The following is a 57,671-nucleotide window of genomic DNA, read 5'->3' on the forward strand; positions in this document are numbered from 1 at the left end:
AATGGCGGCTTCTTCAAGAGGGACTGGCAGCATGAGCACCACCGCGTTTTTGCAGAAATTTGAGGGCGGCAACGAGGCCGCGGTTGCGCTGGATGAGGTCCTGCCCTTTCTTGCGGAGCACAGTGGCATTGCGCAACCCGAGGTGAGCGCCGCCATCGCTCTGCCCGCGCTGGTTGCAAGCAGTGTGCGCGTTATCGGCGATGGGCAAGGCGGCGTGCTTTGCCTTAGCGTGAACGAGCCGCGGGTATCCGGGCGCGATTTTCAGGACTTCGCCTTTGAGGCCATGGTGCGCTTTGGCTTTTGCATGTTTTTCGATGATCTGGCGACGATCTACACGACTGCACCCGATAGCGACGACATTCCCAAAGCCTTGCTGCGCGACAGCGCCAACGGCGTCAAACGGGTCTACCGCGCCAACCAGATCGCCTGACGCATTACGGCGCGGTCGGCCGTTGCAACGCCTCCGTCAGCCACGGCGCGGTGCGGCTGGCGTGGCTAGCAGCCACCTCGGCGGGCGTGCCGCTGGCTACGATCTGCCCGCCCTCATCGCCCGCGCCGGGCCCCAGATCGATCACCCAATCGCTGGCCGCCACCACGCGCATATCGTGTTCGACCAACACCACGGTATTGCCCGCTTGCACCAGCGCATCCAGTTGCGCCAGCAAGCGATCAATATCGGACGGATGCAGCCCGGTGGTGGGTTCATCCAGCACATACAACGTGTCGCCGCGCTGGCTGCCCGCCCGTTGCAATTCAGTCGCCAGCTTGATGCGCTGCGCCTCGCCACCCGAGAGTTCCGTGGCAGGCTGGCCCAGTCGCAAGTAGCCAAGGCCGATGTCACGCAGCACCTGCAACGGCCGCAGCACGGCGGGCTCGTCGGCAAAGGCGGCGCAGGCCGCATCCACCGTCAAACCCAGCACATCGGCGATGCTCAGATCGTGCCATTTGATCGCCAGCGTATCGGCGTTATAGCGCGTGCCGTGGCAGGTGGGGCATGGCGAATACACGCTGGGCAAAAACAGCAGTTCCACCATCACAAAACCTTCGCCTTCGCAGGTCTCACACCGGCCTTTGGCGACGTTAAAAGAGAAGCGCCCGGCGTCATAACGATGTTTGCGCGCCGCAGGCGTGGCGGCAAACAGCTTGCGAACGGCGTCGAACAGGCCGGTATAAGTGGCTAAATTGGAGCGTGGCGTGCGGCCGATCGGTTTCTGATCCACCTGCACCAGCCGCTTGATTTGTTCCATGCCCGCCACAATACGGCCGCTGGCACGCGCCTCCGGCAGCGTCGGCACGCCGGCGGCATCGCGGCTGTCTTCATCGGAAACCGGCGGCTGCGGCGCATGCTCTTCCGCCTCTTCCGTCGCATCGAGCGGATTGCCCAGATGCGCCGCCACCAGTTGCAGCAAGGCCTGCGTGACCAGGCTGGATTTGCCCGAACCCGACACGCCCGTCACCGTGGTCAAACAGCCCAGCGGAAACGCCGCATCCACATTTTGCAGATTGTTGCGTTCAACCTGTTCCAGCCTGAGCCACGCTTGCGCTGGGCGTGCCTGGCGGGCGATGCCCTGGCCGCCATCAAACAGATAGCGCCGCGTTTGCGATGGCTTGATCTGCGCCAGGCCTGCGGGCGGGCCGCTGTATAGCACCTGGCCGCCCAGCTCGCCCGCGGCGGGGCCCACATCCACCAGCCAGTCGGCCTGGCGCATGGTGGCGATATCGTGTTCCACCACAAACACCGAATTGCCCTCAGCTTTAAGCCGTTGCAACGTGCTCAGCAGCGCGGCGCCATCGGCGGGATGCAAGCCCGCAGACGGCTCATCCAGCACATACACCACGCCAAACAATTGCGAGCCCAGTTGGGTGGCCAGGCGCAAGCGTTGCATCTCGCCCGGCGACAGGGTCGGCGTAGCGCGGTCCAGCGCCAGATAGCCCAAGCCCAGGCCGATCAGCGTTTCCAGCTTGCTCAGCAAGGCTTGCGCCAGGCGTTGCGCGGCGATCACTTTTGCTTGCGTATCATGCGCGGTGCGGCGCACATCGGGCGCGGCGGTATGCGCCGAGCCGCCAGCCGCCACGCGTTCGGCGATATGGCGTTGATGCTGTTGTTTGCTGCGCGTGGGCGCGGCGTCTTGCGCCTGGCCGCCTTCACCCCGGCCTTGCGCCGCCGGGCGCAACACTTCGGCCAGTTGCTTGAGCGGCATCTGTTGCAAGGCGCCGATGTCGTAACCGGCAAATGTCACCGCCAGCGCCTCGCGCTTAAGCCGTTTGCCTGCGCACAAGGGGCAGACGTTGCCCACCATGAATTGCGCCACGCGCTTTTTCATCATCGCGCTCTGGCTGGTGGCAAAGGTGTGCAACACATAGCGCCGCGCACCGGTAAAGGTGCCCATATAACTGGGCTGCTGTTGCTGTTTGATGGCGCGTTTGACCTCGGCGATATTGAAGCCGGCGTAGACCGGCACCGTCGGCGTTTCGTCGGTAAACAGTATCCAGTCGCGCGTGGCTTGCGGCAGATCGCGCCACGGCACGTCAATGTCGTGCCCGAGTGTGGTGAGGATGTCGCGCAGATTTTGGCCTTGCCACGCGCTGGGCCAGGCGGCGACGGCTTTTTCGCGGATGGTCAGCGACGGATCAGGCACCATCGATTGCTCGGTCACCTCATAAATCCGGCCCAGACCATGGCATTGCGGGCATGCGCCCTGCGGCGTGTTGGGTGAGAAATCTTCGGCGTACAACATGGGCTGGTCGGCGGGATAACGCCCGGTGCGCGAATACAGCATGCGCAAAGAACTGGAAATCTGCGTTACCGTGCCCACCGATGAGCGCGCCGTCGGCGTGCCGCGTTGCTGTTGCAGCGCCACCGCCGGGGGCAGGCCATCAATCTGGTCGACATCGGGCACACCGGCCTGATCAATCAGGCGCCGCGCATACGGCGCCACCGATTCCAGATAGCGCCGTTGCGCCTCGGCATACAGCGTGCCAAACGCCAGCGACGATTTGCCCGAGCCCGACACGCCGGTAAACACCACCAACGCATCGCGCGGAATATCCACATTCACATCGCGCAGATTGTGCTCACGCGCGCCGCGCACTTGTACAAAGCCGGCTTGCTGCCTGGAAGGTGGATGCATACGCCGCCCGCTTGATCCGGAATGGCCGCAGGGGCCGATGCTCGCATCATCACCTGTCACGCCAGCCGAGTTTGTCAGCCATTGCGGGCAGTCGGCGTAGGTCGGGCTTGCAAAACGCGGGACGGTGGCCGCGCGGGCGGCTTATTCCCGATGATCTTCTTGCAGCATATGCGTCAGTTGCCCGATGGCTTCGACCACCGAGCGTGCGCTGGCGCTGATCTGCGACATGGCCGTGCCCACTTCTTCGGTCATGGCCACGCTGCTGCTGGCAAGGTCGTTGATGCCCGCCATATCAGCCACCGCTACGCTGGTTTTGCCCTGGATCTGACGCACCATCTTGCCGATTTCTTCGGTGGACTGCGCGGTCCGTTCCGCCAGTTTGCGCACCTCATCCGCTACCACGGCAAAGCCACGGCCGGTCTCGCCCGCGCGGGCCGCTTCGATGGCGGCATTAAGAGCCAGCAAATTGGTCTGGTCGGCGATTTCCTTGATGGTTTGCACAATCGAGGTGATGCGTCTGGATTCTTCGCCCAGCGCCGACATATTGTTGGCCGCTTCATTAATCGAGCCCGACATGCGCTGGATAATCTCAACGCCCTTGCCGATGTTCTCCATACCCTGGCTGGCCCATTCCGAGGTTTGCTGGCTGGCGGTCATGGCCAGCAAGGTGCCGTCGCGTTCGGCCAGATTACGTGCCACGCGGGCGGTGACATCGGTGGCGAACTTGATCACGCTGGTCACCTGGCCGGTCTGATCGAACACCGGGTTATAGCTGGCTTCCAGCCAACGCACGCTGCCATCGGCCGCCACGCGTTTGATCTCGGCGGCAAACACGCGGCCAGCGCGCAGATCACCCCACAAGCGTTGGTAATCCGGGCTGTCGGCGTATTCACGCTCGCAAAAAATCGAATGATGCCGACCGCGCAAATCCTCAACCCGGTAGCCCATGGTCTGCAGAAAATTGTCGTTGGCGGTGATGATGTCGCCGCTGGGGGTGAACTCGATCACCGCCATTACGCGGTTCACCGCGTCGATCAGGGCCTGGTTGCGTGATGCATCGTTGATGCGGTCCGTAATATCTGACGCCACCTTGATCACGCCCACCACCTGGCCGGTAGCGTCCTGCACCGGGCTGTAGGTGGCCTCCAGCCACACCGGCTTGCCATCCATACGCCGCCGTTTGACCACACCGCTAAACGCGGTGCCGCGCCGCAGTTTGTCCCAGAACGTGGCGTAATCACGGCTTTGCACGTAATCGCTATCGCACAGTTCGGCATGCCGCCGCTCGCCCGGCTGCAGCGCCATCACGCTGGCGAAAATGTCGTTGCACGCCAGCAACTTGCCCTGCAAGTCGAACTCGACGCGTGCCAGTGACGCATCCAGCGCCTTCAGTTTTGAAGAAGCAACGCTGAGCTCTTGCCCCAGCCGCGTGTTTTCTTGCCGGATTGCACCACCAAACATGTGAGTCCCCTTGCAGTTCAACATTCCGCAGCGCCGTGGTACAGCGGTTGCAGAATTGAATCGGTATGCATAACGCCGGGCTGTATGCCCGCGTTTACTGCTGATCGGATATACGGCGAACAACCCGCACCGGATGCATGTCAGGACAATATTTCTTTTTGCTTGACGTAAGCAATCAGGATGCGCCCTGGCTGGGAGCGGTCCTGGGATCATGGCGTTTTAAACGCTAGCATCCCGACACCACTGAAAGTTGCGCAGCGTACAGGTGAAACCCGCATCAATGCTAGATACAACAATGTTTTTTATGCGGTTTTGGGCGGCTTATACAACAGGGGATGGCTGAGGCAACAGCGGCAGATTGTGGCAACCGTGCGACGGCAATCGGCGCAATTTTATGTAAGTAAACTCTTATAAACCGGATTAATTTCGCAGAACACGCCGAGCAAGCTTTCAGCAAACTCAATCCAAGGCATGGCCCGAATCGGGCAGCGCAGCGCGGGGGCATAACCATGGCACGCGTAACATTTCAGGGGTGGCGATCAATACGCTAGCTGGCTATAGATAAGCACGCGCCGCCTCCGGGCGGCTTTCTTGCTGGCGCAGCCCCCCCCGTCCGCGCCAAACCGGAGTAATCAATGCGCTTGCCCTTGCCTGCTTTGCCCCGCCCCCGTCGCCCCCTGCGCCAACGCGCACTGCCTGCACTGCGCCTGGGCTTGCTGCCATTGGCGTGCAGCCTGCTGTTTGGCATCGCTCATGCCGCCAGCATCGACACCCCGGCTGGCTCGATCCCGCTGCAGCAAGGTTTGCCCGCCGACCAGGCCACCGTGGACCAGTTGTATGACCAACTCGACTATCAACGCGCCACCCAGGCTTATCTGTGGGGACTGCCGATTGTGGGCTTCAATGAATGGCAGAAAGCACACCGCAATATCTTCGGCGCCAAAGACACCGACATGCTGGTGTACACCAGCGTGCAAGACAAACTGGGCATTCTGACGCCGAACGCCACCACGCCCTATATCGTCGGCTTTCCGGATCTGGCCCGCACGGGCCCGCTGGTCATTGATTATCCCCAGGGCGCGTCAGCGGGGGGCGTGGGTGATTTCTGGCAACGCCCGGTCACCGACATGGGCGAAACCGGGCCCGATAAAGGCGCAGGCGGCAAGTATCTGATCCTGGGGCCTGGCCAGGCACTGCCCGATGGGCTCGACACCCATGCTTACCGCGTGGTGCACGTGCCTACTTTCAATATGATCGTGGCGTTTCGCGCGCTGGATGCCGATCCGGCCAAGGCGCAGGCGGTCATCAGCCGCTTTAATATGTATTCGTACGCGCAACGCGCGCAGCCCGAACACACGCGCTTTTTGCGTCCCGAAGGCCGCGCCTGGAGCCAGGTCCCACCGCGCGGCGCAGCGTATTGGGCCAGCCTGAACGAAATTCTGCAGCGGGAACCGGTGCAGGAGCGTGACCGCTTTTATATGGCGATGCTCAGGCCGCTGGGCATCGAAAAAGGCAAACCGTACCAGCCCGATGCGCGCCAGCAAAAGATCTTGCTGCAAGGCGCAACCACGGGCGAACTGATGGGCCAATCCATCGCCTTTGCCAACCGCGATCCGGCCGCGCGTTACCGCGCCGACACCCGCTGGGAATACCTGATCAATTTTGACGTCGGCCAGGACACCGGAACCTATGCGCCGCTGGATGAGCGCACCAACTATTTTTACCAGGCCGTCACCACCAGTCGCGGCATGAGCACCCACACCCCCGGCGTCGGCCAGGCCTATCTTGGCACGGCGCACGACAAGGACGGTGCGTGGCTGAATGGCGACAAGAACTATCGCCTGCACGTGCCACCCAACGCCCCGGCCAAATTGTTCTGGTCGCTCACCGTTTACGATAGCGACACCCGTTCTTTCTTTGCCCATACGCCCGGCGATGTGGTGGATAAATCGTCGCGCGCCAATCTGACCATGAATGCCGACGGCTCAGTCGATTTGTACGTCGGCCCCCACGCCCCCGCCAGCGGCGCGAATAACTGGATACCGACTGCAGCGGGTAAGAGCTTCTTTGTGTTGTTCCGGCTCTATGCGCCGCTGGAACCGTATTTTGACAAGAGCTGGAAATTGCCGGATCTGGAATTGGTGGATTGAAAATGGCGGGGTGGGGCTAGCTAAAGCGCCCGGCGCAACTGACGGATCAACGCGCCCACCCCGCATCACCCGCCTGCAGCGGGTGTGGCGCGCGGTAGCTAATGCGGGATAGCGTTTGGGGAGGGCTTTTCCAGCATAAAAAGTAGTTTTATATCTTATTGGCTTTGATGTTTTTGAAAATAAGAAAGTAATACGCAATCAACATTGCGAGCACGGACAGCTCAGAGCGAGTGATAACAACGATATTTTCTGGTGAAGTGATCGCCAACATTAATAAAAAAATCAGAAAGGCAATAACATCAAATAGGCAAATAAATACTGGCGGGACCGGTACCATTATCTTGCAGGCACGATACCGCTGGCAGACTAACGCACTAGCCGAACAATAGAACCAGCATAAAAAACAATGCGCAAAATCCTGCGTACGGAAAATAAATCGGCAAAAACAAAAACAACATGCAGCCCATCAAGGGCCAATACACCAGTTTGCCGATCAGAAATGACGGCTGATCCGCAATCATTTTCTTGATACTGCGGTCGTGGCGCGTCAAACCGGGAATATCGTCGTTTAAGGTCTGCAAATACAGTTTAAAGCGCAGCAAAAACACGCCTGCATACAACAGACTGAGCAAAAACAATAGCGGCTTGATGGCAATAAATGGTGGCATCGCTTAATCTTTCGCCTGGATAAAACGGGGTAACAGCATGCTGCCCGGCCTGAGTGCCGGCATCAATGCGTGGCGAGTCTAGTGGAACAATACGGCATGTATCAATCAAGCCTGAGCGGGCGCACAGCAAGTGTCACATAAACACAAGCAGCTTGATGCCCCCTGCCCACAGTCCTGAAGCAACGCGTCAACGCAGTGGCGCAACGGGATGATTTTGTGCGGCGGTTGGAATCATCCATGGGGGGCCGCAGCGCCCACCCCACCCAACGCAGGTGTTTCGATTAATGAGCGACATTGACCTCAGCCTGGCCACAGTAAAAATTGAATTGACCCCGGCCGATATCGTCGCATTGAAACGTGCGCAGAAATATCGGCTCGCCCTGTTCGGCGCGCCGTTTGCCCTCTATCTCTACGGCCATCTCACGGCTGATATCGTGCAGAACTGGTCAGTTCTGCCATGGGTGTTATTGATTCCTTTAGCGCTGCTGGTCGCGGCGGGCACGGTTTGCCTGGTATGGGGGGTACGGGTGGTATTACGGCCCTATCCCGACGACTATCGATTATTGCTTTTGCTTGATGAAAAAGGCATGACCTGCAAGGTCAGATCAAAAGACGTATTAAAAGGCGCGGAACTGCACTTTTTTGAATACCAGAACATCGCGCGCATTTACGAGGCGCTGGAGTCAAACGGCGGCGGTGCGGTCTGGCAGGTGCTCAACCTCGACACGCTGGATAAAAGCAAATTTCGCATGAGGTTATACGGCATAGACCCGTCGATTTCGCGAGCCCGCATCGTGGCTGAGATCGCACGCCGCGCTGGTTTATCCAGGCGCGACAATCCCAAACGATTAATCGATTACATCCGGCCGTCGCAGGAGATGTGATACCGGCGCGCCTACATAAACACAAACATCGCCACCACCGCCGCAGCCATCGCCAGGGTTGCCAGCCAGCCCAGCCAGCGCAGGCTGCCGTGCACGGTAAACTCGCCCATGGCGTTGCGGTTGGCGGAGAGCAGCATCAGTACCGCCATCACCGGCACGGCAACCACGCCATTGATGACGGCGCTCCAGAACAGCGCTTTGATCGGGTCGATTCGGATCAGATTCATGCCTATGCCGGCCAGGATGGCGAGAGCCAGCGCGGCGTAGAACTGCGGGGCTTGCAGCGGTTTGTGTTCCAGGCTGTTTTTCCAGCGGAAAGTGCCGGCGATACCGTAGGCAGCGGAGGCGGCCAGCACCGGCACGCCGAGCAGCCCGGTGCCGATCAGGCCGCCGGCAAACAGCCAGAAGGCAAAGCGGCCGGCCACCGGGCGCAAGGCTTCGGCGGCTTGGGCGGTGGTCTGGATATCGGTGGCGCCGTGCATATTCAGCGTGACGGCGGTCGACAGCATGATGCAGTAGGCGATGGCGGTGGAAAAACCCATGCCGACCAAGGTATCGAGGCGTATGCGTTTGAGTTCGGCCGGCGCTTGTTCGGGCGCTTGGATTAGCGGATCGCGCCGGGGTTCTTTGCGGATTTCTTCGACTTCTTGTGAAGCCTGCCAGAAGAACAGATACGGGCTGATGGTGGTGCCGAGGATGGCGACGACCACGGTGATGTATTTGCGATCGAGGTGCATGCTGGGCAACACGGTGGCCTTGAGCACGCTGCTCCAGGGAATCTGCACAGTAAACAGCACGGCCACATAGGCAAACAGCGACAAGGTCAGCCACTTCAGCACATTGGCGTAGCGGGTATAAGGCACAAACAGGATCAGCGCCAGGCAAAGCAGGCCAAAACCGATGGTGTATGCCTCTTTGCCGCGATGGCCGGCCAGCAAGGCGGCTGCGTCGCCCATGGCGGCAAGGTCGGCGCCAATATTGATAACGTTGGCGATGGCCATCGGCACCACGATGCAATAGAACAACCAGCCCGGATAATGCCGCCGCAGATTGGTGGCCAGGCCGTGGCCGGTGGTGCGGCCGATGCGGGCCGAGATGGCCTGGATGGCGTACATCAGCGGAAACGAAAACAGCAGCGTCCACAGCGTATCAAAGCGGTACGCCGCGCCGGCTTGTGAATAGGTGGCGATACCACTGGGGTCATCGTCAGAGGCGCCGGTAATCACGCCGGGGCCGAGCTGGTCCAGCAACTTGCGGATACCCGTGCCAGCGCCCATAGGTGTGCCCCGAATCTTGCGATGCTGCCGATAGTGCGGGCAATGTGCCTGGCGCGCTATCCGCCGCACGCCGCTGCAGGGTGGCGGCGCCATCCCACATCCAGCCGCGTTGTGCGCTTGGTCTCAGCGCGGCCATAGCTGACAGCCATGCCCGGCGCGCATCGGTTAAAGTGTATCCGGCTATCTATTGTGGTGATCAATATGCAAGCAGTGGGTCAGCAATGCCAGCCGTTTGCTGGCCCGGACACAACCGCGCAAGGAATGTGCAGCATGAACGAAGGTGAAGCAGAAGCACTAAAGCAGGCCGAGCAAGCGCTGATCCGGGCGTCGACGGCGTTTCGTGAGGCCAAAGACCGCGTGCGCGCAGGTACGGGCACGGATGAAGACGTTTGGCCGCTGCTGGATGCCCGCAAGGCGGCATACGAACACTGGCGCGCGCTGGCCGACCCGCAAGTGCAGGCCGGCAGGCCGCTGTCGCCCGAGGTTTTGCAGATACTTAACGAACACCGGCGCTAAACGTCCCTCGCCCATAGGGTGGGACTCGGCGTCCCCGTCAAGACCCACCATCCAAAGTGGTATGCAAAGATCGCGCTGCGTGGCTTTTGGCTTTGGATGGTGGGTCGAGACCCACCCTATGGACGTGGCAATCCGAGGTTTTCGCGGAGCGTGGTGCCGCTGTATTCGGTGCGGAACAGTCCGCGTCTTTGCAGTTCCGGCACCACAAATTCCGCAAAATCCGCCAATCCGCCCGGCAGCGTGGGGGCCATCACGTTAAAGCCATCGGCGCCCTCGCCTTCAAACCATTCCTGCAAGGCATCGGCCACGTCTGCGCCGGTGCCGATCACGCTGAAATGCCCGCGCCCGCCTGCGATACGTTCATACAACTGGCGCACCGTCAGGTTCTCCTTGCCCGCCAGTCGGGTCAGCAATTCCTGGCGGCTGCGCTGGCCGCTGTCGGTCAGTGGCAGTTCGGGTAGCGGGCCATCCAGATCCACACCGCGCAGATCAAAGTTGCCGATCATGCGCGACAGCAAACTCAAGCCGACTTCCGGGTCTACCAATGCTTGCAGGGCTGCGTGTTTCTGCTGCGCTGCTTCTCGCGTGGCGGCCACCACCACATAGATGCCCGGCATGATGCGGATCGAATCCCGGCTGCGGCCGGCCGCTTCGGTGCGCGCTTTAACGTCGCGATAAAACGCCTGCGCCGAAGCCAGTGAGGTATGCGCGGTAAACACCACATCGGCGGTTTGCGCCGCCAGATCGCGCCCGGTTTCGCTGGAGCCGGCCTGGATGACCACCGGCCGACCTTGCGGCGGGCGCGCCACATTCAGCGGTCCGGTCACCGAAAAATGCTTGCCCTTGTGGTTAAGCACATGCAGTTTGGCCGGGTCGTAATACACGCCGCTGGCCTTGTCGCGCACAAAGGCATCGTCGTCCCAGCTGTCCCACAAACCGGTGACCACATCGTAAAACTCGCGCGCCCGTTCATAGCGCTCGGCGTGGCCGACGTGCTGCTCGCGGCCAAAGTTGCCGGCCTCGCTGGCGGCGTCGGACGTCACCAGATTCCAACCGGCCCGACCACCGGAAAGATGGTCGAGCGAGGCAAACTTGCGCGCTACGTGGTAGGGCTCGTTATAGGTGGTGGTGGCGGTAGCGCACAGGCCGATGTGCTCAGTCACGGCGGCCAGCGCCGACAGCAGCGTAAGCGGCTCAAACTTGTCCGAACGCGCCATGCGCTCGGCCGCCGCGCCGGTATAGGCAGTGACGCTATCGGCAAAAAACACCATATCAAAGCGCGCCTGTTCGGCGATCTGCACCACCTGCTTGTACACCTTGAAATCCAGCCCGCCGTTAGCGGGCGTGGCCGGGTCGCGCCACGCCGCCACATGGTGGCCGGTTTCCATCAAAAAGGCGCCCAGGCTCATCTGGCCTTGTCGTTGTGTGCTCATCGGTCTGGCTCCTGCCGCTTAAAAGTCTTTACGCACGTTGATACCCCAGTAGCGCTCGGCATCGCGCGGCGCAATCTGGCGCACATAAGTACCGGTGGGCACGCGGCTGATGGTGTAGTACTTGTCGCCGATGTTTTTAACCAGCAAGGAATAGCGCATGCCCTGGTTGTAATTGGCCAGCGTGATATTGGCATCCCACAAGCCATACGCGCCCTGGATGCCATCGGGCGATTGCGCCAGATCGTATTGGGTGGCGCTTTGCCAGGTGTAGGAGGTGCCCAGAATCACGTCGTAATCGGTGTTATGCAGCGGCACGGTGTAATCGGCGCGTACCACTGATTTCCATTTCGGCGCATACGGCAGCGGTTGCCCGTTAACTGAGGCCGCGCAATTGGCCGCCGCGGGCGGCGGGCAATTGAACTCGTCGATTTTGGCGCGGGTATAAGCAATGCCGCCGCCCAGGTTTAACGCGGCTATCGGTCTGGCGGTGAAATCCAGGCTAAGGCCACGGCTGGAAACATCGCCCGCATTGGTCAGATGCGACACCGTCAGGCCATCCACCGTGTCGTAAAAGTTGGCCTGATAGTTGTGATATTGCGTGTACCAGGCGGCCAGCGCGGTCACCAGCTTGTTATCAAATGCCGAGGATTTAAGGCCCACTTCATATGAATTGGATGTCTCGGGCGCCAGCGCTTTGGTGTCGGTCGGCTGCATATTAAAGAACACGTTATAAGCCGGACCCTTGTAGCCGTGGGTATAGGTGGCGTAGCTGTGGATATTGCTGCTGAAGTCGTACTGCCCGCCCAGGCGGCCAGACACGCCGTTATGGCCATCCGAACCGCTGGAGCTGAAAGCCGGATTAACGCCGGGGAAGGACGTGGCCGAGGTCGAGGTGCGGGCAAAGTTGTAGCTCAGCTCGTCCCGCGTTACGCGCAGACCGGCAATACCGCGGATGTCTTTGGTGAAGTTAAGCGTGGCATCGCCATAAGCGGCGTAGTTCTTCAGCTTGCTCTCAAACTGGGCGTCACCCACGTTGTTGCTATAGGTGGATGCGCCCGCTGCGCATGGCGTGATGCCATTGCTGCTGGCCAGCGTCGAGGCGGTGCATGACGAAACGGCACGGTTGAACCAGTCGCTTTCATCGGTCTGGAAATAGAACAAACCGCCCACGTATTCGAGGAATTGATCACGCGGCGAGGTAATGCGCAGTTCTTGCGAAATCTGATGGAAACCCAGCGTGCCATGATCGGCCGTCGAGACATTGCCCGCCGCCGTGCCGCTATTTACATAGGCCGGATAAGACGAGGTGAAATCGCCATCGCGCTGCTGGTAGTTGTCCCAGAAGCGATACGCCGTGATGGAGGTCAGCGTGTAATCGTTAACGTGCCAGTTGAACTGCGCGCTCAGACCCCAGTTGGTGTCCTCGGTCAGCGGGTTCAGGTCATTGTTGATCTGCAGATTGTTGGGCGTGGGGCTCACCGGCGCCAGCGCGGGCAGCAGCACCGCATTGTTATAGGCCGTGCTGTGCACGCTACTGATGATGTCAGCGGTACCGTTGTCTTTGTTGTGCGACCAGTCGGCAATGACGGTGGCGTCGAGATCATCGCGCAAGGCCAGATCAAAGCGCGCACGCACGCCTTTGTGGTTGTAGCCGTTTACCGTGTCGCCGTTGTAAACGTTGGTGACATTGCCGTCATACGAACCCAGATAGGCCGCCACCGAAGCGCGCACCGCATCGTTAACCGAGCCGGAAATACCCGCGCCCAGCCGCGCTTCGTGGCCTTCAAACCACGAGGCATCCACATAGCCGGTGGTGGCCTTGTCGATTGGTTTGGTGACGATGTTCACCACCCCGGCCGAGGCGTTTTTGCCAAACAGCGTGCCTTGCGGGCCTTGCAGCACTTCAATGTGATCGATATTGAGAAAGTCGAGCGTGGCCTGGCCGGGGCGCGCATACACCACACCATCAATCACCGTCGACACGCTCGGCTCCACGCCCGAGGCAAACGAAATGGTGCCAACGCCACGGATGTTCATGGCTGAGTCTTTATTGGTATTGCCCTTGCGAAAGGTCAGCGTGGGTACGGCTTCGGTCAGGGTTTCGGCCGAATTGATATTGTCTTTGGCCAGCGCATCGCCATCGACCACGGTGACCGCGATAGGCACTTCGGCCAGTTTTTGCGGACGATGCGTAGCGGTGACCACCACTGATTCGACCTGGCCGGCGGGGGCATCATCGGCCCATGCCGCCGACGCGACCGCGACCAGGGTAAGGGCCGCGCCGAGCTGGCTGAGTGTGTGCGGCGGGCGGGTGTGTGCGAGCTTCATTGCGTGTGTCTTCCCATGAGTGTGTTTACGTTTTTTGTCATTGCGCGGAGGGAGCTCCGCCGAGTGCTAACCAACTGAAATCGTGCGAATCAGCCCTTCAAGCTGCCCGCCATCAGGCCGCCGGTGACGCGTTCCTGGAACAGCACAATCAGCAGCGCCAGCGGCACGATGGCCACCACCAGCGCCGCCGAAATCACCGGCCACGGAAAAGTGAATTCGCCCTGATAAAACAGGATGCCGACCGGCAAAGTGCGATGTTCCGGCGCGGCGTTGAGCGCTTGCGCCAGCAAAAATTCGTCCCAGGCGTTCACAAAGGCGAGGATGCCGGCGGTAAACACGGCCGGTGCCGCCAGCGGCAACATCACATGCCACAACGCCCCCAGACGGCTGCAACCATCCAGCAGCGCGGCGTCTTCCAGCTCTTGCGGCATGTCTTTAAAAAAGCTGACCAGCAGCAGCGTGGCCACGGGCAGACTCATCACCGCATACGGCAACATCAGCGCCAGCGCGGTGTTGAGCAGATGCAAGGCGCGCATGGTTTCAAACAGCGGCACCAGCAACGTAACCGGCGGAAACATCGCCACCGCAATCAGCCCGGTCAGAATCAGGCCGCGACCTTTGAGCTTGAGCCGCGCAATGGCATAGGCCGCACCGGTGGCCGCCACCAACGTCAGCAGCGCCGAGCCGATGGCGATTTCCAGGCTGTTGCCGATGAAGTGCAGCAAGGGTTGCTGGCTAAACGCTTGCGTGTAATTAGCCAGCGTGGGCGCATGCGGCCACCAGGTGATCGGCGTCTGCGTCAGTTCGGTCTCGGTTTTAAGCGAGGTAAACAGAATCCACACGGCCGGAAAGAAACCATTTACCAGCAATACCAACGCCACCCAAGCGCGCAGGTTGCGCGACGATTTAGCTTGCGACGCGCTCATTGCGCCTCCTGATACACATGGCGCAGATACAGCGCGCTAATACCCAGCGATACCGCAAACAGCAGCACCGCCAACGCCGAGCCGTAACCGACATTCAGATAATCGACGGCCGTGGTGTTGATCAGCATGGCCAGTGTTTGCGTGGCATGGCCGGGGCCGCCCTGCGTCATCGCGTACGGGATGTCAAAGGTCTGCAGCGCGCTTACCGTACGAAAAATCAGCGCCACCACGATCGACGGCTTGAGCAGCGGCAAGGTGATATGCCAGAAGCGATGCCAGCGACCGGCGCCGTCGATTTCGGCGGCTTCGTGCAGTTCGCGCGGGATGGTTTGCAGGCCCGCCAGCAGGATCAGCGCCACAAAGGAGGACGTCTTCCAGATCGTGGCCAGGCACACGCACAGCGGGGCCCAGAAGGGCGACAGCAAAAAGCGCACGCTGGGCAGATGCAAGCGCTGCAACAGGTCGTTGACCACGCCATGATCGCTATTAAAAAACCACGCAAAAATCATCCCCGAGAACGCCATCGGCAACGCCCACGGCAACAACAAAGCCAGCCGCACGGGCCAACGCCGCCGCCAGTTGAGGTTGGCCCCCAGCGCCATCAATAGCCCAGCCAGCAAGGACAGCGGCACGGTGATCAAGGTAATCAGCAAGGTATTGCCGGCAGCTCGACGCGCGTCGATGTCGGCCAGCAAATCCTGATAGTTTTGCAGTCCGACAAAGCGCAGCGGCGCAGCGCCAGAAAGCTGGATATCAAACAGGCTGTCATGCAACAGCCGCGCCACCGGGTAAACCACCGCCAGCGCCAGCAACAACACGGCGGGCAGCAGCAAGAGCCAGCCCAGCAACTGGTCATTGAGGGCGCGCGATTGGCGTGGTCGGGCCACATTGCGCGCAGCGGTCACCGCGGGGGATGGCGGCATGGCTTGGGTCGTGGTGGTCATCAGCGCAATACCCGCTGCAGATGGTTCTGGATTTCGGCGACACCAGCGACGGGTGTTTGCGAGCCGCCCAGTACCGCCGACGTGGTCATGCGCAACACGTCGGAGACTTCGCCATAACGCGGCGTTACCGGCCGGGCGCGGGCGCTTTGCAATACCGGCGCGGCATCGTGCAACCACGGCAATTGCGCCAGGATTTGCGGGTCCTGGTACAAGCTGGCATACACCGGCAACAAGCTGCCCTTGAGCGCCAGATAGCGCGAGGCTGCCGGCGCGGCCAGATAACGCAACAGCGCCGCGGTCTCGGCTTTGTGGCGCGAGAACGCCGACAGCGCCCATTGCCAGCCGCCCATGCAACTGACGCGTTCGCCACCGGGCACGGCAGGCAGCGCCATCACGCCAACCTTGCCTTTGACCTGGCTATCGGCGGCGTTCTGCAAGGCGTTCCAGGCAAAGCCCCAATTCACCGCAAAGATGGCCTTGCCGGCTTTGAAATCATTAAGCGTGTCGCCGGTTTTGACTTCCGCCACACCGGGCTTGATCACACCCTGCCCCACCAGATCCAGCCATTGCTGCAGCCCGCGCTGAGCCGTCGGCACGTCCAGCGTCAAACGGCCTTGCGCATCGGTCAGCGAGCGGCCGGCGCTCCAGTACGGCAACAGAAACGTGCACACCGCACCTTCAATCGGCGCGCCCTGGATCGACAAGCCCTGCAACTGCGGTTGGCTTTCCGCGTGCTGGATTTTTTGTGCGGCGGCGGCCAGTTGCGGCCACGTTTGCGGCGTGGCGACGCCGTAGCGCGCCAGCAAATCCTTGCGGTAATACATAAACATGGCGTCGCTAAACGCCGGCAAGGCCACCAGTTGGCCGCGCCAGACATCGGCCTGACGGTACGCGGGTAGATGGTTCTTTAAAGCGGCGGCAGCGTCACTGCCCATATAGCGGTCCAGCGGTTCTATCCAACCCGCCGCCGCGTATTGCGCCGGGTTGACGATGTCGATCATGAAACCGTCGTAAGTGCTGTCTTCGGCGTTGAGCAAAGTGGACAGATAACGCCGTTGCAACTCAGAGGTCGCGCCGCCCGCCCCCAGTTCCACCTCGATGCCGGGATGGCTGCGTTCGTACTCATTTAGCAGCTGGCGCAGCAAATCGGGCCGTTGCGCGCTGCCGCCGACAAACAATTTGAGCGTGATGGGCGCTGGCGCGGCATGAGCGAGGTGGGCGGCGCTGATCAGCAAGCCGGCCGACGCGATGCGAATCGCAGCCGTGCGCAGGCCGGGCCGTTGCCCTTGCTTATCTGCAGAGAAAAATTGCGCCACGCCAAACACTGTTATGCTCCGGTTCATGCCGCCTTGTTAGCGGTAACATCGGCAGTGTCAGAGATTTGGCTTTAGATCGTCAAAGAATTAAAAGTCAGGTTAATATGCTCAACCTTAAATCAGGAGCCAGGTTTGGATCGCGATCACGCCCCCCGCAAGCGCCGCAGCTCAGGTCGCGCCACCGTGCACGATGTAGCCGAACTGGCAGGCGTTTCCGCCATTACCGTGTCGCGCTTCTTCAAGCATCCAGACAAGGTCTCCAGCGATTTGCGCAGCAAGATTGAAGGCGCGGTGGCCACGCTGGGCTATGTGCCCAACCTGATCGCAGGCGGCCTGGCCTCGGTGCGTGGGCGCATCGTCGGCATGGTCATCCCCAATATCTCCGGCCCGATTTTTGCCAACACCATCCAGAGCTTTAGCGATGCGCTCACCCGCCACGGTTATCAATTGCTGTTGGCCTCGAGCTACTTTGATGTGGCGCAAGAAGAAAGCGCCGTGCGCGCCTTTCTGGGCTGGAACCCGGCCGCGCTGGTGCTGACGGGCCAATACCACAGTCCGGCCACCGAAAAAATGATTGAGCAAGCCGGCGTGCCGGTGGTGGAAACCTGGGATTTGCAAGCGCAACGCTTGCCCATCCAGGTGGGGTTTTCTAATGAAGAGGTCGGCCGCCTTGCCGCGCGCTATTTGCTGGACCGTGGCTACCGCCGCATCGCCTATGTGCAGAACAGCCAGCCCGGCGACATCAGCGCCATGGATCGCGGCAACGGTTATGCCGAAATCATCCGCGCGGCTGGCTACGAGCCATGGTTCTTTATCCCGACCGAGGCCGCCCCGTTCGAGGCCGGTAAACAAGGCTTTGAAGCGATGGTCAAGCGCGGCGCCGATGCGGTGATTTTTGCCAACGACAACCTGGCCGCTGGCGCCATCCTTGCCGGGCAGCGCGCTGGCATCCGCATTCCCGCACAATGCGCGGTATTTGGTTTTGGCGACTATACGTTTTCGGACAAACTGCTGCCCAGCCTGAGCACCATCCGGCCGCCTGCCCACGAAATGGGCGTACTGGCGGCCGAACGTATCCTGCAACAACTGGGCGAGATTCCCGGCGATTGTGTACGGGTGAACGAACTGCAATGCCGGGTGATTGCGCGCGAGAGTGCTTGATTAACGCACCGCCGAAAACGCCGTCGGCTGCAGAAACTGGTTGGCAATGTAGTCCACCAGCGGGCCTTGGGCTTCGGTCTCGGCTTTTTGCCGCACCCAGTCCGGATCGCTAGCGAAGGCGTTCCATTTTTGCTCGCGCTCGGCCATCGATTCCCACTGCAACAGATAAATCAACTCCGAGGTCGAGCCGCCCACGGCAATGGTCCAGAAACCAGCCTGGCGTATGCCGTAACGCTCAAAGAAACCCAGCGTGATGGACTCGAAGCGCTTGAGCAGATCGGGCATGCGGCCCGGCATGGCGTGGTAGATGCGTTGTTCGTACAGCATGGCGTGTTCCTTGGGCGAGTGGCGACCCCCGGCCGGTTTACCGGCCAGTGACCACCTTGCTATAGACAAGAAAGATCATGATCAAGAAGGCCTGTAACAGCGCCCCATACTGAAAAACCAGCAAGACGCGCGAAAACCCGTCACCTGATTTCGCGTCGTCTCGCAGCGCTTGCAAAAAGTCGCGTCTGACCGCCACGCGCTTGATGGTGAAACAGCGCACGATGTAGACGCCCATCAAAGCCAGATAGACCGCATCAAACAACATTACCAACCCCACCGCGACCGCCATACGCATTACCCACCAGAAAAAATAAGCACCATAAAGTGAGCGCGCTGGGACCAAGCTGTTGGTGCAATCTCGTGCTGCGGCGTCGACAAATCACAACAGCCCGCATCTACATTACGACACGCAACGATACCTCACCTATCATGCCTGTCGAGCCGCTGACGCCAGCGGGATCAGTCCCCTGCTCGCGCTTATTTTCCCCGTCCTGATCTGAGAGCTTTGCTGATGACGTTCCCTTCGGCCCTGGCCGGTATGCGCCGCGTGCTGCTTGCTCCCTTGCTGGCAGCCAGCCTGCTGACCACCGGTTGCGCCAGCCCCCTCACCCGGCCCCAGACCAGCAACAGCGCCAACGGATATAGCGAGACGCGCATCGATGCCAGCCACTACCTGGTGGCCTTCAGCGGCAGCGGCTACACCAGCAAGGATCAGGCCTGGTTTTTCTGGTTATACCGCTGCGCGGAATTGACCCGGGCGCAGGGCTTCAGTTATTTCCGTCTGGAAAACACCGAGACAACGGCGAGCACGGTCAGCGCGGCCGATCAAACAGCCGGGGCGTTTTACGACGGTGTATACCGGCCCGAGCAGGCGCAAGCGTGGACGCGGGTGAGCTACCAGTATTCGGCGAATGGCAGCCATAAGTTGCGCTGGCAGGAGCGGGCGACGGTGGCCATGTATCGCGCGCCCGCGCCGCCCGATGTGGCGGGTTTGCTGGTGGCGCAAACCGTGCTGGACCAACTGACGCGCTATGTGGCTTCAGGCGGTCGCGCCACGGCACCGACGCGGCAAGCCGTCATGGATGCGATTGCACTTCCGGCCGCGCCAGCCAGAGCGGCCCGCATCCAGCCCGCAGCGCGCCAGCTTTAACGGCCGCCGGTATGGGCTAGCGCAAGGACTGGATTGCGCAAATGACGGCGCCCACCCGATCAGGCGCCAGGGGGGGCGATTACTGGGTTTCCGGCGCTTTATAGGTCAATGTGCCGCGGCCGCTGGGGATGTTGTATTCCCACACATAGCGCACGTTGTCGCCAGAATAAGCCACCAGCACGGCCTCTTCTCCGTGCCCGAACACGCTGAGCCGTGTCATATCGCCAGCATCACGCCTGAATACGCGGTCCAGCAACGGCAGCTTGCCCTCCACTTTCAAGCGGGCTTGCGGGGTGCCATTTGCCGACAGCAGCAAGATTTCGCCATTTTGGGTCCATGCCAGATAACGGTCCCGACTGAGGTCGTAGCTGATCGAGTTGGCATCAATATCCTGCATCGAGCCGAAATCGAGCCATCGCTGATGGGCGACATCGTAGCGATACAACACACCGGCGCCGCCGAAGCTGATCACGGTAACCAGATTACGTTTGGCATCCCAGGTCAGATCATTGGCCCAGGAGCATTCCGGAAACGCCGGAGGCAGCGTGGCAAAAGTGCGGGCGCCGGTTTTCTTGTCGACCACGGCCAGACAATCGCGCCCGCTACCGCTCGCGATCTCGTAGTTATAAGGGCCGGGGGGGAAGATTTTTTTGCCTTCCGCCAGGTAGCCACCGGCTCGCTTGACCCGTGGGCCGGTCAGGGTCCAGTCCACGGCGCTGCCGTCGGCCGCGGTGAGCTGAAAAGCAATCGACTGGTTCGGTGCTGTGATCGGGGCACCTTCCAGGGTCCATTCAGGGTTGTGAGCAGGCTGGCTTATCCGCACCGGTCCTTCCAGGCGGTAGGCCCCGGCAAACAGGTCTATCTTGCGCACGCCAAATTGCTGATCAAGCGTGCGCAGCGCGCTTGCCATGTCTGCCCCCTTACCCTCATAGGGCACCGCCAGCGCAAGCTTTTGCCTGGGCGCGGTGGTATTGATCTGGCTGATACCGGTGCTGCTTGAGCTTTGCGCAAAAACTACACCGCTTAATTGGGTGGTTGGTGTCGCGCTGACATTCCAGGTGACTGCCTCGTACGAGGTCAGCACCAGCATGACCTTCTTGCCGGGACGATCCACCGTCACATAGACCGATGCAGGCGCCGGCAAACGCGTCAGGCGTGCCCCAGGCGTTGCCGGATCATTACCCCCATTGCAACGCCCGTCAGGGCAGGCACGTGCGCCGCCATAGGTGGCGACCAAGGCGATTTCGGCGTTTTGCGCCCACGCTTTATTGGCCGACGCAATTGGCATGGCAGGCGTCGGCGGCGTTGTGAGCCCCGGTGCGGCCAAAGCGGGCTGCGCCGCTTGCGTGATCCGTTGCAAGCGTCGTTGCGTCAGGGTCAGCTCGTCGTGAGAAGGCGCAGATACTCGCGGGGCGACAGGCGTAATGCGTTCGGTCGGCGCTTGTATCTGTCTGAGCTTGCCCGCCCCCTCCGCGCAGGGCACGTCTTGAAACACCGTTTGCCCGGACACCTGACACTGATAAACCGACGCGCCCAGCGCCATTGAACTCCAGCACCCCACCACCGCCCACAGCAACGCCCGTTTCATTTCGCTCTCTCAATCTTGTTTTTATTGAATGGCCCAGTGCTCGCTCAGGCGGCACCGCGTTGCGCTTTATAGGTAAGCCGTCCACGCGGCTGCGTCAGGTTGTAGTCCCAGACATAAAGCACGTCGTGCGCAGGTGTCCACGCGATCAACAGCACATCGTCGCCCTGCGCCACCAGGTTCAATGTCGGGCTCCAGCCTGCATCCCGGTCAAACACGCGGTTGAACATCGGCAAGCGGCCAACCAGGTTGTAACTGGCCTGGACCTGGCCGCGCCAGGACAAGACATACAGCGGGCCGGTGATGTCCCATCCGACAAAGCGGTCATGCACCGCGTCATAGGCCAGCGCCGACAGTCTCAGATTTGGCGTCTGCTCAAACCCCAGCCATTGCTGCCGCAGCATATCGAAGCGATACAAGGTGGGATTTCTGCCTCTACCGAGCAGCAGCAACACATGGCGTTGGGTATCCAGCGCCAGGGCCTCGCCGCCCTCACATTCAGGAAAATCTGCGGGCAAGGCCAGGGGCGTGCGCGCGTGGGTGCGTTTGTCGATCGCGGTCAGACAACTGCCGCGTTCTGCCGTCGCTTCATACTCATAGTCACCGACCGCGGGCGCGACCGCGGTGTGGCCTGTCAGATATCGCATCGGGCCCGGAACACGCGCGCCACGAGCGGTCCAGTCGCGCGATGCGCCATCGCTGGTGCGTAGTTGAAACGCGAGTTCGTGCATGGGCGGCTGTACTGGCCATCCATCCAGGGTCCAGTCGGGCTGCACCTGCGCACGCTGCGTGCCGCTGCCCACACGTACCGGTCCGGAAATCTGTAACGGCAGCGCGTACATATCAATCTGCCGCAAGCCAAACCACTGATAGAGAGCACGCAGGATCGCGTACGACTCTGTACCGGCGTGGCGCACATAGGGCCAGCTGACCTGTTGCGTCGGCAAGGCCGCCGTCACTGAGCTGGAGCCCGTTTGATTCTGATGCCCATACAGCACACCGGTGATATGGGTGCCGGGTGTGGCCCGGACGTGCCATGCCAGCGCGTGGGCCGAGGTCAGCACCAGCAACACATTTTTGCCTGGCCGATCCACTTCGACATCGGCGCGACGCGGTACCGCATCCGCCAGTCCCGAGCTATCGCAATCGGGATTGCCTTCACAGGCTGGATCAAGCACGTCATAGGTGGAAACCAACGCCACCTCGGCCCGAAAACCCCACTCAACAGGCGGCTGCCCGGGTGCTTGGGCCACCGGCCTTGCCGGAGACACGGCATCAAGTTTCTGCTTGATGGCGTTGAGCACGGCGTCCCGTCGCGCCTGACCTTCGGCGATAAGCTGCGCGCCCTGGCTCAAGCCGATCTGTGCGGCATCGGCGTGTGCGGCAGGGGGCTGCATGCGATCAGGCGGGCGCGCCATGGCCTGCGCCGACAGCGGGTCGGGCCAGCGTCCATAGGGAGTGCTATGACGCGGCGGCGCGGCGCCGGTGGCGGATTTGATCTCTTTGACGGTATCAACACTGGCACCGCTGCACGGCGTGTCCTGAAACACGGTTTGCCCGCCCACTACACACTGATGGACCGAGGCAGCTGGCACCAGGCTGCTGCAAAACAGCAGACAGGCTGCGAGCAAAAGCGATTTATTCATCGTTATTCAAGCGGGACCAAGGCCCGTGATTGCGCACTGGAAAGCGGCCAAGTATAAGCAGCGCCTAATGAGCTGTCGCATCGCTGACGTCTATATGTATCTACTGTGTCGCATTTTGCACAGATCAATACATTTCGCTGCAATTCACGCCGGGCTAAGCCAGGGCCTGCGCAATCAGCCCGCCCAACGTGGCCATCCCTTGCTCATACGCGGCACTCCACGGCGCGCCGTAGTTCAGCCGGATGCAATTGCGATACTGCCGGCCCGGCGAAAAAATCGGCCCGGGCGCGATGCTGATGCCGTGCGCGGCGGCGGCGCGTTGCAGTTGTAGCGCATCAAACTGCGGCGGCAGTTCCACCCACACAAAGTAGCCGCCTTGCGGCCGCGAAATCGACACCGCTTGCGGCAGATGCCGCGCCAGCGCCTGGTTCATCTGGCCCAGTTGCGTTTCCAGGTTGTGGCGTAGTTTGCGTAGATGTTTGTCGTAGCCGCCGCCGTGCAAATAATCGGCGATGGCCACTTGCGCGGGCACACTGGCCGAGAGTGTGGTCATCAGTTTCAGCCGTTCTATCTGCTGGCCATAGCGTCCGGGCGCGACCCAGCCTATGCGATAGCCAGGCGCCAGCGTTTTGGAAAACGAGCCGCAATGCATGACCAGGCCGGTGCGGTCATAGGCTTTGGCGGGCAGCGGATAGCTGCGGCCAAAGTACAGTTCGCCGTAGACATCGTCCTCGATCAGCGGCACGTCATGCTGTTCCAGCAAGCGCACCAGCTCACGTTTTTTCTCGGCGGGCATGCTGGCGCCCATGGGGTTCTGGAAACTGGTCATGAACCAGCAGGCCTTGACCGGATGTTGTTGCAGCGCACGCGCCAGCGCGTCCAGATCCAGCCCGTCGCGGGCGCTGACCGGAATCTCGATGGCGCGCATGCCCAGGCGCTCCAGCGCTTGCGATGCGGCATAAAAGCCCGGCGATTCGATGGCGATCAGATCGCCCGCCTGGGCGACCGCAGCCAGGCACAGATTGAGCGCTTCGAGTGCGCCGTTGGTAACAATGATCTGATCCTGTGACTGCGGCAGCCCCATGCCCAGATAGCGCAGCGCAATCTGCTGGCGCAGCGCCTTGTTGCCCGGCGACATGCTGGCGACGGTATCCCACGGATCAATAAAGCGGGCGGCACTGGCCAGCGATCGCGCCAGCCTGGGCAGCGGAAACAACAGCGGTGACGGAAACGCCGAGCCCAACGGCAACATCTGCCGGTCCTGGGCGGATTCCAGCACGGTAAACACCAGCTCGCTGATATCCACCTCGGCCGATACCAGCGCGCTGCGGCTGGCAGGTTGCGTTTCTGCGGGCGCCTGCGGCCCGTCGGCGGCCCCCGTCACAAAGTAGCCGGAGCGTTCACGCGCCCGCACCAGGCCGCGTTCTTCCAGCCGGTAATACGCGGCGAAAGCGGTGGCGGGGCTAACCCGATAGCGGGCAGTGACGGTGCGGATGGAAGGCAAACGCGCGCCGGGCGCGAGCTGGCCGCTGCGGATGTCGGCGGCGAGTAGTTCGGCAATCTCTTCGTAGCGTTTCATGCGGGGCGTGTGCTCATCTGATACGCAAAAATTTTCAATTCCTGATTCTGTTACTGATCCGGGCAAATGGCCAGACTGCAAGCATCCCGCCCTTGCTTGCGCTCGCCGCGTTGGCAAAGGCCCATCCGCTTTATCACTCTCTTGATCTCACCATGCCCAGCCCACGCAGCGACAACCACTTTAAAGGCATCCCGATTCATGTTTCCGCCGCATCCGCCAGCCTGGCGCCTGCCGAAATCCGTCTTACTGGCCGCCATCACAAAATCCAGCCGCGCAAAACCAACGGCGTGTTTACCCGTTGGCGCTGGTTTTGGGTCTGGGCCACGCAGCTGTTCTTTTTTGGCATGCCATGGCTGAACATCGACGGGCATCAGGCGCTACTGTTTGATCTGGGCCCGCAGCGGTTTTATGTGGGTAGCCTGATTTTTTTGCCGCAAGACTTTATCTATCTGACCGCCTTGCTGGTGTTATGCGCGTTCGGCCTGTTTGCCTGGACGGCGGTGGGTGGGCGTTTGTGGTGTGGCTTTTCCTGTCCGCAGACGGTGTATACCGAGATTTTTGTCTGGATCGAGCAGTGGTTTGAAGGCGACCGCGCCGCCCGCATCAAGCTGGACAAAGCGCCGTTGAGCGCCCGCAAACTGGCAATCAAGGCGGGCAAACACGCGGCATGGCTGACGTTCGCCTTGTGGACGGGGCTGACCTTCGTTGGTTATTTCACCCCGATGCGCCAGCTTGCCAGCGATATCTGGACATGGACGGCCAGCGGTTACGCACTGTTCTGGACCTTGTTCTATGCCTTTGCCACCTATGGCAACGCAGGCTGGCTGCGCGAACAAGTGTGCAAATACATGTGCCCGTATGCGCGGTTTCAGAGTGCGATGTTTGATGCCGATACGCTGGTGGTTTCCTACGATGCGGCACGCGGCGAACCACGCGGGGGCCGCAGCAAGAATGCCGATGCCACGGCGGCCGGGCTGGGTGCTTGTGTCGATTGCACGCTGTGCGTACAGGTCTGCCCGGTGGGCATCGATATCCGCAATGGCTTGCAATATGAATGCATAAACTGCGGCGTGTGCGCAGATGCCTGTAACGAGGTGATGGACAAAGTCGGCTACGCGCGCGGTCTGATCCGCTTCAGTACCGAAAATCTGTTAGCGGGCACGGTGCAGCCGGGTGATGCCTGGATGCGGTTGCTGCGCCCGCGTGTGCTGATTTATGCGGCGATCATTCTCGCCACCGTCGTTATCAGCGGCGTGGCGTTATGGCAGCGCACACCGGTCAAACTGAATATCGCGCGTGAACGTGTGGCGCTGGTGCGCGAAGCGGAGGACGGCATGCTGGAGAACAGCTATGTGCTGCAAATCGAAAACGCCGACGTCAACGCGCATGACTTCCAGATCAAGGCCAGTGGGCTGGACGGCATCAAGGTGCTGGTGGACCAGCGTGGGCCGGTGCATATCGCCTCCGGCAGCAGCGCCGAGGTGAACGTGCGGCTGCATGTGGATGCTGCACACGCCGGGCCCGGTAGCCATGCGGTGGAATTTACTGTCGCTGCCCAGGATCAGTCGCAGGTGGTGGTGCGGGAAACCTCGCGCTTCTTTGGCCGCTGAAAATGGTGCGTTGCCCCGAAAAGCCGGGGGTAACGCACCCTACCATCACACCTCGTATTGCTTCACCGCCTTGGTCATGCGTTGCAGCATGTTCTCCAGCACATCCACCCGCGCGATGGTTTGCTCGACCACCACCACATTCTGTTCGTTCATGGCCGCCACGCGCTGCACGTTTTGCGCCAGCTCGGTCATGGCCGTGCCCTGCTCGTTGGATGAATGCGTGATGTCATTAACGCGATGTGTGGTGTGCTGCATATGCTCGTTGATGTTCTGCAGCGAATGGCGGGCATCGTGCACCAGCTCCGCGCTTTCGGACATCTGCGTTACGCCAACCCGCATGCCTGTCACGGCCTGGCGGGCATCCTGCTGGATGACGTCGATCAGGCCGTTGATCTCATCGGTGGCCTCGCGCGTGCGGGATGCGAGTTTGCGTACTTCATCGGCCACCACCGCAAAGCCACGGCCTTGCTCACCGGCGCGGGCGGCTTCAATGGCGGCGTTTAGCGCCAGCAAATTGGTCTGGTCGGCAATTTCTTTAATGGTGGCGGCAATCCGCCCGATTTCGCCGCTGCTGCGGCCCAACTGCTCCACCTGGTGGGCTGCGGTCTGCACGGTTTGCGCCAGGATGGTGATTTCATCGCTGGCCCGGGTGGAACGTTGCGCGCCTTCGATGGCAGCGCTGCGGGTGGTATCGGCGGATTCTTGCGTCAGGCGCGCATTGGCGGCGACTTCCTGAATTGCGGTGGTGATCTGCTCGACCGCCGCAGCCGACGCCGAGATCGCCGCATTCTGCGTTTGCGAGGATTTGTCGATTTCGCTCACCCCGGTCACCACATCACTGGTGGCATCGGCCACATGCGTCATCGCATCAGCCACCGATTGCACCGTGGCGCGCACCGAAGCCACAAAGGAATAAGTCATGCGCCCGATATCGCCGATCAGATCATGCCGTTCGACGGCGCCGTGCGCGGTCAAACGGCCGCTGGATAACACGTCGTTCAGATAGTGGGCGATATGGCGCAGATCGCGATGCAGACGCGGGCTAAACCAGGCCAGTACGTACAAACCCAAGGCGCCCGATGCCGCAAACGCCAGCCATGCCAACCACGCCACATCCACGCCCATTGCCTGGCATGCGGCGCCGCCGACGCTAAACGCCAGCAAGAATCCGCCCAGCACCAGCATCTGGCCTTGCAAGCTGCGCAGCGGACGCAACCAGGCAAAGCGTTGTCTGACCAGATGGCCGTGGTCCAGCGCCAGGCTGGCATCCCCTGCGCGCATACGTGCATACAAGGTTTCGGCGGTTTTGATCTGGGCACGCGTGGGTTTGAGGCGGATGGACTGGTAACCGACAACCTGGCCGTTCTCGCGCACCGGCGACACGTTGGCAATCACCCAATAAAAGCCCCCATCGCGCCGCCGGTTCTTGACCAGGCCGCGCCACGGCTTGCCTGCTTTGAGCGTGCGCCACAGATCGCCAAACGCGGCGGCGGGCATATCGGGATGGCGCACCAGATTGTGCGGTTGGCCCACCATCTGCGCCTGGGTATAGCCGCTGATGGTGGCAAAAGCCGCGTTGGCTTCGACGATCATGCCCTGCAGATCGGTACGCGAATAAATGAAAACGCCGTCGGGAACGATCGTCTCGATATTGCTGGTGGCTGCGTCCATGCTCGTCCTGCCTTTCGTGTGGGGTGAAGATAGGGCACGAAAGCTGGGGGGCGCATTCGTCTGTAAGGCAATTATTTACTTACAACAACAAATTGCGCAAAACAGAACAGATAGCTGACAAAAAAATGTGGTGTAGAAAGCACTTAGCCGACTACAAAGTGGCGATTTTGCTCGCGCGTTACGCTCGAATGCGTGGCGCGACAAGGGTAATTATTTTCAATTAATGAAAGCTAATATACCAGACTGTCTTTTTGGAGAGCAGCGCCTTAACCGCGTCCTACCTCCGCATCCAGCCGGTCCAGGTTTTGTTCATTGGCGGGCTCAACAATGGGGCGCAGCGCCTCTGCCACGGCAGGGTCGACAAAGCTTTGGCGCCAGGTGACCCGCGTACCGCCGTTGGCGGCATCAAGCGTAATGCTGAGGGTGAAATGCGGGGTGGCGGTGTGTTCGATCACCACGCGGCGATCGCGGTCGATCTGGCGGAACACCGATTCGTTGGCCCAGCGTGTGCCATCCGGGCCGATCATGGTGTAAACCCAGCGCCCGCCTTCGGCAAAATCAATTTCATCGATCTCATTACTGAACCCGGCCGGCCCCCACCAGCGCGCCAGGCGCTCGGGGTTCTGGATGGCGGCAAAGACGGCGGCCGGGCTGGCGTGCAGTTGGCGTTGGGTTTCAAAGGTGACCATGGGGGCGTTCCGGATAAAGGGAGTGCCGCTAGATTAGCCATAAGCCGGGCCAACCGAAAGCCGCCACAACCACGTCTATTTGCAACACACCATCAGACGAATCTGACCATTTGCACAAATTGCAGATGAAATTGATTTAGATCAATCGTCACCCGGCCGGGAATCCTTACATTGAGCGCCGTTGCAGCGAGCAGCATCACCCGCCTCAATCAGGACGCTTACCCAATGAACAAAAAAATTCTGGCCGCCGTAGCCGCCGCCTGTGTACTGCCCGCCGTTGCCATGGCCGATGCCGGTGACGTGATTACCCGCCTGCGTTTGATCAGCGTGCAGCCTGATGTCAGCACCGATAACACGCTGTCCGCCGTGAACACCAGCGTCGGCAACGCCACCGTGCCTGAGCTCGATTTCACCTATATGTTCACCAACAACATTGGCGCTGAGCTGATCCTCGGCACCAGCCGCCACACCATCAGCAGCGATATCGGCAAGCTGGGCACCACCTACGCGCTGCCCCCGACCGTAACGCTGCAATATCACTTCAACCCGCAAGGGCAGATTCGTCCGTATGCCGGTGTCGGTGTTAACTACACCCGGTTCTACAAGACCGACCTGCATCTGCCGGATGGCACCAATGTGGATATCGATCAGAACAGCTTTGGTCTGGCGGCGCAGGTCGGTGTCGACATCATGATGAACAAAACGTACTTCTTTAACGTGGACGTGAAGAAAGTACAGATGGATACCGACGTTTCTGCTGCAGGCAGCAGCCTGGGCAAGCTGAAGATCAATCCGTGGATTGTGGGCGTGGGCTTCGGCCGCGCGTTCTAAGCCACGGCAACCGAGTAAGGGTAAGGCGATGTGGAAAAGCGGGCCCGGCGACAAGGGGACGGCGTCGGGCCCCGCTTCTATTGCTCAATGCGAGCAGTGGCTGCGTTGCACAGCAAAAACTGTAAGGCGTTGCGGGCGTTAATCAGAACCGCGCGCCGACACTGGCCATGGCAAAGCTACGGTCATCCACAATGTTGTAATCGCCGCCGCCCGTGCGCAGCCAGGTCAGATCTGCCGTATAAGTGCGCTGCCACAAGGCGTGCAGGTTAAACAAAGCCGTGCGCCGCCCCTGCGAGAAAATCCCGTCATACGAATAACCGTGGATGTCATAACCCATGGCGACGGATGCATCCAGATCCAGCCCGTTCAATACGTTATTGAATTTGTCATCAAGCTTGGCGCGCGCGCCCCAGGACGAGGTCGTGACAAAGCCATTGAGCGAACAGGTCAGCGCGGAGCCACTGCAGCCGCTGGACGTGCTGCTGGGCGCCACCCCAAAGCCAACGCGGCCGTAACGCATCACATAACTATCTGGCAGGCCCGCCACGTATTTGATGGCCGTTTCGCCCGACAACGACAGCTTGCCACCGTACCAGTCCCCCAACGGTTTGGCCGCGCCGATATTCCATTGCGCCACTTTGAAATTGTCATAGCCGCGCGCCTCATAGCCGACTGGCGTTTTGGCCAGCCATGCCAACGGGCCGGTGCCGGCCAGCAAGCCGGAGATAAAGTCGGAGCCGTTCCAGGCAATCGGCTGATTGGGGCGATAGCTGAATTCGCTATACACGCCGGTGCCGTCCGGCAAGCGTGTTTTGAAATTGAGCGCGAACATATCGATATCGGTCGGGTAGATGCGTTCGTAGTAGCTGGCGATGCCGGTCGGTGTGGCCAGGCCCAGGTTGGCGGCGGTCGGCGTCAACACGCCCGCGCCAGTCCGCACATCGCCGGTGACCGCGCTGCGGCTGGAGTAATGCGCGTAATACAGACCAAACAAGCCCACGTTGTCGAACATCACCGAAACGCTGCCGCCGTACTGCCCCTTGTTGGACTTTTTATCCGCGCCTCGCGCCACATAATCCAGCGGGTTGGTGATCGACTGCGCGTCGGTCGTGCTGACCGATTTGTGCGTAATCGCGCTCAGCAAGGCGCCATTCAGGGTCATCTTGTCGCAACCTTGTTGGGCGTAGTCGCTGGTTGACCAGAAAGTGCCACAGCCCGGGTACGCGTTGGGCTCAAAACGGAAGATATAAAAGGCATCAAAACTGAGCGCGGGGTTGACCGTGTAGCGGGCATACAGCGTGGGCGCGGGCACGGCGGCTTCTTCGGCGATCGAGCTGGCGCGGCTCAGCGCCGAGTAATCGATGCTGTTGATTTGCTGGATGCCGCCGCCGATGGTGGTCGGGGTTACCCAAGGGATTTCCTGATTGCCCAGCCGCACCAGCAAGGACTGATCGCCAAAGTGGAAGGTGTTATAGACATACAAATCGTCGAGCACCGCATTGCTGAAGCGATCAAGCGGCACAAAACCGTTATCGCTCAGCGGGCTATTGGCGCTGTAGCCGTTGGCAACGCTGCCATGCGCCACGTTGTCATGCTTGAGCGCGTAGTCATACCAGCCTTTGCCGCTGACAAACAGGCCCGCGTCGTCCACTTTGATATCGGCTTGCAGATAAGCTTCCAGCGCTTGCGACGCCGTATCGCCCTTATCGTAATTAAGCTCGCCATCGTTCTGCGTGTTCATGCCGTCGCCACTGCTGTAATGCGGGGTATCGGTACGCACCACCATCCCGGCCGACACCGCGCCTTTGACCGTCACCGTGGCCGGGCCCAGCGACCACTGTTTGCCGTCGCCCAGGCCGCTATCCAGCGTGCCAAACGTGAGTTCGGCCGCCCCGGCCGTACTACACAAGGCCAGCGCCAACGCGGCACCACAGGCGTTCTTGTTAAACCGGACCTTGTGAACCGATCCGGGCACAGCCTTGCGCATTACATGTTTCATGTCATTCCCGTTCTTTGAAATGAGGCAGGTTGAATGTCTGGCGGACAGCGCCAGGGCACAGCGGAAAAAGCGGTTGCGAGATAAGCGACGGTTTAGCGGCGGCGTGCGGCCTCCCGCAGTTGTAGTCGGCGGCGGGTGGCGGCCGGATCGACCCAGCGCAGGCAGGCCAGGGCCACGATGACAGTCGCCATGCCGACTACGGCCAGCGTGTTTTCAAAGCCGTAGGCGATATCGTCATGCGCGGCATGCACCAGGTAGCCTGCCAGCACGGGCGCCACCATCCCGGCGCAAGTCGTCAGCGCCAGATGCACCGCCAACACGGCGCCGCGTTGCGCGGGCGGGCTGAATTCGCCGCACACCGTAATGCCAAAACTTTGCTGCACGTTAAGCATCACCATGCCCACCCCCGCCAGCACCAACTTGCCCAGCGCGCCCAGCGGCAGATGCAGTCCCAACAGCGCCAACGCCACGCCACCGATCACGCAACAACCCACTGGCAAGCCCACCAACGTCAGGCGCTGGCTGGCGCCGCGCTTTAACAAACGCTGCGACCACCACGACACCGCCAGCATCCAGCCGATGACCAACAACATGATCAACATCACGCGTACGCCGGTTTGCTGCGCGCTGTAACCGAGCCCCTTCTGCATCCAGACCGGGTTCCAGCTAAAGCCAAGCCCGCTCAGCAAATAGCCGACAAAGCCCAGCACGGTGACGCCGATAAAACTGCGATTGAGCAAGAGATGGCGATAGGCATGGCGCAATGGCTGCGCATCCATTTCGGTATCGATGACCAGATGCTGGGCGGCTTCGGCCACCTGGCCTTCGCGGCCCAGCCACAGCCACAACAGGGCCCATGCCAGGCTCAAACCCGCCAGCACGGCATAGGCGGTGCGCCAGCCGTGATGGCTGATCAACCACGGCAAGGTAACGGCAGACAGCAAGATCCCCGCCATCAAGCCGGTATTGATCCCGGCGGCAGGTAACACGCGTTCCTGCGGCGCAAACCACTTGAAGCAGGCATGCTGGATCAGCGCGGTGGACGGGCCGGCGCCGATGCCGAGCAGCAAGCGACAGATAAACAGCCCGGTCACCGTATGCCCCAAGGCCACGCCCAGCTGGCAAGCGGCCCAGATCAGCGCCAGGCCGAGCAAAATCCAGCGCGCTGCCACCCGGTTTGCCAGAAAACCGCAGGCCACGCCGGCCACCGGATACAGCACAAAAAACGCGCTGCCCAGCCCACCAAACACGGTGGGGCTGAGTTGCAGATCGTCCATGATGCGCACACCGGCAAAGGCAAACACCGACTTGTCGGCCGCCACGATCATGATCGCCAGAAACAGCAGCAACATGGTGCGGCGACGCGGCCATGAATTGGCAGGCAGACTGGCGATGGCCCCGCCGCCGGACGAGAACGGCAGCGGCTTAGCCACGCAGGTAATCCTCAGTCAGGTTCACCCAGAAGCTGGCGGCAAAGCCAAGAATCCTGTCGTTAAAGTCGTAGCCGGGGTTGTGGATCATGCAGCCGCCTTCGCTGCCCACGCCGTTGCCGACAATCACATAACAACCGGGCCGCTGCTCCAGCATCCACGAAAAATCATCGCCGCCCATGGCGCCCGACGGGATCGGAATCAAGCCTTTGGGGCCGACCATGCGCTCCGCCACGGCCCGGGCAAAGGCGGTCTCGGCCGGATGGTTGATCAGCACGCGGCTGATCGGCAGCCACTCGATCTGCGCCGTCACGCCAAAGCTGCGCGCCTGGTGTTCCACCAGCTCACGCAGGCGCGCTTCGATCTGCTGTTGCACCGCCGGGTTGAAGGTACGTACGGTGATGGCCAGCGTGGCGGTATCGGGCACCACATTGGCCGCGCTACCGGCGTTGGCCGCGCCGACGGTAATGACAGCGGGCTGATCCGGCGAGATATTGCGCGACACGATGGTTTGCAGCGCCATGATGATGGACGCCATCGCCACCACCGGATCGACGCCCTGATGCGGCATACCGCCGTGCGTGCCCTTGCCGGTGAGCGTGATGCGCACGGTATCGGACGACGCGGCAATCACGCCCGGTTGCACGATGAATGTGCCCACCGGCAGCGTCGGGCCGTTATGCAGACCGTAAATCGCATCGCAGGGAAACCGCTCGAACAAGCCATCGGCAATCATGCGCGACGCGCCACCGAGGCCTTCTTCGGCCGGTTGGAAAATCAGATTGAGCGTGCCATCAAACTGGCGTGTTTTAGCCAGATGATGCGCGGCAGCCAGCAGGATGGCGGTGTGGCCGTCATGACCACAGGCATGCATGGTGCCCGCGTGTTTGCTGGCGTAGGGCAGACCGGTTTCTTCATGAATCGGCAGCGCATCCATATCAGCGCGTATACCCAGCGTGCGGCTGGAATTGCCCAGCTTGAGCCGCCCCACCACGCCGGTGCCGCCCACGCCGGTGGTGACTTCATAACCCCATTCGGCCAGTTTGCTGGCCACCAGCTGGCTGGTTTGCACTTCGGCAAAACCCAGTTCGGGATGCGCGTGGATATGCTGGCGCAATGCGATAAATTCGGCCTCGTGGGCGGCGATTTCGGGGATGACACCGGGCAATGTGGACATGGCAGTTTCCGTCATTAGTAAGTGCTGCACAGGGCAGCGATCCGCGTGCTGGCTCCTCCTTCTGGCAGAGGCCAACACACTCAAAACGCGGATCAGTCTAGTGACGGGAATTTGTTTTCCAGCAGGGAAAAACCGCCATCCTTGCAGCTGATTTCGCCATAACGCCGGCGCCTGACGCGGCCGTTTGCTGGCGCAATATCCATGCGCCTTGCAGCCGCAGCGGTTTATCCACGCGCAAGCCAACACTGGCATAATCGCCAGAACTCAAGCCGATCTCGCCATGACAGCCCATGAAACCCGCGCATTTTGATCTGCTCTACAGCCCCGATTGCCTGCTCGGCACCCTGTTTGGTTGCATGGATGTGCTGATGGTGGCCAACCGATTGTGGCGTTTACACAACCCACGCAAACGCGGGCTGCCCTTCAGCTGGCAGGTGATCGACGCCAGCGGCCGCGTGCTCAGCCTGCCGGGCTGGCAAGACTATCCCCAGCGCGGCTCGCCGCCGCCCGATCTGACGCCGGAGCAAACCGTGCTGCTGGTGCCGGGGCTGGCTATGCAGAACGTGCCGCATCTCAACCAGATGCTGGCTGCCGCCAGCGCCGAAATCGCACTGATCGGCCGACGGCATCAACAGGGCGCTCTGATTGCGGGCGGGTTCAACGCCGCGGTTTTGCTGGCACGTAGCGGCATTCTGGATGGGCGTAACGCCACCATCAGCTGGATGATCGCGGGCTGGTTTGCCACGCATTACCCCAAGGTCAATCTGCAAATGGACCGCCCCGTCAGCGTGGACGGCCGTATTTATTGCAGCGGCGCCCCGACTGCGCATGTGCAACTGATGCTGGAGTTGATCAGCCATTTTGTCGGCGCCGAGATTGCGCAAATGTGCGGCAACGCCTTGTTGTATCAGCCCAGCCGCTTTGAGCACTCGGCCATGCTGCAATCCGGCCCCACGCGTGACAGCGTGGTGTACAAGGCGCGGCAATATCTGGAACAAAACATCCGCGAGCCCTACAGCCTTGACGCCACCGCCGCCGCTGCGGCAGTCAGCACCCGCACGCTATTACGCCATTTCAAGGATGTGCAGGGCATGACGCCGCTGGACTATCTGCACAAGCTGCGCGTCGAGCGCGCGCGGCAATTGCTGGAGGTTACGGTGGCCGATTTGCCCGACATCCTCGAGCAATGCGGCTACCAGGACGCCAGCGCCTTCCGCCGTATTTTTCAACGCGAAACCGGGCACACGCCGTCGGATTACCGCGCCAGATATGCCGTGCGCGCATCGCGCCGCTGGTGGCGCGCAAATGACCCGACGCCCGACGGCAGCGCCAGTTAAAGCTGGCCGGAGCAGGGGCGGCCCTGCCGTTCATCTGCCTGTGCCGGGCGAAGTATCCTGCGGGACAGCGGCAAGGCGCGACCATTCTTCTTGAATGGCCAGGCTATCAGACGTTTCCTATCCGGATTCGCAAGTGACTTGATGCATGCTTGCCAGCTTTCAAATCAGTCGCGACGATGACCATGACTACGGCGATAAAAAGAATGTTTGGCCTGCTGGCAGCGAGCTTGCTCGTGTTGTTGTGCAGCGCCAACGCAATGGCAGACATGAGCTGTCGGGCCAACGGCGACATCGGAAACTATCGCGTTGAGGTCGGCGCGCGCCCGGTGCCTCGCGATGCCGTCGTCGGCAGTTCGCTTTGGGGCAAGTTTGGTGGTTGGCCTGGCTATAGCTTTAAATGCGGCGTCGACACCGAGCACGACCGTGATACTTACCTGACACTCTCGACGTCAGTGCCGCCGGTAGCGGGCTTTAATGATGTTTATCCGACCAATGTTGCTGGCATCGGCGTCCGCTATCACTTTGCAGTTAGCGCGGGGCCCGATGACTGCGGCGTTGTCTTCGACATGGGGATTACCAATTCTTCGCTGCCACTCAAATGCCACATCATGCACGGCACTGATTCGGAATGGCGTCTTGGCACCTCCGTCGAGTTCATCAAAACCGGCCCCATTGGCGCTGCCACCCTGGTGTCATTTCCCTCGGTCTCTGTGGTCTCCAAGCTCAACCAGGGCCCCTACGAAAACCTTCCCAACATGTATAGCGGTGCAGTCTCTGGCTCGACCACCGTGGTGGCATGCAGCGTATCGGATGTGCCGGTCACGCTGGGCGATTACAAAAGCACGGATTTTGCCGGGGTGGGCACCGGCACCCGCTCGGTGGATGTAAAAATCAAACTTACAGGCTGCCCTGCTGGCATCAACAAGGTTCGCTACACCATTGATCCCGTTACACCTGTTGTCGATACCGCCAATTCGATCGTTAAACTGGATAGTTCGTCCCGTGCGGGGGGCGTCGGCGTGCAAATGCTTGGCGAATCGGGCGCAGTCTTGCCCTTGAGTCAGCCGCAGGTTTTCAATGCGTACAACTACGGCGGTGGCTCATTCGACATTTCATTGAAGGCGCGCTACGTGCAGACCGAAAAGCTGATCAAGGCTGGCCCGGCGAATGCCTCGATGATCTTTACGCTTAACTACGAATAGCCGCAATCCTGGCCCTTAGACAGACGCCCGTCTCATCCCTTTTGCTCGTTGATTGTGGCGGACAAATATCCGTGCAATGGTTAATCCCATCGGCCCCGTCGGGCTTTGCTATGGGAAGAGCGCTGTGAAAAAACTGTTTGCATGGTTCACCGTCTGTGCAGCCGTGGTTTCGGCCAGTGCAGCGGCTGGGGTATTGCCGTTTCCGCCGTCGTTCAAGACCCAGATCATCAGCACCAATGGCGCAAAAATCTTTGTGCGTGTGGGTGGCCATGGGCCGGCGGTGGTGTTGTTGCATGGTTTTGGCGAGACCGGCGACATGTGGCAGCCACTGGCGGCAAAGCTGGTGGCCGACCACACGGTGATCGTGCCGGATCTGCGCGGCATGGGGCTGTCTGATCATCCCGCGGGCGGCTACGACAAAAAAAATGAGGCGCGCGATATTGCTGGCGTGCTCGATGCCTTGCATATCGGCCAGGTGGACGTGGTCGGGCACGATATCGGCAATATGGTGGCCTATGCCTTTGTCGCCGAGCAGCCCGAACGCGTGCCGCATCTGGTGTTGATGGATGCGCCCTTACCTGGCGTCGGGCCGTGGGATGAAATCCTGAAAAGCCCGTTGCTGTGGCATTTCCGCTTTGGCGGGCCGGATATGGAACGCCTGGTCAAAGGCCGCGAACGGATTTATCTGGATCGCTTCTGGAATGAGTTTTCCGCCGACCCCAAGCATTTTGATGAAGCCTCGCGCCAGCATTACGCCAAACTCTACGCCCGCCCCGGCGCCATGCATTCAGGCTTCGAGCAATTTCACGCCTTCGACCAGGATGTGATCGATAACCACGCTTATCTGCAAAAAGGCCCGCTGCCGATGCCGGTACTGGCCATCGGCGGCGCGGCATCGTTTGGCACCACCATGGCAACGGTAGCCCAGGCGGCGGCCAGCAACGTAACCGGCCTGGTCATCCCCGGCTCCGGCCATTGGTTGATGGAAGAACAACCCGAGCCGACCACGAAGGCGATCGTGGATTTTCTGCACTGAAACTGGCGTTACTTTAACGGTGCGCTACTGCTGGAGCGCCGCGTGATGGCCGATGCAACACCGGCCGGGTCACGCGGCGCTTTTGCGTCTTATGCGCGCAGTTCCGCTGCCCAGGCCATGCCCGGCCGAGCCTGATTGCTGGGCGTTTTTGCGACATATGTGAACGTGACCGGCCACGCCCGTCCGCAATCAAGCATTTGTCCGGATCTATGCGCGAACGGCCATTCGGCACCTTTTCGCTGACGAAACCCTCTGTTTGCCGCGTACGCCCTCTTGTCTCGAAATGGCAATCCGCCCTGTTTTTTGATCCGCTTCCGGCTTATCACGCCACAACCAGTCACTCGGTCTATTGCGTAATTGCAAATAGGAATGATTGTTATTATTATCGGTGCCCGCTAAGCAACATCTGTACAAAATCGTACAAATCCTCAGCGACTCTCTCTCTCGTTGCGGACCAGCGCACTGCCGTGTCGGGCGCCCGGAATCCTGCCAGTTCCGGCCCGGCGCAGTCTTATCCACCCAGACTTGTGACAAGAAAATGACCTATATAAAAGCCCGAAAACTGGAACCACGCCGCAGCGCCGCCGCGATCAGCTCTATCGCCGGGCTCAGCACCGCCACGTTTGTAACTGGCCTGATGCTGAGCATGCCCGCCCACGCCGCGGACGCCGCCGCCAGCAGCAGCGCAACGCTGCCGACCGTCAATGTGGTGGATAGCGCAGACAACGGCTACAAGGCCACGCAATCGGCCTCGCCCAAATTTACCCAACCGCTGGTCGATACCACGCAAACCGTTACCGTGGTGACCAAACAGGTGATGCAAGAACAGAACGCCACCACGCTGACCGATGCCATGCGCAACGTGGCGGGTGCCGGTACGTTCTATGCCGGTGAAAACGGCAGCACCGCCAGCGGCGACGCCATCTATATGCGCGGCCTCGATACCTCGAACAGCATCTACGTCGATGGCATCCGCGACACCAACACAACGCACCGCGACATGTTCAACACCGAGCAAGTCGAAGTCATCCAGGGCCCCTCGGGCAGCGATTACGGTCGCGGCGCGCCGACTGGCTCGATCAACCTGATCAGCAAGCAGCCGACGCTGGTGGACGATCTGGAAGCCAGCGCGGTGGTAGGCACCAACAACTACACCCGTGCCACCGTCGATTACAACCACGCCATCAACGACACCACCGCCGCGCGCCTGAACATCATGGGCCACAAAGAAGACGTGGCGGGCCGGGATGGCGTCGACAACCAGCGCTGGGGCATTGCGCCGTCGGTGGCTTTCGGCCTGAATACGCCGACCACCGTGTATGTCGATTTTCTGCACGTCAAACAGAACAACACGCCGGATGGCCTGATCCCCACCATCGGTTTGCCCGGCTACACCGCACCCGGCAGCGCCTATGCCGCGCTGGCCACGGCGCCCAAGGTCGACACGCATAACAACTACGGTTTGACGACTGACCATGACAATTCGCAGACAGACATGGCGACGGTCAAGGTGGAGCATCAGATCAACCCGACCACCACGCTGCGCAACATCACGCGTTATGGCGAAACCAAACAGGATTACATGGCGACCTCGTTCATGCTGGCAACCACCAGCCTGACCAAGGTGACGGCTGATCCGACCAGTTGGCTGATGGCACGTAGCGCCAACGTCAACGACACCGATAACAAGATCCTGAGCAACCAGACCAATATCACCAGCAAGTTCGACACCGGCTCGCTCAAGCACGATCTGAGCGCGGGTTTTGAATTAACACGGGAAGAACAAACCGTGTTTGGCCACGCCACGGCGGTTGAGCCAGCGGTCAGCATCTATTCGCCCAACAGCAATGTCGCGGCCACCAACTACGGGCGCAACGGCGCGGATGCCCACGGCACCACCGACACCATCGCGGCCTATGCCTTTGACACCATCGCGCTGACGCCGAAGTGGGAAATCAACGGCGGCATCCGCGTTGACCATTACAAGACCGACTACGACAGCGCCACCGCGTGCGGCGGCACCAGCCGCACCGTCGTCGCATGCCCGACCGGCGCCGCCACGGGCACGCCAGTGCAAACCATCAATACCGATACCAGCGGCAATCTGGTCAACTGGAAAGCCGGCGCGCTGTACCACATCAACGAGCAGGGCAATGTGTACGTCAACTTTGCGCTGTCGCAACAGCCCCCGGGCGGCTCCAATTTTGCCCTGGCGGCGGCAACGCCGACCGGCAACAGCGCCAACCGTGTCGACTTCGCCCCGCAAAAAGCCAAGACCGGCGAGATCGGCACCAAGTGGGAATTGTTTGAAAAACGCCTGCTGGCCACTGCCGCGCTGTTCCGCACCGACATCAATAACGAAGTCAGCGCCGTCGGCGATGGCACTTACGCCCAGATCGGCAAAAAGCGGGTGCAAGGCGTTGAGCTGACCGCACAAGGCCAGATCACGCCAAACTGGTCGCTGACCGCCGGTTACATCTATCAGGATGCGACGGTTGAAGCCGGCACTGCCGTAGCGGCCGATGGTTCGCAAGTGATGACCTATACGCCGAAGAACGCCTTCACCTCGTGGACCACCTACACGCTGCCCAAGGGCTTTACCGTAGGCGGTGGTGCGCGTTACGTCGGCGGTCTGGCCAAGGGTACCGATGGCGCCATTGGTACGCCGACACACACCGACGCGTACTGGGTGGTGGATGCGATGGCCAGCTACAAGGTCAGTCGCAATCTGACCATGCAGCTCAACGTCTACAACCTGTTTAACGAAGACTACGTGTTGTCCATCAACAAGAGCGGCTATCGCTACACGCCGGGCGCGCCGCGCACGGCCTTGCTGACCGCCAACGTGTCGTACTAAGCCCTGCCCGCCACTCGCCGCTGGTGCGTTCTGCCGACGTGGACCGCGCCAGCCCGGGTGGCTTTTGTCTTAACCAGCCAACGAGAATTCGCTCGCTTTACGGGGTCTCCTAGCCATGATGTTTCATATTCCAGAAGTCCTGACCAAGGACGAAGTTCGTCAACTACGCGCCCGTCTTGATGCCGCGCCCTGGGTCGATGGCCGCATGTCTGCGGGCCCGCAAGGTGCGACGGTCAAGCGCAACAAGCAGTTGCCGATCGACAATCCGGTCACGATTGAACTGGGCAACATGGTGCAGGCGGCGTTGGCGCGCAATGCCATGTATTTCTCGGCGGCGCTGCCTTTGCGCGTGGCCCCGCCGATGTTTAACAGCTACGACGCTGACGGCCAGGAACACTATGGTTTTCACGTCGATGGCGCGGTCCGCGCCGTCAAGAACGCACCGCATGGCTGGGTGCGCACTGATCTATCAGCCACCCTGTTTTTATGTGAGCCGGATGAATACGAAGGCGGCGAACTGACCGTGCGCGATACCTATGGCGAGCACGCCGCCAAACTGCCTGCGGGCGATATGGTGCTGTACCCGTCCAGCAGCGTGCATTGCGTCACGCCGGTTACGCGCGGCACGCGGGTTTGTTCGTTTATGTGGTTGCAAAGCATGGTGCGCCACGACCATCAGCGCTCGATGCTGTACGACCTGGACCAGGCCATCAATGCACTGCGCGCACGTCATGGCGAAAGTGAAGAAACCGTGGCATTGGCGGCGACGTATCACAACTTGCTGCGGGAATGGTCCGAGATCTGAAACCACGCTGTAACCCAGCCGTAGCGCCATTCTTGATACGTATCGCGGCTTGACAATCAGCATCCCGCCATGCGAATTTAATAATGATAACGATTGTCATTATTAAAATAATTTGATGTCTGCGGCGGGCCCCGGCAAGACCACGTCCGTCGCACCACACCGCTGGAAACTCACTTCGCCATGTCGGCTTCTACCGAAAACCCTTCCGCCGCCCACCGGCAACAGCGGGCATTCTGGCTTAAGCATCTGCACCGCTGGCACTGGATCAGCGCCGCCCTGTGCATGATAGGCATGCTGCTATTTGCCGTTACCGGCATCACGCTCAACCACGCCGCGCAAATCGAAGCGCATCCGCAAGTGGAAAAACGTAGCGCCCACGCGCCTGCCGCCCTGCTGCAAGCCCTCAAGCAGGTGCAACACGCCGATGACAAAGGCCCGGTGCCCGCGCCGCTGGCGGACTGGCTGCACAGCGCGCTCGATATCGATACCGCCGACCGCGAAGCCGAATGGTCGCCCGATGAAATCTATATCGCCCTGCCCCGCCCCGGCGGCGATGCCTGGGCCAGCGTATCGCTGGTCAATGGCGATACCCATTACGAACTCACCACGCGCGGCTGGATTTCTTATCTGAACGATCTGCATAAAGGCCGCAATGCAGGCAAGGCGTGGGCCTGGTTTATTGATGTGTTTGCCATCGCCTGTTTGATCTTCAGCCTGAGCGGCCTGTTTTTGCTGCAACTGCATGCCGGATCACGCGTCGCCACCTGGCCCCTGGTGGGCTTGGGTGTAGTGATCCCCCTCGTGCTGGCACTGCTGTTTATCCACTAACCCCCTTACCGTCTCCAAGGATTTGTTATGCATCGTCTTCTCAAGGTCACGCTGACCGGGATCGCCGCCGCCCCGCTGGCTGGCACCGCCATGGCAGCGGATTTGTCCGTCAAGGTTGAGCTGCCGCAACTCAACGTGGCCGAGTATCACAAGCCCTATGTCGCCGTTTGGGTGGAACACGCCGACCAGACCCCGGTACAGACCCTGGCCGTGTGGTACGACGGCAAAAAACGCAATAACGAAGGCACCAAGTGGCTGAAGGACATCCGCCAATGGTGGCGCAAAGCCGGTCGCGATCTGACCGTGCCCGCCGACGGCATCAGTGGCGCCACCCGCGCACCGGGCGAACAAGCGCTGAGCTTTAGCGATGGCAAAGCCCCGCTGGGCAAGCTGGCGGCGGGCGAATACGCGCTGGTGGTCGAAACCGCGCGTGAAGCCGGTGGCCATGAGCTGGTGCGCGTGCCGTTTACCTGGCCGCCCAAAGAAGCCGCCAGCGCCAGCGCCAAAGGCGAGCACGAACTGGGCAGCGTCACGCTGAACCTCAAGCCGTAATTGCAACGCCGGTCGCCCGTGGCGCCGCTTTGCCCGCACTCTGGAAACAACACCATGAAAAAACTGACGCTTAAACAATGGCTGCCGCTGTCGATGCTGGCCGTGGCGGCGCTATTGCCGCTGGAAGCCCAGGCGCACCGCCAATGGCTGCTGCCGTCCGCAACCGTACTGGCGGGCAACGATCCGTGGATTACGGTGGATGCCGCCGTCTCCAACGATCTGTTTGATTTCGAGAACTTCCCGCTCAAGCTCGACGGTCTGCAAATTACTGCACCCGATGGCAGCGCCGCCAAAGCCGAAGGCGCCAGCACCGGCCATCTGCGCAGCGTGTTTGATCTGCAATTGACGCAGCAAGGCACTTACAAGATTGCCGTGACCACCGGTGCGGTAATGGCCAGCTACAAGCTCAATGGCGAAAACAAACGCTGGCGCGGCGAAGTGCAAGCGCTGGCCAAAGAAATCCCGGCCGAAGCGACTGATCTTAAAGTGACGCAAATGGATGCGCGCATCGAGACCTTCGTCACGCGTGGCAAGCCCACCAACGGCGTGTTCAAGCCCAGCGGCAAGGGCCTGGAACTGGCGCCGCTTACGCATCCGGATGATCTGGTTGCCGGTACGCCCGCCAACTTCCGTCTGCTGTTTGACGGCAAACCGGCGGCCAATCTCAAAGTAACCATCATTCCCGGTGGCAGACGCTTCCGCGACCAGGTGGGCGACTTTGTGGTGAACACCGATGCCGACGGCAAATTCAGCGTCAAATGGCCGAGCGCCGGTTTGTATTACATCGGCGCCGAGATCAGCGATAACGCCAGCGCCAGCAAGCCCGCCACTGAACGCCGTGCCAACTATGGCGCGACGGTCGAAGTCGCACCGCAATAAGCGCAAATGGCCGTGCCCACTCCACTCGCCTCCGCCGAGGCCTTGCGCATACTGCTGCCGCACACGCTGACCGCAGCCAGCGTGCAAGCGCCTGCTGCCGCGGCGCAGTTGTTGCGCTTTGCCGGTGAGACCATGGGCACCACCTGGTCGGTGCAATGCCTGGCGGTGGATGGCCACGCCGCCCCCGCCTTGCGCAACGCCATGCAGGCGGAACTGGACGCGGTCGTGCAGCAAATGAGCAACTGGCGCGACGACAGTGATCTCAGCCGCTTTAACCAGGCCGCGGCGGGCACGTGGGTGACGCTGCCGGTGGCGTGTTTTCAGGTGGTGGAAACCGCCTTGCAGATCGCGCGCCTGAGTGGCGGTGCTTATGATCCGACGGCCGCCGCGCTGGTCAATCTATGGGGCTTTGGCCCGGCCCCGCGCCGCGCGCAGGCACCCAGCGCCGCTGAAGTGGTCCGCGCACGGCAGCATTGCGGCTACCACAAGATCGAGCTCGACCCGCCCCAGCGCCGCATCCGCCAGCCTGGCGGCGTGGCGCTGGACTTGTGCGCCATCGCCAAGGGTTACGCCGTTGATGCGCTCAGCGCCTTGTTGGCGGAACACGGCTACGGCCATCATCTGGTAGAAATCGGCGGCGAACTACGCGGCATGGGGCTGAAGCAGGATCAACTGCCGTGGTGGGTTGACCTGGAAGCCCCGCCGCTGGACGATGCCGGGCCCGGCCAGCATGCCTTGCCCGTACAGGATCGCGTCGGCTTGCATGGCCTGGCCGTCGCCACCTCGGGCGATTACCGCCGCTTTTTTATCGACCCGGCGCAACGCCAACGCTACGCCCACACGCTGGACCCCCGCACCGGCTATCCCGCCAGCCATGCGCTGGCTTCGGTTACGGTGCTGCATGAGCAATGCATGCTGGCCGATGCCTGGTCCACTGCACTCACCGTGCTCGGCCCGCAAGCCGGGCTGGACATGGCGCGGCGCCACCAGCTGGCAGCACGCTTTGTGGTGCGCACGCCGGATGGTTTTCGCGAAACGCTAAGCGCCGCCTACACCGAAATGCTCGAATGAACGCCACCCGCTCCAGCCCCTTTGTCTTCGATTACAGTTTTGCCGTGCTGGCTTTGCTCGGCCTCACGCTGTGCTGCACCAGCCACGCGCGCGGCCTGTGTGCGCTCGGTGTGGTCATCCTGTATCTGGGCGGCACTGGCTGGATTGTTGCTCGGCACCGGCGCAAACAACAGCGCAGCGCCGTCCTCAGCCCGGCCGTCTCCGCCCTTGCCGAGACCACATTGATTGCCTGGGCCAGCCAGACCGGCTTTGCCGAACAACTGGCGCAGCAAAGCGCCGCCGCCCTCAACAAGGCAGGCGTGGCCACCGCCAGTGCCGCGCTGGGCACGCTCGATCCAGGCGCGCTCAGTCGCTATCGCCAGGTCTTGCTGATCGTCAGCACCTCCGGCGAAGGCGACCCGCCCGATAGCGCCGCCGGTTTTATCGGCAAGGCCGCGCGCCTGGGCACAGTAGATCTAAGCCATCTCAACTACGCCCTGCTGGCACTGGGCGACCGCACGTATCGCCACTTTTGCGCCTTTGGCCACGAACTGGCGGCGTGGCTGGATCGACACAATGCGCAGCCCCTGTTTGATCTGATCGAGGTCGATAACGGCGATGCCGGGGCGTTGCGCCATTGGCAACAACAACTATCGACACTGGCCGGCGGCGCGCAAATGGCCGATTGGGAAGCACCGGATTACGCGCCGTGGACCCTGCAACAACGCACCTTGTTAAACGCAGGCTCAGCGGGCGACCCGGTTTATTTGCTGGGCCTGACCCCGGCAACGGGCGCGCTGCCGCAATGGCAGGCGGGCGACATTGTCGAAATCGGCCCCTGCCATGCGCCGCATGAGATTGAACAGTGGCTGCAAGAACTGCAGCTCGACGGCAATACGCCGGTCGAAGTCGATGCCCGGCCCACCACGCTGGCCGCCGCGCTGGCCGATCGCAACAAAATCGCCGTGCCCGCCGCCAGCACCGCCCAGGCCTTGATCGACGCCCTACCCCGGCTGGCGCATCGCGAATACTCGATTGCCTCGTTGCCGCAGGACCGGCAACTGGAATTGCTGGTGCGCCAAAGCCGCTACCCGGCGCCGGAGACCGCCAGCGGTTTCCGCCTCGGCCTCGCCTCCGGCTGGCTGACCGAATATGCAGCGCCCGGCAGTCCTGTTGCTTTGCGTATCCGCGCCAACAGTGCCTTCCACACCCCACCCGACGCCCGTCCGCTGCTGTTGATTGGCAACGGCACCGGCCTGGCTGGCCTGCGTGGCCACCTTAAAACCCGCGCCCAACGCGGCCACGGCCGCAACTGGTTGATACTTGGTGAACGCAACGCCGCGCACGACGCCTTGCTGATCGACGAACTGATCAACTGGCAAGGCAACGGCGTACTGGAACGGCTGGACTGGGTCTGGTCGCGCGACGGTAACGCTTTGCGCTATGTGCAAGATCAGGTCACCGCGGCGGGTAGCGATATCGTGGCATGGGTCGACCAGGGCGCAGATATCTACGTCTGCGGCAGCCTGCAAGGCATGGCCAGCGGTGTACATCACGCGCTGACTGATTTGTTGGGCGCGCAGCGGCTGGCGCAAATGAGTGAGGATGGGCGCTATCGGCGCGATGTGTATTGAGCTGGCACTTCACGCCGCAAGATAGCGCCCCGGCGTGGTCCCCATTGCACGGCGGAACATCTCGATAAACGCGCTGACATTTTCATAGCCCAGTTCCAGCGCGATATGGGTCACCGGTACTTTGTCTGCAATCAGTTCCAGCGCGCGCAGCAGCCGCGCCTGCTGGCGCCATTGGGCAAAGCTCATGCCGGTTTCGCGCACAAAATAACGGCTCAAGCTGCGCGGCGACAAACCAGCCCAACGCGCCCACTGCTCCAGGTTGCGGTTGTCGGCCAGGTTAGCGGCCAGCGCATCGGCGATGCGGGCCAGACGCGGTTCTTCGGGCTGGATCAGGCCCAGCGCTTCGGCTTTAGCGGCGGCGACTTCATCAAGGATCAGCTGGGCGATGCGCGTTTGCGCCGGGTCGAGCGCGGTGCCGGGCCAGGTGGCGGCGCGCCGCGCGGCTTCGCGCAGCAAGGGCGTGGTGCGGATGGCGCGCGGTTCGCTGGGCAAGGCGGCGCAATGCGGCTCGGCGATAAATACGCTCCAGCCTGCAAACGGGCCAAAGGAGCGCAAGGAATGCGTCCAGTGTGGTGGAATCCAGATGGCATGCACGGCGGGGACCACCCATTGCTGGCGGTCTAGTCCGATCGACACCAGGCCGTGCAAAGCACCCATCAACTGGCCACGGCTGTGGCTGTGCGCCGGCGTCACCCGCACTGAACTGCGACTGAGCTCGGCCGCCGCCAACATCGGCCCGGCTGAGGACAACACCAGCTCGGGCCGGATGATCAGGTCTTCCATGATGGGCTGCGCTGCCACTGTCTCTCCCGCAATCTGGCCGGAATACCGTATCGAATGGCCGCAATCCCGCAGGCGGCCCACGCGAGTATGCCTAAACTGGCCGCATCGTCTCAAGCCAGCGGAGCCCCTCATGCGTGCGGAACACCTTTTGCCCGATACCCTCAATCAGACCGTCATCGACGGCGTCACCATCCGCAAAGGCACGGTGGGCGCGTTTCTGCTCAACGCCCGCGTATGGCTGGAGCCGAGCACCAGCGCCAGCCAGCGTGCCGGAATCGAAGCCGATCTGTGCGAGGCATTGCCCGCGCTGCGCGCCCTCGGCTTGTTTGAGGTACTCGATATCCGTGACCCCGCCTTGCGCGCCTGGATTGCCGCGCACTAAACCGCCGCGCCCCCTGCCACCATGACCGAGGACATCACCATGCACGCCGCCGTCGTCAGCACCTTGGGCCAGCCGCCCGTCTACCAGGATTTCGCCACGCCGCTCGCCGCGCCGGGCCAACAGCGAGTGCGCGTTACGGCCAGTGCGCTCAGCCAACTGGCGCGTGCCAAGGCCATGGGCAAACATTATTCGTCCGGCAGCGCACTGCCGTTTGTGGCCGGCGTCGATGGGGTCGGCGTGCTGGATGATGGCCAGCGCGTGTATTTCTTTGGGCCGCTGGCACCGTACGGCACGTTGGCCGAATACACGCTGGTCGCGCCCGAACACTGCGTGCCGCTGCCCGAGGGTCTGGATGATGTCAGCGCAGCCGCCATTGCCATTCCCGGCATGTCGTGCTGGGCGGCATTAGTCGAGCGGGCGCAATTTGTTAAAGGCGAAACCGTACTGGTCAATGGTGCCACCGGCGCATCCGGCAGGCTGGCGGTGCAGATCGCTAGATATCTGGGCGCGGCGCGCATCATCGCCACCGGCCGCAATCCCGCCGCCCTGGAATGGCTACGCCGCGCCGGGGCCGATGTGACGATTTCGCTGGAGCAGGACGCCGACGCTCTCGCCCAGGCGTTGGCACCGCATTTTGCGGCGGGCGTCGATGTAGTGCTGGATTATCTGTGGGGCCCAAGCGCCCGCGCCGCCCTGGTCAGCGCCGCGCAAAATCTGCCGGATGGCAAGGCGCTGCGCTTTGTGCAGATCGGCGCCATCAGCGCGGCCGAGATCAGCCTGCCCGCTGCGGTGCTGCGTTCAAGCGCCATTACTTTGCTCGGTAGCGGCATTGGTAGCGTGCCCTTAGCGCGCTTGCTGCAGGTGGTGGCGCAGGTCTTGCAAGCGGTCCAGCCGGCGCAATTGCAGGTCCATGCCCAAGCCGTGCCGCTGGCACAGCTGGCCCGCTATTGGGATGACGCGGATAGCCAGCTCAGAACCGTGTTTGTGCCGGGCTAACTCTGCGCTGCCACCAAGCCGGTGGGGCCCAGGTACCGGCAATTTCAGATCAGGCCCCGCCGTCGATGACCGCAGCGTGGCCCCGCTGCGGCCGCCAATTAGCCGTTGATTTTGCGGTGGGACTGCTTTTAAAATCCGCCCCAGACAATTTTCCGGCACCCGGAATTTTGCGTAAGCGTTAACGTGAACCAACGCACAACAGATCGCCGCCATCCGCACGCCGGAGGGCTGCATCCGTGCAAGGTTCCTGCGCATGCAAGCTTCTGCCCCTGCGACGCCGTCGCGTCGCCCCCTTCCGCTTATCCTCGGCATCATCCTGATTGGCGCTACTTTGCGTGCGCCGATTACCGCACTCGGCCCAATACTTGGCGCTATCCAGCACGACCTCGGCCTGAGCGACACCGCTGCGGGCCTGCTCAATGCCTTGCCTTTGCTGGTTTTTGCCTTGCTGTCGCTGCTTGCGCCGGCACTGGGCCGCCGCTGCGGACTGGAGCGCGGCCTCGGCTTTGCGCTGATCGCCATTCTGCTCGGCATCGTGCTGCGCTCGCTCGCCTGGCCTGGCGCCTTGTGGCTAGGCACGCTGCTGGCCAGCGGCGGCATCGCCATCGGCAACGTGCTGTTGCCCGGCTACGTCAAACGCGAATTCCCCGATCACGCCGCGCTGTTGATCGGCATTTACGCCGCATCGATGGCTACCTTTGCCGGACTGGCCGCTGGCGTGGCGGTGCCGATTGCGCACATGGCCGGATCAAACTGGCGTATTGCCATCGCCTGCGCCCTGCCCCTGGCGGTACTGGCACTGGGCGTGTGGCTGCCACAATTCGCCACCCCGGCCCGTCCTGCCCGCAGCAGCCAGCCCCTCGATCACACGCCGCACATCTCGCCATGGCGACAAGCGCTGGCCTGGCAAGTGGCGCTGTTCTTCGCCTGCCACTCGTTTATTTTCTATTCCCTGGTCACCTGGTATGCCGCCATCGCGGCCGCCCAAGGGGTGTCGCCCACGGCAGCGGGCCTTGATCTGCTGCTGTACCAGGTGATTGCCGTGATCGCCAACCTGGCCACCGCGCCGCTGATCAAACGCAGCCACGATCAGCGCGCCATCGGCTTTTTGTGCGGCGCGCTATTGCTGATCGGCACGGCGGGCCTGGGCGCCGCGGCCCCGATGCCCTTGCTGTGGCTGTTGATCGGCGGCCTGGGCGCTGGCTTTTCCATGAGCACCAGCTTGTCACTGTTCGCGCTGCGTTCGCGCACGCCAGACCAGGCGGCGCGGCTGTCCGGTATGGCGCAATTTGTCGGCTATAGCGGCTCGGCCTGCGGCCCGATCCTGTTTGGCGGCCTGCATGAGCACAGCGGGCGCTGGAGTGGCTCGCTGGCGATGCTGGTGGCGGCTTCGGCCCTGGTGACGCTGTTTGCGGTGCTGGCGGGGCGCGGCAAGACGCTGCGGTGACCGACGGCCGCGCCGCGCCGGGCACAGGACTATGCAACAACGCCGCGCGTTTGCTCGCTTCTGGCGCGCAAGACACGCGGCGTTTGAGCTGGCTGGCCTGATGCTCAGGCCGCCTGCGGTTCCACTTCGCGCGGCGCGCACGCCTCGGCGTAGGCGCGCAGCACCTTGCGCACGGCGTTCAAGGTAATCGCCTTGGCCGTATTGGGCAGACGACCATCGCGCACTGCCTGGTATTGCTCGGGCAGATGCTGGCTGAGCAGGTTTTCCGGAATGCCCGTGCGATCCAGATTGGCGATCAGTTTTTCCGCGGCCGCGCGTACATCCGGATGCGCCCAGTAATAACGGATGCGGTCGCTATAGCTAAACCGGCGCAGCATGTTTTTTTGCTGTTCATCGCCGTGGTAATAGCGTTCCCAGTATTGCGGTTCCTGGCGCATGGTGGCGTCGAGCACCTCGGGCAAACGCGCCTGGTCTGCCGCCTCGACCAGTTCGCGCTCAATCGCCGACAGGCCGTACAAGGCTTCCCGCATGGCGAAAGTCAGCGCCGGGCCCACCTTGAGGATGGCAAAACCGTCGCGCACCAGAGCGGCAAACGCTTCTGGCCGTTGGTAATCGGTGGAGTGCGCTTCAAACATGATGCCGGGCTCTTGCATCAGTAGCCGGATCAAGCCGGTGGCCTGGTCCGGGCGATAGTCGATCACGCGGGTGTGGTCGAACTCGACGCCCGGCTGCACCACCAGCGCCACCACGCGCGGCCAGACCGCAGCCAGACCCGCCTGTTCAAACGCTTCACGATGCACGTGCAAGGTATTGCGAGCGGCCTCAAGGCTGGTGACTTCAACCGTTTGCAAGGCATGGTCGGCACCGCCCGGCACCGGCACTTCGGTGCCGACCACATACACCGGTTTGATCCCAGCCGCGGCGGCGGCCGCCTCCGCTACCACGCATAAGCGCGCGGCGCGTGCCGCCACCACCGCATCATCCAGCCGCACCGGGTCGTCCGCGCACGCCATGCTGGTATCCAGGTGGATCTTGCTGAAGCCGGCCCCGGCATAGGCGGCGATCAGGTCTTCGGCCAGTTGCATGGCTTGCGCCGCAGGCAAATGCCGCCACGGATTGGGGCCCAGGTGGTCGCCGCCCAGAATTAGGTCTGCCGGATCAAAGCCGTGCTGTGCGGCCAGTTGCAGCACATAGCGGCGGAAGTCGGCGGGCAGCATCCCGGTATAACCGCCAAACTGGTCGACCTGGTTGGAAGTGGCTTCAATCAGCAGCGGCGTCCCGTTGGCCACGGCCTGGTGCATGGCGGCTTCGATCACCCATGGATGGGCCGAGCACACGGAGTAAATACCGCGTGCCACGCCGTGACGGCGCGCCGCCAGGATGTCCTGGAAAATCTTGTGCATGGCAAAGCTCCTTGCAAATCAACTGCGAGTAGCCAGCAAGGTGTCGAGCTGGCTGAAACCGGCAACGCCTTCCATCGGGCCCCGACGCGTTACCGCAAAGGCCCCGCTGGCGCAGGCGTACTGCAAACATGTGTCGATGGGCAGGCCGAGCATGCGGCTGCTGATATAGGTGGCGCCAAAGCAATCGCCCGCGCCGGTGGGGTCGATTTCCTCGACCGCAAATGCCGGCATGTCGATATGCTGCTCGCGGTCGTAATAGCTGCAGCCCTGGGCGCCGCGTTTGACCACAATTTCGCGGATACCCAGCCCAAGCAATTCATTGATGGCGCCCGCCTCGTCGCGCTCATTGGTCAGCAGGCTGACTTCCGGGCCGCTGGGCAGAAAGATGTCGGTGTACTCCAGCACGAAGGTCAAGGCATCGCGCATTTCGGGAATGCGCAACATTTCTTTGCGCACATTGGGGTCAAACGAAATCGTGCCGCCGTTGTTTTTAACGATTTCGATGGCCTTCTTGATGGCATCGATAATGCGGAACGAGAACAGCGATGAGCCCATCACATGAAAATGACCGCAGCCCGCCAGTGTCTCCGGCGTAAACAGGTCGGCATTGAGCTTGCCTGATGCGCTATTGGCGATATTGAAAATAAAGTCGCGTTCGCCGTTATTGCGATAGGTGACAAAGGCGCTGCCGGTGACGGCCTGCTTGTCCACCGCAATCGGGCCGACATCCACGCCGTCGCGCTTGAGTCGCTCGATATTCAGCCAACCAAAATCATCATCGCCGACGCAACCGATCATGGCGCAGGGCACGCCCAGATGCGCCACCTGATCAATAAAAATGGCGGGGGCGCCGCTGGGATAAGGCCCTACCAGCGTGCCAGGCTCACGGAACGACTGGCCGCGCTCGGTGGCCATGATTTCGACCAGGATTTCACCGGCGGTCATTACTTTTTTCATTGGAACTCTTCCTGTCTGTAATGCGAATACGCGCGATCCAGCGGCGATCAACCGCGCCGTTTTTTGCTTTGCACGTCGATATAAACAGCGACCAGAATCACCACGCCTTTGACGATCAATTGGTAGAAGTACGGCACGCTCAGCAGGTTCATGCCGTTATTGATCACGCCTATCATCAAGGCGCCGATCAAGGTGCCGAGGATCGAACCGTAGCCCCCCGCCAGACTGGTGCCGCCCAGGACGGCCGCGGCGATGGCATCCAGCTCGTAACCCATGGCCGCATTGGGCTGGGCCGAATACAGGCGCGAGGTCATGATCAAGCCCGAGATGGCCGCCATCAGCCCCGAGATCATGAAAATAAAGATCTTCATGCGGGTGACGCGGACCCCGGCAAACAGTGCGGCTTCGGTATTGCCGCCCACCAGATAGGCCTTGCGCCCGAACACCGTGCGCGACAGCACAAACTGGTTGATCACAAACAGCAGCGCCACGATCCAGATCGGCATCGGAATGCCCAGCAGCGCGCCATTGCCCAGGAACACCAGCGCGTCGTTATCGACCGACACCGGCAAGCCGTCGGAGACGATATAAGTCAGCCCGCGAAATATCCCCATGGTGGCCACGGTGACGATAAAAGACGGAATGGTCAGCCGCGCCGACAGCACCCCGTTCAGCGCCCCCAGCACCAGCCCGGCCACCAGGGCCAGCGGCATCACCAGCGCCGCTGACAGCCCGTGCGCCAGCCCCGCCGCCGTCAGCCCGCCCACCAGCGCGATCACGGCGCCCACGGACAAATCGATTTCGCCCAGCAGCAAGACATAGGTCATGCCAAACGCAATGACCGCGATGATGGACACCTGCAACACGATATTCAGCAGATTGTTCAGCACCAGAAAATTGGGCGACAAACACGAGAACAGCACGCCCAGCGCAATCAGGCCACAGATAATGCCGCCGTATTGCCGCACCGCCTCATGCTTGAGCAGGCGGGCCAGCGGCAGGGTGGATGCCGCACTTAGCGGCAGTGGGTTGGTATTGGTTTCACTCATAGTTCGTATGCTCCCGTGGCCAGCGCCATAACCGTTTCCTGGCTTAAACCGGTGGTCGTTAATTCCGTAACCAGATGGCCTTCACGCATCACCATCAGCCGGTCGCTCATGGCAATGGCTTCGGGCAGCTCGGACGACACCAGAATGACGGCGGTGCCCTGTGCGGCAAGTTCACGGATGATGGAATAGATTTCGAATTTGGCGCCGACGTCCACGCCGCGCGTGGGTTCATCCAGAATGAGCAAGCGGGGTTTGATCGCCAGCCATTTCGAAAAGACAATTTTCTGTTGATTACCGCCGCTGAGATGTCCGGCGGGAATACGGTCGCTGGCAGTCTTGATCTTGACGCGCTGAATGGACGCGGCGGTGACGGCGGCTTCCAGTTCCGGCCGGACCAGACCACGCCGTCCACCCCCGTGCTGAAAGAACACCATATTGATATTGCGGGCCACCGAGTGGCCCAGCACCAGGCCTTGTTCTTTGCGGTTCTCGGTGACATACGCAATACCGGCGGCGATGGCATCCGCGGGCGAGCGCAAGCGGGCGATCCGGCCGTCGACCCAGATGGTGCCGACATCGGGCTTGCCAAGGCCAAACAGCGTGTTCATCACATCAGTACGCCCGGCGCCCACCAGGCCAAAAAAGCCGACGATTTCGCCGGGGCTGACCGTAAAACTGACCCCCTTGAATTTGCCGTTGACCGCCAGATCATGCACTTCCAGCAAAGGCCGGTTTGCGGGCGGGTGTTGCGGCGGCAAAGCGGGGGGATAGATATCGTCCAGCGGGCGGCCAACCATCAGCGTAATCAGCTGTTCGATACTGGCTGCGCCCTTCTCTACCGTGCAGATATATTCGCCATCGCGCATCACCGATATGTCATCAGAAATCCGCAGGATTTCTTCCATGCGATGCGAGATATAAACCACCGCCTTACCTTGTGCGGTCAGGCGCTGAATGATGTTGAACAGGATTTCGGCTTCGTTATCGCTCAGCGACGAGGTGGGCTCATCCATGATCACGACGCGTGCGGGCGTGCTCAACGCTTTGGCGATCTCCACCAACTGGCGTTGTGCCATCGACAAAGAGGCGACGCTGGCGCTGGCCGGGATACGGATGCCCAGTTCTTCCAGCAGGGCTTGCGCCTGACGCTGGACGACCTTGTGATCGACGATGCCCCAGCGCTGCGGTGGATTGATGGAAAAAATATTCTCGGCCACGCTCAGATTGCTGGCCAGGCTCAGTTCCTGAAACACAATGGCCACGCCCGCGTTGTGCGCATCGGTGGGTGTGGCAAACCGCACCGGCTGGCCACCTAGCCATAGTTCGCCGGCCGAGGGCTGATGCACGCCCGCGAGGATTTTCATCAATGTGGACTTGCCGGCGCCGTTTTCGCCGAGCAGCGTGTGGACGCGGCCAGCGAGGACTTTAAGCGAGACATTTTTGAGCGCTTCAACATTGCCGAAAGACTTGGCGATATTGCGCGCTTCGAGCAGTACTTCAGGGGATGGCATGGTCACCGCGACTCCAGTACGGTCAGCAAGCCGCCAGCCTGGACACGGCCGACGGCGGTATGGCACACCTGGACCGGTTAGCGGGACTTGGCGGTGTACACGCCCGGCTCTACCGGTATGCTTTTCGGCACGGTTTTTCCTTCACCGATCTGCACTGCGGTATCGACCGCCAGCGCGCCCATTTTTTCGGGGTACTGGCGTATCACGGCCACGAAAGTGGGGTCTTTATCGACCGTGTTGCGCGCTTCTTGCATACCGTCAAAACCAATCACCTTGATTTTGCCGGCCTTACCGGCCGACTTGACGGCAAGCGTGGCCGCCAGCGCCGCATCATCGCCAAAGCCAAAAATGCCGCTGATCTGCGGATTGGCCTGCAGCATGTTTTGCGCAGCAGTCAGCGCTTCGGCCCGGGTAATGCCCGGCTGGATAGACACGATTTTCAGGCCCGGATATTGCGCGATACCCTTCTTGAAGCCTTCGACCCGATCCACCACCGATTGCACGGTCGGATAATGAATCACGCCGATTTCGCCTTTGCCATTCAGCAACTGGCCCATCAACTGCCCGGCCTTGACGCCGCCCGCAAAGTTATCGGTTGCAATATGCGAGGTGACTTCCGCCCCCACCGCCGGGATATCGACCGTAATCACTGGAATACCCGCCGCCCTGGCCTTGAGAATTGCCGACTTCACCCCTTTGGAATCAACCGGCGAAATCACGATCACGTCGACTTTGCGCGTAATAAAGTCTTCGACGTCCGAGACCTGTTTGTTCAGATCCTGGTTGGCAATCGCGACTTGCAGTCTGGCGTGCTCTTTGCCGGCTTCTTGTTTCATGGCGTCGGCCAGCGACACATAAAACGGATGTTGCTGCGTTAATAGCGAGGCACCAATCGTGATGTCCTTGGCCATGGCAGTGGCCGCAATGCCGCCCAACATCAGCGCCAGCAGCGTCTGTTTGAATGAGGTCATGTCAGAGTCGTCCTTTATTTGAGTGTGGGGTGCGGGTTGGTTAGCAATACGTGATGCTCAGAGACGCGTTTGACCGTAAACGGATGCCGGTCCAGCACAGCGCTGAGGGTATGAAACGTGCTCACATCCACGATGACGCCGTCGACCATGGTCAGGTCTCCGATTTCAAACTCCCCGGGGGCGTCCGAGCCGATCAGGCTCGCCAGCACCAGGGTCTGGCCGGCATGGCGCAGGGCGGTGCGAAACACCCGCCCCGTGGCCACGGACGGGCCGTACATCTTGCCGTCTGGCGTTATCAGCGCCGGCTCCAGCACGCACAGATCGATGGGGCGCGCGGTGATGCTCTGTTCGGCGGCCGCGCCGGTCAGCCCCGCGTCGGTCTCGGTCAGGCGGCCAGCGCACACATGGATTTCGCAGTCCAGGTACAACTGCGCCGGCGCAATCAGCGCGACGTCCTGCAGCACCAGCGACAGATTGGATTTGCCCGCCAGCACCGGCACCAACCGCGCCACCAAAGCGCCCGACAACAGCGAAATGGTCTGACCATCAGCGACCCACTCCGCCGCACTACGCAGCGCGGCCAGTTCATCGCGCTTTTGCATGGTCTCGAGCGGCGCATTGGACAGTGCGTTTTTCTGCTGCAAAGACGGGATATGCCGCGCCTTCCCCGCCGAGCGCATCAGATAGCCCTGCTCTTCGAGGTAATTGAGATCGCTGCGGATGGTGACGCTGGAAACGCCCAGCAGGCGGCTCAGGTCTTCCACCGTAATCTCGCCGTGCTTGCGCACCAGATCGGCAATTTGCAGGCGACGACGGAGCGGAGTGTTTCGGTTTGGCAGCATGGTGTCGAAAGTTTCGAAAGTTTTGTATTTCGTTACGAAAATACTACGCAAACGGATTGCGACGTGTCAACCACGGGTTGCACCACGGCATCCAGGCTCGCGCAGCGGCCGGGGCGTTATTTATTGCAAAGCTATGAATTTTAAATAATTTATTTAAATGACGACGACCGATAAACGGCACCACCACGCAGCAAGCGCGCATGCTTTGCAGCGCTTTTTGCATCGATCAGCGCGTAGTCGGAGCAACCTGGCAACGTAAAACCGGGGTAATCAAGGCTGGGATTGTTTCAGCTTCGGCCGCCTTTCGAAAGAAACGAAAGAAAAAAACTGCGCCACGTCCTGCGCCTGTAGAGCGCGGCCCACGACCCATGCAGCGTGGCCGCGAAGGCAGCTGCTCATTCATGCCGCTGGCGCGACAGGCACGGCGCAATGATCCACGCAACACCCGCACCGCCCCGCATGCCAATGACATGGATTTCCAGGCATACTCAAATCAACCACCCGGGAGAGGTTGATGGCCGTCGAGAATAATGCTGCTGCGCAGCCGCACAATAAAACGCCAGGGGCGCAGCGCTTTGATCTGGTGCGCTATTTCTTTTGGCTGTCGCTGGTTTTGATGGGCGTTGCCACGCTGGCGATGGCGGGTTATTTGCGCTATTTCTCCAGCGAACAAATGCTGCAATTAGAAAAAGTCCGCGCCGCATCCCTGGTCCAGGTTTTTGAAAACTCACTGTGGCCGCACTTCAAGCCGCTGACGCAAATGAGTGATGACGTGGCGCGCATGCGCGCGCTGGCCACGCAAGAGCAATTGCAAAGCACGGTAATCCGGCTGATGCAGGGCACCGATGTGGTCCGGCTCAAGGTTTATGCGCTGGATGGCATGACCGTGTTTTCCACCAATCCCAAACAAGTGGGCGAAAGCGAAAACGGCAATCCGGGGTTTGAATCTGCGGTCGGCAATATCCCGGTCAGTGCATTGGCCCATCGCAACAGCATCGATGCCTTTGATCGCAAATTAACGGATCGCGATCTGATTTCGACCTACGTACCGGTGCATGGCCCAGGCGGCAAGGTAGAAGGCGTGCTGGAAATCTATGTGGATGCCACCGCTTTTGTCGCCAGCACCCGCATGCAATTAATGTGGCTGACCATCGCCATCATCCTGTCGATGATTGCGCTGTATATCGCGCAAATGCTGGTCGTCAAACGCGCGGGCAATATCATCAAAAACCAGGCGGCCAAGCTGGTGGAAATCAATCGC

Annotated in this window: 49 protein-coding genes (1 of these 49 running past the window's edge); 23 read left to right on the plus strand and 26 right to left on the minus strand. The window is 61.3% G+C overall.

Annotated elements, in window-relative coordinates; all coding sequences use genetic code 11:
* Nucleotides 1–430, plus strand: a 430-nt coding sequence (locus tag ACYQ1A_RS07290) for a hypothetical protein (RefSeq protein WP_499361363.1), incomplete at its 5' end; no start/stop codon positions are given.
* Between the two features lie 4 nt (nt 431–434).
* On the opposite strand, the gene ACYQ1A_RS07295 is transcribed toward ACYQ1A_RS07290, so the two are convergent.
* Together ACYQ1A_RS07295 and ACYQ1A_RS07300 are read right to left on the minus strand one after the other, a co-directional pair.
* Nucleotides 435–3,131, minus strand: a complete 2,697-nt coding sequence (locus ACYQ1A_RS07295; RefSeq protein ID WP_499361365.1) for an excinuclease ABC subunit UvrA — start codon at nt 3,129–3,131, stop codon at nt 435–437.
* Nucleotides 3,132–3,272: 141 nt separating this feature from the next.
* Nucleotides 3,273–4,592, minus strand: a complete 1,320-nt coding sequence (locus ACYQ1A_RS07300) for a methyl-accepting chemotaxis protein (RefSeq protein WP_499361367.1) — start codon at nt 4,590–4,592, stop codon at nt 3,273–3,275.
* Between the two features lie 635 nt (nt 4,593–5,227).
* Here ACYQ1A_RS07300 and ACYQ1A_RS07305 point away from each other — a divergent pair.
* Nucleotides 5,228–6,742 (plus strand): DUF1254 domain-containing protein, encoded by a 1,515-nt coding sequence (locus ACYQ1A_RS07305; protein ID WP_499361368.1) that lies wholly within the window; start codon nt 5,228–5,230, stop codon nt 6,740–6,742.
* Nucleotides 6,743–7,116: 374 nt separating this feature from the next.
* On the opposite strand, the gene ACYQ1A_RS07310 is transcribed toward ACYQ1A_RS07305, so the two are convergent.
* Entirely contained in the window at nt 7,117–7,410 is a 294-nt protein-coding gene (locus tag ACYQ1A_RS07310; RefSeq protein ID WP_499361369.1) for a hypothetical protein, read from the minus strand.
* A gap of 284 nt (nt 7,411–7,694) precedes the next feature.
* On the opposite strand from ACYQ1A_RS07310, the gene ACYQ1A_RS07315 reads away from it, so the two are divergent.
* Complete coding sequence (locus ACYQ1A_RS07315) at nt 7,695–8,294, plus strand: hypothetical protein (RefSeq protein WP_499361370.1); 600 nt, start codon at nt 7,695–7,697, stop codon at nt 8,292–8,294.
* A gap of 11 nt (nt 8,295–8,305) precedes the next feature.
* Here the strand turns inward: ACYQ1A_RS07315 and ACYQ1A_RS07320 are convergent, their stop codons facing one another.
* Nucleotides 8,306–9,571 carry an NRAMP family divalent metal transporter gene (locus ACYQ1A_RS07320; protein ID WP_499361372.1) on the minus strand — a complete coding sequence of 422 codons (1,266 nt, stop codon included), beginning with the start codon at nt 9,569–9,571 and terminating at the stop codon, nt 8,306–8,308.
* Nucleotides 9,572–9,841: 270 nt separating this feature from the next.
* Between ACYQ1A_RS07320 and ACYQ1A_RS07325 the strand changes: the two genes are divergently transcribed.
* A complete protein-coding gene (locus ACYQ1A_RS07325; RefSeq protein ID WP_499361373.1) occupies nt 9,842–10,087 on the plus strand; it encodes a hypothetical protein in 246 nt (81 codons plus the stop codon).
* 116 nt (nt 10,088–10,203) lie between these two features.
* On the opposite strand, the gene ACYQ1A_RS07330 is transcribed toward ACYQ1A_RS07325, so the two are convergent.
* Both ACYQ1A_RS07330 and ACYQ1A_RS07335 read right to left on the minus strand, forming a co-directional pair.
* On the minus strand, nt 10,204–11,520 hold the full coding sequence (locus ACYQ1A_RS07330) for an LLM class flavin-dependent oxidoreductase (RefSeq protein ID WP_499361374.1): 1,317 nt from the start codon (nt 11,518–11,520) through the stop codon (nt 10,204–10,206).
* An 18-nt stretch (nt 11,521–11,538) separates the two neighbouring features.
* A complete protein-coding gene (locus tag ACYQ1A_RS07335) occupies nt 11,539–13,686 on the minus strand; it encodes a TonB-dependent receptor (protein ID WP_499361376.1) in 2,148 nt (715 codons plus the stop codon).
* Between ACYQ1A_RS07335 and ACYQ1A_RS07340 the strand changes: the two genes are divergently transcribed.
* The gene (locus tag ACYQ1A_RS07340; RefSeq protein ID WP_499361378.1) at nt 13,598–13,867 is read left to right on the plus strand and encodes a hypothetical protein; all 270 of its coding nucleotides are present in this window, start codon (nt 13,598–13,600) and stop codon (nt 13,865–13,867) included. The genes ACYQ1A_RS07335 and ACYQ1A_RS07340 overlap by 89 nt on opposite strands.
* Nucleotides 13,868–13,937: 70 nt before the next feature.
* Here the strand turns inward: ACYQ1A_RS07340 and ACYQ1A_RS07345 are convergent, their stop codons facing one another.
* Genes ACYQ1A_RS07345 through ACYQ1A_RS07355 form a run of 3 tightly spaced genes read right to left on the minus strand, consistent with a single transcriptional unit; the run spans nt 13,938 to nt 17,061 of the window.
* Entirely contained in the window at nt 13,938–14,774 is an 837-nt protein-coding gene (locus ACYQ1A_RS07345) for a carbohydrate ABC transporter permease (RefSeq protein WP_499361379.1), read from the minus strand.
* Nucleotides 14,771–15,718: a carbohydrate ABC transporter permease gene (locus ACYQ1A_RS07350; RefSeq protein WP_499361380.1), complete on the minus strand. Its 948-nt coding sequence runs from the start codon at nt 15,716–15,718 to the stop codon at nt 14,771–14,773. The genes ACYQ1A_RS07345 and ACYQ1A_RS07350 overlap by 4 nt, the downstream gene beginning before the upstream one ends.
* The gene (locus ACYQ1A_RS07355; protein ID WP_499361381.1) at nt 15,718–17,061 is read right to left on the minus strand and encodes an ABC transporter substrate-binding protein; all 1,344 of its coding nucleotides are present in this window, start codon (nt 17,059–17,061) and stop codon (nt 15,718–15,720) included. Before ACYQ1A_RS07355 ends, ACYQ1A_RS07350 begins: the two co-directional genes overlap by 1 nt.
* Nucleotides 17,062–17,166: 105 nt before the next feature.
* On the opposite strand from ACYQ1A_RS07355, the gene ACYQ1A_RS07360 reads away from it, so the two are divergent.
* Nucleotides 17,167–18,195, plus strand: a complete 1,029-nt coding sequence (locus ACYQ1A_RS07360) for a LacI family DNA-binding transcriptional regulator (protein ID WP_499361383.1) — start codon at nt 17,167–17,169, stop codon at nt 18,193–18,195.
* On the opposite strand, the gene ACYQ1A_RS07365 is transcribed toward ACYQ1A_RS07360, so the two are convergent.
* Nucleotides 18,196–18,522 (minus strand): NIPSNAP family protein, encoded by a 327-nt coding sequence (locus ACYQ1A_RS07365; protein ID WP_499361384.1) that lies wholly within the window; start codon nt 18,520–18,522, stop codon nt 18,196–18,198.
* Nucleotides 18,523–18,559: 37 nt separating this feature from the next.
* Nucleotides 18,560–18,817 carry a hypothetical protein gene (locus ACYQ1A_RS07370; RefSeq protein ID WP_499361387.1) on the minus strand — a complete coding sequence of 86 codons (258 nt, stop codon included), beginning with the start codon at nt 18,815–18,817 and terminating at the stop codon, nt 18,560–18,562.
* A 216-nt stretch (nt 18,818–19,033) separates the two neighbouring features.
* Between ACYQ1A_RS07370 and ACYQ1A_RS07375 the strand changes: the two genes are divergently transcribed.
* On the plus strand, nt 19,034–19,672 hold the full coding sequence (locus ACYQ1A_RS07375; protein WP_499361390.1) for a CC0125/CC1285 family lipoprotein: 639 nt from the start codon (nt 19,034–19,036) through the stop codon (nt 19,670–19,672).
* A 79-nt stretch (nt 19,673–19,751) separates the two neighbouring features.
* Here ACYQ1A_RS07375 and ACYQ1A_RS07380 read toward each other — a convergent pair whose 3' ends face one another.
* The 3 genes from ACYQ1A_RS07380 to ACYQ1A_RS07390 all read right to left on the minus strand — a co-directional run bounded on the left by ACYQ1A_RS07380 (nt 19,752) and on the right by ACYQ1A_RS07390 (nt 24,482).
* Nucleotides 19,752–21,260 (minus strand): hypothetical protein, encoded by a 1,509-nt coding sequence (locus ACYQ1A_RS07380; RefSeq protein ID WP_499361392.1) that lies wholly within the window; start codon nt 21,258–21,260, stop codon nt 19,752–19,754.
* 44 nt (nt 21,261–21,304) lie between these two features.
* Nucleotides 21,305–22,903 (minus strand): hypothetical protein, encoded by a 1,599-nt coding sequence (locus ACYQ1A_RS07385; RefSeq protein ID WP_499361393.1) that lies wholly within the window; start codon nt 22,901–22,903, stop codon nt 21,305–21,307.
* 154 nt (nt 22,904–23,057) lie between these two features.
* A complete protein-coding gene (locus tag ACYQ1A_RS07390; RefSeq protein ID WP_499361395.1) occupies nt 23,058–24,482 on the minus strand; it encodes an aminotransferase-like domain-containing protein in 1,425 nt (474 codons plus the stop codon).
* Nucleotides 24,483–24,634: 152 nt separating this feature from the next.
* Here ACYQ1A_RS07390 and ccoG point away from each other — a divergent pair, with 152 nt between their 5' ends.
* Nucleotides 24,635–26,092 carry a cytochrome c oxidase accessory protein CcoG gene (gene ccoG, locus ACYQ1A_RS07395; protein WP_499361396.1) on the plus strand — a complete coding sequence of 486 codons (1,458 nt, stop codon included), beginning with the start codon at nt 24,635–24,637 and terminating at the stop codon, nt 26,090–26,092.
* A 45-nt stretch (nt 26,093–26,137) separates the two neighbouring features.
* Here ccoG and ACYQ1A_RS07400 read toward each other — a convergent pair whose 3' ends face one another.
* Nucleotides 26,138–27,763, minus strand: coding sequence for a methyl-accepting chemotaxis protein (locus tag ACYQ1A_RS07400; protein ID WP_499361397.1), 1,626 nt, complete (start codon nt 27,761–27,763; stop codon nt 26,138–26,140).
* 266 nt (nt 27,764–28,029) lie between these two features.
* Nucleotides 28,030–28,452: an SRPBCC domain-containing protein gene (locus tag ACYQ1A_RS07405; RefSeq protein ID WP_062222737.1), complete on the minus strand. Its 423-nt coding sequence runs from the start codon at nt 28,450–28,452 to the stop codon at nt 28,030–28,032.
* A 225-nt stretch (nt 28,453–28,677) separates the two neighbouring features.
* Between ACYQ1A_RS07405 and ACYQ1A_RS07410 the strand changes: the two genes are divergently transcribed.
* Nucleotides 28,678–29,283: an OmpW/AlkL family protein gene (locus tag ACYQ1A_RS07410; RefSeq protein ID WP_499361399.1), complete on the plus strand. Its 606-nt coding sequence runs from the start codon at nt 28,678–28,680 to the stop codon at nt 29,281–29,283.
* Between the two features lie 142 nt (nt 29,284–29,425).
* Here ACYQ1A_RS07410 and ACYQ1A_RS07415 read toward each other — a convergent pair whose 3' ends face one another.
* The 3 genes from ACYQ1A_RS07415 to ACYQ1A_RS07425 form a co-directional block, all read right to left on the minus strand.
* Nucleotides 29,426–31,282: a DUF1302 domain-containing protein gene (locus ACYQ1A_RS07415; protein WP_499361400.1), complete on the minus strand. Its 1,857-nt coding sequence runs from the start codon at nt 31,280–31,282 to the stop codon at nt 29,426–29,428.
* A 92-nt stretch (nt 31,283–31,374) separates the two neighbouring features.
* Nucleotides 31,375–32,715 carry an MFS transporter gene (locus ACYQ1A_RS07420; RefSeq protein ID WP_499361401.1) on the minus strand — a complete coding sequence of 447 codons (1,341 nt, stop codon included), beginning with the start codon at nt 32,713–32,715 and terminating at the stop codon, nt 31,375–31,377.
* Entirely contained in the window at nt 32,708–33,889 is a 1,182-nt protein-coding gene (locus ACYQ1A_RS07425) for a M20 aminoacylase family protein (protein WP_499361402.1), read from the minus strand. The genes ACYQ1A_RS07420 and ACYQ1A_RS07425 overlap by 8 nt, the downstream gene beginning before the upstream one ends.
* 290 nt (nt 33,890–34,179) lie before the next feature.
* On the opposite strand from ACYQ1A_RS07425, the gene ACYQ1A_RS07430 reads away from it, so the two are divergent.
* The 10 genes from ACYQ1A_RS07430 (at nt 34,180) to ACYQ1A_RS07475 (ending at nt 46,069) form a co-directional block, all read left to right on the plus strand.
* Entirely contained in the window at nt 34,180–35,226 is a 1,047-nt protein-coding gene (locus ACYQ1A_RS07430; RefSeq protein WP_499361404.1) for a GlxA family transcriptional regulator, read from the plus strand.
* 203 nt (nt 35,227–35,429) lie between these two features.
* Nucleotides 35,430–36,428, plus strand: a complete 999-nt coding sequence (locus tag ACYQ1A_RS07435; RefSeq protein WP_499361405.1) for a fimbrial protein — start codon at nt 35,430–35,432, stop codon at nt 36,426–36,428.
* 124 nt (nt 36,429–36,552) lie between these two features.
* The gene (locus ACYQ1A_RS07440; protein ID WP_499361407.1) at nt 36,553–37,464 is read left to right on the plus strand and encodes an alpha/beta fold hydrolase; all 912 of its coding nucleotides are present in this window, start codon (nt 36,553–36,555) and stop codon (nt 37,462–37,464) included.
* 538 nt (nt 37,465–38,002) lie between these two features.
* Entirely contained in the window at nt 38,003–40,321 is a 2,319-nt protein-coding gene (locus ACYQ1A_RS07445) for a catecholate siderophore receptor Fiu (protein WP_499361409.1), read from the plus strand.
* Nucleotides 40,322–40,436: 115 nt separating this feature from the next.
* Nucleotides 40,437–41,126 (plus strand): Fe2+-dependent dioxygenase, encoded by a 690-nt coding sequence (locus ACYQ1A_RS07450; RefSeq protein ID WP_062225223.1) that lies wholly within the window; start codon nt 40,437–40,439, stop codon nt 41,124–41,126.
* 180 nt (nt 41,127–41,306) lie between these two features.
* Nucleotides 41,307–41,954, plus strand: a complete 648-nt coding sequence (locus ACYQ1A_RS07455) for a PepSY-associated TM helix domain-containing protein (RefSeq protein WP_499361410.1) — start codon at nt 41,307–41,309, stop codon at nt 41,952–41,954.
* A 27-nt stretch (nt 41,955–41,981) separates the two neighbouring features.
* Nucleotides 41,982–42,506, plus strand: coding sequence for a DUF2271 domain-containing protein (locus ACYQ1A_RS07460; RefSeq protein WP_062225222.1), 525 nt, complete (start codon nt 41,982–41,984; stop codon nt 42,504–42,506).
* A gap of 54 nt (nt 42,507–42,560) precedes the next feature.
* The gene (locus ACYQ1A_RS07465; protein WP_499361412.1) at nt 42,561–43,385 is read left to right on the plus strand and encodes a DUF4198 domain-containing protein; all 825 of its coding nucleotides are present in this window, start codon (nt 42,561–42,563) and stop codon (nt 43,383–43,385) included.
* A 6-nt stretch (nt 43,386–43,391) separates the two neighbouring features.
* Nucleotides 43,392–44,456: an FAD:protein FMN transferase gene (locus tag ACYQ1A_RS07470; RefSeq protein WP_499361413.1), complete on the plus strand. Its 1,065-nt coding sequence runs from the start codon at nt 43,392–43,394 to the stop codon at nt 44,454–44,456.
* A complete protein-coding gene (locus tag ACYQ1A_RS07475; RefSeq protein WP_499361414.1) occupies nt 44,453–46,069 on the plus strand; it encodes a sulfite reductase subunit alpha in 1,617 nt (538 codons plus the stop codon). The genes ACYQ1A_RS07470 and ACYQ1A_RS07475 overlap by 4 nt, the downstream gene beginning before the upstream one ends.
* 9 nt (nt 46,070–46,078) lie before the next feature.
* Here ACYQ1A_RS07475 and ACYQ1A_RS07480 read toward each other — a convergent pair whose 3' ends face one another.
* Entirely contained in the window at nt 46,079–46,870 is a 792-nt protein-coding gene (locus tag ACYQ1A_RS07480) for an AraC family transcriptional regulator (RefSeq protein ID WP_499361415.1), read from the minus strand.
* Between the two features lie 112 nt (nt 46,871–46,982).
* Here ACYQ1A_RS07480 and ACYQ1A_RS07485 point away from each other — a divergent pair, with 112 nt between their 5' ends.
* From ACYQ1A_RS07485 to ACYQ1A_RS07495, 3 genes are all read left to right on the plus strand, one after another.
* On the plus strand, nt 46,983–47,234 hold the full coding sequence (locus tag ACYQ1A_RS07485; protein ID WP_062226011.1) for a hypothetical protein: 252 nt from the start codon (nt 46,983–46,985) through the stop codon (nt 47,232–47,234).
* Nucleotides 47,235–47,273: 39 nt separating this feature from the next.
* A complete protein-coding gene (locus tag ACYQ1A_RS07490; protein WP_499361417.1) occupies nt 47,274–48,230 on the plus strand; it encodes a quinone oxidoreductase family protein in 957 nt (318 codons plus the stop codon).
* Between the two features lie 253 nt (nt 48,231–48,483).
* The gene (locus ACYQ1A_RS07495; RefSeq protein ID WP_499361418.1) at nt 48,484–49,677 is read left to right on the plus strand and encodes an MFS transporter; all 1,194 of its coding nucleotides are present in this window, start codon (nt 48,484–48,486) and stop codon (nt 49,675–49,677) included.
* 104 nt (nt 49,678–49,781) lie between these two features.
* Here ACYQ1A_RS07495 and ACYQ1A_RS07500 read toward each other — a convergent pair whose 3' ends face one another.
* The 6 genes from ACYQ1A_RS07500 to ACYQ1A_RS07525 form a co-directional block, all read right to left on the minus strand.
* A complete protein-coding gene (locus ACYQ1A_RS07500; RefSeq protein WP_499361419.1) occupies nt 49,782–51,080 on the minus strand; it encodes a D-tagatose-bisphosphate aldolase, class II, non-catalytic subunit in 1,299 nt (432 codons plus the stop codon).
* Nucleotides 51,081–51,098: 18 nt separating this feature from the next.
* Nucleotides 51,099–52,037: a tagatose kinase gene (locus tag ACYQ1A_RS07505; protein WP_499361420.1), complete on the minus strand. Its 939-nt coding sequence runs from the start codon at nt 52,035–52,037 to the stop codon at nt 51,099–51,101.
* A gap of 47 nt (nt 52,038–52,084) precedes the next feature.
* Nucleotides 52,085–53,086, minus strand: coding sequence for an ABC transporter permease (locus ACYQ1A_RS07510; protein WP_499361421.1), 1,002 nt, complete (start codon nt 53,084–53,086; stop codon nt 52,085–52,087).
* Nucleotides 53,083–54,597 (minus strand): sugar ABC transporter ATP-binding protein, encoded by a 1,515-nt coding sequence (locus ACYQ1A_RS07515; RefSeq protein WP_499361423.1) that lies wholly within the window; start codon nt 54,595–54,597, stop codon nt 53,083–53,085. Before ACYQ1A_RS07515 ends, ACYQ1A_RS07510 begins: the two co-directional genes overlap by 4 nt.
* Before the next feature lie 77 nt (nt 54,598–54,674).
* Nucleotides 54,675–55,568 (minus strand): substrate-binding domain-containing protein, encoded by an 894-nt coding sequence (locus ACYQ1A_RS07520; protein ID WP_499361424.1) that lies wholly within the window; start codon nt 55,566–55,568, stop codon nt 54,675–54,677.
* 14 nt (nt 55,569–55,582) lie between these two features.
* A complete protein-coding gene (locus tag ACYQ1A_RS07525; RefSeq protein WP_499361427.1) occupies nt 55,583–56,410 on the minus strand; it encodes a DeoR family transcriptional regulator in 828 nt (275 codons plus the stop codon).
* 514 nt (nt 56,411–56,924) lie between these two features.
* On the opposite strand from ACYQ1A_RS07525, the gene ACYQ1A_RS07530 reads away from it, so the two are divergent.
* A protein-coding gene (locus tag ACYQ1A_RS07530) for a putative bifunctional diguanylate cyclase/phosphodiesterase (protein ID WP_499361429.1) crosses the window boundary here: on the plus strand, nt 56,925–57,671 show its start. It continues 1,395 nt past the right edge of the window; only the first 747 of its 2,142 coding nucleotides appear in the window; its start codon is at nt 56,925–56,927; the stop codon falls past the right edge of the window.

The sequence above is a fragment of the Silvimonas sp. JCM 19000 genome (assembly GCF_054652575.1).

Excerpts from the sequence above, each read along its gene's own strand:
- ACYQ1A_RS07365 (WP_499361384.1), bottom strand. The coding sequence starts at position 18,522 with ATGCTGTACGAACAACGCATCTACCACGCCATGCCGGGCCGCATGCCC.
- ACYQ1A_RS07525 (WP_499361427.1), bottom strand. The coding sequence starts at position 56,410 with ATGCTGCCAAACCGAAACACTCCGCTCCGTCGTCGCCTGCAAATTGCC.
- ACYQ1A_RS07415 (WP_499361400.1), bottom strand. The coding sequence starts at position 31,282 with ATGAAACATGTAATGCGCAAGGCTGTGCCCGGATCGGTTCACAAGGTC.
- ACYQ1A_RS07385 (WP_499361393.1), bottom strand. The coding sequence starts at position 22,903 with ATGAATAAATCGCTTTTGCTCGCAGCCTGTCTGCTGTTTTGCAGCAGC.
- ACYQ1A_RS07485 (WP_062226011.1), top strand. The coding sequence starts at position 46,983 with ATGCGTGCGGAACACCTTTTGCCCGATACCCTCAATCAGACCGTCATC.
- ccoG (WP_499361396.1), top strand. The coding sequence starts at position 24,635 with ATGCCCAGCCCACGCAGCGACAACCACTTTAAAGGCATCCCGATTCAT.
- ACYQ1A_RS07330 (WP_499361374.1), bottom strand. The coding sequence starts at position 11,520 with ATGAGCACACAACGACAAGGCCAGATGAGCCTGGGCGCCTTTTTGATG.
- ACYQ1A_RS07390 (WP_499361395.1), bottom strand. The coding sequence starts at position 24,482 with ATGAAACGCTACGAAGAGATTGCCGAACTACTCGCCGCCGACATCCGC.
- ACYQ1A_RS07410 (WP_499361399.1), top strand. The coding sequence starts at position 28,678 with ATGAACAAAAAAATTCTGGCCGCCGTAGCCGCCGCCTGTGTACTGCCC.
- ACYQ1A_RS07450 (WP_062225223.1), top strand. The coding sequence starts at position 40,437 with ATGATGTTTCATATTCCAGAAGTCCTGACCAAGGACGAAGTTCGTCAA.
- ACYQ1A_RS07350 (WP_499361380.1), bottom strand. The coding sequence starts at position 15,718 with ATGACCACCACGACCCAAGCCATGCCGCCATCCCCCGCGGTGACCGCT.
- ACYQ1A_RS07320 (WP_499361372.1), bottom strand. The coding sequence starts at position 9,571 with ATGGGCGCTGGCACGGGTATCCGCAAGTTGCTGGACCAGCTCGGCCCC.
- ACYQ1A_RS07455 (WP_499361410.1), top strand. The coding sequence starts at position 41,307 with ATGTCGGCTTCTACCGAAAACCCTTCCGCCGCCCACCGGCAACAGCGG.
- ACYQ1A_RS07400 (WP_499361397.1), bottom strand. The coding sequence starts at position 27,763 with ATGGACGCAGCCACCAGCAATATCGAGACGATCGTTCCCGACGGCGTT.
- ACYQ1A_RS07465 (WP_499361412.1), top strand. The coding sequence starts at position 42,561 with ATGAAAAAACTGACGCTTAAACAATGGCTGCCGCTGTCGATGCTGGCC.
- ACYQ1A_RS07355 (WP_499361381.1), bottom strand. The coding sequence starts at position 17,061 with ATGAACCGGAGCATAACAGTGTTTGGCGTGGCGCAATTTTTCTCTGCA.
- ACYQ1A_RS07500 (WP_499361419.1), bottom strand. The coding sequence starts at position 51,080 with ATGCACAAGATTTTCCAGGACATCCTGGCGGCGCGCCGTCACGGCGTG.
- ACYQ1A_RS07445 (WP_499361409.1), top strand. The coding sequence starts at position 38,003 with ATGACCTATATAAAAGCCCGAAAACTGGAACCACGCCGCAGCGCCGCC.
- ACYQ1A_RS07520 (WP_499361424.1), bottom strand. The coding sequence starts at position 55,568 with ATGACCTCATTCAAACAGACGCTGCTGGCGCTGATGTTGGGCGGCATT.
- ACYQ1A_RS07475 (WP_499361414.1), top strand. The coding sequence starts at position 44,453 with ATGAACGCCACCCGCTCCAGCCCCTTTGTCTTCGATTACAGTTTTGCC.
- ACYQ1A_RS07405 (WP_062222737.1), bottom strand. The coding sequence starts at position 28,452 with ATGGTCACCTTTGAAACCCAACGCCAACTGCACGCCAGCCCGGCCGCC.
- ACYQ1A_RS07325 (WP_499361373.1), top strand. The coding sequence starts at position 9,842 with ATGAACGAAGGTGAAGCAGAAGCACTAAAGCAGGCCGAGCAAGCGCTG.
- ACYQ1A_RS07490 (WP_499361417.1), top strand. The coding sequence starts at position 47,274 with ATGCACGCCGCCGTCGTCAGCACCTTGGGCCAGCCGCCCGTCTACCAG.
- ACYQ1A_RS07375 (WP_499361390.1), top strand. The coding sequence starts at position 19,034 with ATGACGTTCCCTTCGGCCCTGGCCGGTATGCGCCGCGTGCTGCTTGCT.
- ACYQ1A_RS07345 (WP_499361379.1), bottom strand. The coding sequence starts at position 14,774 with ATGAGCGCGTCGCAAGCTAAATCGTCGCGCAACCTGCGCGCTTGGGTG.
- ACYQ1A_RS07460 (WP_062225222.1), top strand. The coding sequence starts at position 41,982 with ATGCATCGTCTTCTCAAGGTCACGCTGACCGGGATCGCCGCCGCCCCG.
- ACYQ1A_RS07430 (WP_499361404.1), top strand. The coding sequence starts at position 34,180 with ATGAAACCCGCGCATTTTGATCTGCTCTACAGCCCCGATTGCCTGCTC.
- ACYQ1A_RS07300 (WP_499361367.1), bottom strand. The coding sequence starts at position 4,592 with ATGTTTGGTGGTGCAATCCGGCAAGAAAACACGCGGCTGGGGCAAGAG.
- ACYQ1A_RS07370 (WP_499361387.1), bottom strand. The coding sequence starts at position 18,817 with ATGCGTATGGCGGTCGCGGTGGGGTTGGTAATGTTGTTTGATGCGGTC.
- ACYQ1A_RS07305 (WP_499361368.1), top strand. The coding sequence starts at position 5,228 with ATGCGCTTGCCCTTGCCTGCTTTGCCCCGCCCCCGTCGCCCCCTGCGC.
- ACYQ1A_RS07505 (WP_499361420.1), bottom strand. The coding sequence starts at position 52,037 with ATGAAAAAAGTAATGACCGCCGGTGAAATCCTGGTCGAAATCATGGCC.
- ACYQ1A_RS07295 (WP_499361365.1), bottom strand. The coding sequence starts at position 3,131 with ATGCATCCACCTTCCAGGCAGCAAGCCGGCTTTGTACAAGTGCGCGGC.
- ACYQ1A_RS07510 (WP_499361421.1), bottom strand. The coding sequence starts at position 53,086 with ATGAGTGAAACCAATACCAACCCACTGCCGCTAAGTGCGGCATCCACC.
- ACYQ1A_RS07310 (WP_499361369.1), bottom strand. The coding sequence starts at position 7,410 with ATGCCACCATTTATTGCCATCAAGCCGCTATTGTTTTTGCTCAGTCTG.
- ACYQ1A_RS07315 (WP_499361370.1), top strand. The coding sequence starts at position 7,695 with ATGAGCGACATTGACCTCAGCCTGGCCACAGTAAAAATTGAATTGACC.
- ACYQ1A_RS07470 (WP_499361413.1), top strand. The coding sequence starts at position 43,392 with ATGGCCGTGCCCACTCCACTCGCCTCCGCCGAGGCCTTGCGCATACTG.
- ACYQ1A_RS07495 (WP_499361418.1), top strand. The coding sequence starts at position 48,484 with ATGCAAGCTTCTGCCCCTGCGACGCCGTCGCGTCGCCCCCTTCCGCTT.
- ACYQ1A_RS07380 (WP_499361392.1), bottom strand. The coding sequence starts at position 21,260 with ATGAAACGGGCGTTGCTGTGGGCGGTGGTGGGGTGCTGGAGTTCAATG.
- ACYQ1A_RS07515 (WP_499361423.1), bottom strand. The coding sequence starts at position 54,597 with ATGCCATCCCCTGAAGTACTGCTCGAAGCGCGCAATATCGCCAAGTCT.
- ACYQ1A_RS07435 (WP_499361405.1), top strand. The coding sequence starts at position 35,430 with ATGTTTGGCCTGCTGGCAGCGAGCTTGCTCGTGTTGTTGTGCAGCGCC.
- ACYQ1A_RS07425 (WP_499361402.1), bottom strand. The coding sequence starts at position 33,889 with ATGTCCACATTGCCCGGTGTCATCCCCGAAATCGCCGCCCACGAGGCC.